Here is a 57671-nt window from a genome sequence, read left to right on the forward strand (position 1 = left end):
AAGCACCCTTTCATACTGCCCTAAAATCAACAATAAAAAACTTCCTGAAATCCCCGGCAAAATCATGGCGCTGATGGCTATCACTCCTGCTACAAAGGTAAACCAAGCCGCCTCTGGGGAGGTGGTAGGAGGTAAACCGGTCACCCAAAAGGCAAAAATCGCACCTACTGCCAAAGATATTGCCACCAAAGCATTCCACCTCTTGATATCCCTGAGAATGATGACTGCTGAAATGATGATCAAACCGCAAAAAAATGACCAAAGAGGAATAGGATGGTTGTCCATGAGGTAGGTAATCAGCTTGGACATACTGAAAATACTAAACAGGATCCCTGCAAATAAGGTCAACAAAAAGCTCCCATTAATATGAGACCAGAAAGAAGCGAACCTTCCTTTGAATAATAAAGAAAGTGCTTCAGTATCTATCGACTTGATACTGTCGAGCAGCTTTTCATAGATTCCGGTGATGAGCGCTATAGACCCTCCGGAAACGCCAGGTACGATATCGGCGGCACCCATACCCATACCTTTCAGAAAAACTAAAATGCTCTTGTTTATTTTTTCCATGAATTAAAATGAAAAAGATGAAATTGTCTCATAAATGGATTATCTGATTTTTTCTCATAACAAAGTTATGTTTAAGTCTCAATAGCTTTGTTCCTTAGTGGCTTTGTGGTCAAAAAATGCCACAAAGTTTTATTGAATCAGAAGATGTATGCTACCGATAAACATAATGCAGAGTTGACCTGATACAATACTCAGCCTTATAAACTCTATTGCGCTCCAAATTAATCAGAGTTTATGGTCTCCAAGAAAATGGTCAAAGGTATCTCCTCTGAGGCCCAATCGGATCGTTTCCAGAGGAATCAGTTCGTTTGGGGCAATATTGCCCAGATTTACGTTGGCACCCAAAAGCTTGACAAACCATACCTGCTGTTCTTTTTGAGGAGCTTCCCAAATGATTTTGTCCTCTGGAATTTTGGTCAGAATTTCCTCCACAAGGCCCTGTCTCACTTCACCTGAATCCCTGAAGAGTCCTACGGTACCGCCTTCCCTGGCTTCTCCGATTACTTTCCATGAGCCGGCATCCAGTTCACTTTGCATCTGCTCAATCCACTTGTAGGGAGGGATGATTTTCGCAGCATCCTTGGAACCCACTTCCGATAGGACGGTCACATCCTCAGCAAGGGTTTTGATAAATTCACATTTTTTGTCATGGGGCAGGCTAATAGAACCATCAGACACTTCGGCAAACTTCAGGTCATACTTTTCAAGCACCCTTCTGTAATCATCAAACTGATCTCTGATCACAAAAGCCTCAAATAGTGTCCCACCCAAATACACGGGAATTCCGGCATCACGGTAAATTTCAATTTTTTCAGCGAGATTTTTGGTCAGGTAAGAAGTGGCCCAGCCCAACTTCACAATATCTACAAAATCACTGTTGGCACTTACAAAGTTTTCCACTTCACGGATACTCAAACCTTTGTCCATGACCATGGTAAAACCGGATGTGCGTGGCTTTTCAGTCCGCACAGGTAGATTCTTAAGAACGTAATTCATTCCAACAAATTTCAGATTTCTATAATAGGTCTCAGGAAGCAGGACCTTCCTTATACTGAGAGATAATTTTGAAAATAGCCTTCTGCTTTTCAATCTCAGGCATCAAATCATACAAAATTATGTGCTTCTCAAAGTTCAAAGTTAATGCATTTTCCAAATATGAAAAGGCTTCTTTGTATTTACCCATTTTCAAAAGATAAACCACTAGTCTGTAATACAGCTCGGACTCTTCAGGAAGTTCCTCTATACCCTCCTTCATGACATCAACTGTTTCCTCAAAGCGGTTTTGATCAAAATAAATGATGGCAAGGTTAATATAGGTTTCCATAATTCCAGGCTCAAGGTTGATGGCTTCTTCATAAGCCTCTGAGCTTGCCTGCAGGTTACCCAATTGATACTCCGCATCTGCCAGCCCTACCCAAAAAGTGGCATTTTCATTAGTGAGGTTAATGGCTTTCCTAAAGTAATGGATGGCTTCAAAAAACTTTTCCTTTTTCAGCATGCACATCCCTAAGCCAAACCATGCATCTTCATATTCGGGATCAATCTTGGCAGACTTCTTAAAATATTTAAAAGCCAGATCAATTTGATCCAGTTTTTCATGAGCTGCCGCCAGGTAACAGCAATTTTCGGCATTTGCACCTTCACAATTGATGGTGTTTTGATAGGCTTCCAATGCAAGGTCAAACTGCTGGGTATTCATATATGCATTGCCTAGGTTGAAGTAGGCTGAAGCAAAGGCATCATCAATAATCAAGGCGTAATCATAAGCCTGAATAGCTTCTTCATACCTGCCCAGCCTGTTGTAGACCACACCCATATTGTACCAGGCTCCAGCACTATAAGGATCCTGATCTATAAATTCCTGATAAAATTGCAAAATTTCATTAAAGGATCCTTCTTCTTCTGTAATCATGGCCAACTGAAACAGGGCATCTTCATGATTGATCCTGAGCTTTACACAATTTTTGTAATGTTCTATCGCCTTTTCAGGTTCGCTTTCTGAGCGAAAAAGGTTCCCCAGCATGTAATGGACCTCTGCCTTGTCATCCGCCAAAGGAAGAAAATCCTCGAGCATTGTAATGGCCTCTTTGCTATTCCCAGCCATCATAAGAGCACTGGCGTACGCAAAGACGATGTCTTCATTGTTCGGGGATAGATTATTGATATTTTCAAGTATATCCAATCCCTCGTCAAGTTCATCATTGAAAATAAGGCAATTCGCTTTCAAAAGCTTGATTTCCACACTAAAAGGGAATTTCTCCAAAGCCAGTTCGGCAGCTTTTAGAGCCTTTATGAATTTTTGCTGATCGAAATAAAACCGGACAATATTTTCTAGCTCTTCTTCCTCAAAATACAAGTCAAGATTGGCTTTTAGTGAATTTTCGAATCTTTCTACTAATTCCCTATCCTCTTCCCATTCGTTTTCAAAGTCTCCGGTCATCGGCGTATTTATTTGTTATTTAAGATACCAAATATTTCGGTGTCCCAAAATCTATACTGAAATTTTTTTTCCCTGCTGCTTATTTTCATGAATCGGATCAAGAATTTAAGTTAGGCATAAAACAGAAAACAGGCTTTGTAGCTTAATCGTTCGATTGGGCCCATCGGAAAGTTTCCTCCAAGGAGTAAAACCCGTGATCGATGTATTTCAGCAATTTGCTGTTGTCCATATGAAAGGACAGCTGGGAAAGCATAGCTGTCTGCCTATTCAAAGGACTTTTACTTAAACCAAGGGCTTTAGCAATCCCGATAAAGAAAAGTCCCACCTTCAGCATTGTCTCTGTAACGGGTTCATGAGGTGCTTTCTTGCCTAAAGCGGCTGCCATTTTTTCAAAAAATAATTTATACGAGATACTATCCGCACTGAGAATGAACCTCTCATTCCACATGCCTCTTTCATACAGTTTGAAAATCAAATCTACCGTATCTCTCAAATCTATATAATTGACTGATCCAGAAGGGTAGTATTTTCTTCCTTCCAAAACATAATTGTAAATCTCCGTACTGGATCTTCCCGTACCTACCTTACCTAAAATGATGCTGGGATTGACAACCAATGCTTCGAGACCTTCCTGTACAGCCCTCCAAACCTCCAGTTCTGCTTGATACTTTGAAATGGCATAAGGGGTATTCAGATCCGATTCTACCCATTTATGGTTTTCGTCGATGATGTCTGTTTCAGGGCTTTTCCCAAGAGCAGCTACAGAAGAAATATGAATGAGCCGTTTTACATTTTTAGCAAGCATGGCATTGACAAGGTTAGTGGTCCCTTCCACGTTGGTCGTCATCAGCTTTTTCTCATCCTTAGGCTGATAAGAAACCAATGCTGCGGCATGGATCACCATATCCATTCCTTCCAAAGCTTCCTCTAAAGACTGGGAATCGTTGATATCACCGGTATGCCATTGAATAGGAAAACCAGCTGTCAGCGCTACATTGCTGGACTCCCTCTTAAGCCCATGAATTTCTGCCAGCTCTGAAAACCTCAAAGCAAGACTGCTTCCAAGAAGGCCTGTAGCTCCTGTAATCAAAATTTTCATTTTCTATATGATTTACTTTCAGCAGTCATTAAATAAGCCGGTGGAATAGGATTTTCTCATATTGAGGTATCTTAATACCACTTTTAAATGGAAAATACCGGGTTAATAAATGTACCGGTAAACGTTCCTTAAAGTTTTTTGTTCAGAATCTCTAATTGCCTGATTTTATCAAAATACTTTGTGGCAGGCAATGACTCCAGCATATCCAAATACCTATGATTGTGACAATCTGTTCCGAAAAACTTCACCCGGTTTTCATCCACCAACATTTCAGCAAATAACTTGACCGGCTTGGAATAAAACCCGGTAAGTGACAAAAGGTTGATCTGAAAATAAATTTCCCTATCGAAGAGGTCTGAAAGTAGCTTTTTATCCTGAATCAAATACTGATAACGCTCGGGATGGGCAAATACCGGCTTGTAGCCGTTCATTTCCATGGCAAAGAAAATCTCGAGCAACATCTGCGGCTTATTGATAAAACCGGTTTCCACCAAAACCAGATTATCATGAATGGTAAGCAGTTTTTCCCCTTGCTGTACTTTTTCCAAAAATATCTCATCCAGATAATACTCGGCAGCGGCCCTGACTTCTATATCCACACCAGCTTTTTCCAAACCCAAATTTAAATCCTGCAATCCCAACTGTATGATCTCAGGAGTATTCTTGTAAAATTCAGACATGATATGTGGAGTAGTGACAAGTTTTTTCAGCCCATACCCCTTCAACCTCTTAATAAGTTCTATAGATTCTTCAAGGCTTTTCGAACCATCATCTATGCCAGGAATAAGATGGGAGTGCATGTCTACTTCCATCCAATCCAAACTCAACTCTTCCGTTACTTCAGTCTTTTTTCTCTTGAAAATATCCAGTATCCCCATTATAATCCACCTCCACTTAATTCTTTAAACTCCTTTAGGGTCGGCCATTGCTTGTCTTTTTCTGACAATATAGGCTTATTGACTCCCCAGTCTATATTCAGTTCAGGGTCATTCCATAGGATCCCCCCTTCACTTTCTCTATGGTAATAATTTGAACACTTATAGCAAAAAACCGCATCTTCCAGCACCGAAAAACCATGCGCAAAGCCCGCAGGTATCAAAAGCATGTTGTGCTTTTTTGCATCCAGTTCACAACTAAAAAGCTGGCCAAATGTAGGTGAACCTTTTCTCAGGTCAACTGCCACGTCCAACACCCTTCCCATAATCACCCTCACCATCTTGGCCTGACCATAGGGTTCCTTCTGAAAATGAAGCCCACGGACAGTTCCAGCCTTGGAATAAGACTGGTTTTCCTGAATCCAATCTATATGGATCCCCGCTCCGCTTAAATTATCTTCTCTGTATGATTCAAAAAAATAGCCTCTCTCATCTTCCCAAACTTTGGGCGTGATCTCAAAGACTCCTTTAATGGGTGACTCAGTTATTTTCATGTGCTCAATTATATGAGGCTCAAATATAACAGGATTTAATACTAGCTTGATAACTTTGTAGCATAATCCTTGATGAACTAATTTAAGATCAGCTGCATTCTACTAATACATGAGCAAATATTCAAGAAAACTTCAAAAACTTTACGATACAGCACCCAAGCAGGATACTGCTGTCTTGGTAGCTTTGGTAAAACAAGGCCAATCAGATCAGCAGGTGGCAGAATACCTGGATGAACTTGCTTTTTTGACCGAAACTTTGGGTGCAAGTACAATATACAGATTTACCCAAAAGCTTGAAAAGCCCGACATTAAGACCTTTGTAGGTTCGGGAAAACTGGAAGAAATCAAAGCTTATATCGAACACTTTGAGGTGGATATGATCATTTTTGATGATGACCTTTCTCCTTCACAAATGAGGAACCTTGAAAATGAGCTCAAAATCAAAGTCTATGACAGGTCTCTTTTGATTTTGGACATATTTCTCAATCGGGCCCAGACCGCACAGGCCAAAACCCAGGTTGAGCTGGCCCGGTTCCAGTATTTGCTTCCCAGACTTACCAGAATGTGGACACACTTGGAGAGGCAAAGAGGTGGTACAAGCACAAGGGGCGGTGCCGGAGAGAAAGAAATAGAAACGGATAAAAGGGACATTCGAACCAAAATCACTTTGCTCAAAAACAAACTCAAAGACATTGAAAAGCAAGGGGTGACTCAAAGAAAAGGAAGAAAAGGAATCGTCAGGGTAGCATTGGTAGGATATACCAACGTGGGGAAAAGTACGCTGATGAACCTGATGACCAAATCTGATATTTTGGCAGAAAACAAACTTTTTGCGACAGTGGATTCTACCGTGCGTAAAGTAGTCCTTGAAAATATTCCATTTCTGCTTTCAGATACTGTTGGTTTTATAAGAAAGCTTCCAACACACTTGATTGAGTCGTTTAAATCTACTCTGGACGAAATCAGGGAAGCAGATTTGCTGGTACATGTCATCGACATTTCGCATCCGGGTTTTGAGGATCACTTTACGGTGGTCAACAACACCTTAAATGAAATCGGAGCTCAAAACAAGCCCATGTTACTTGTTTTTAACAAAATCGACCTCGTTCCTGAAATGCCTTCGGAAGAAGAAAGAGAAAACATGTCAGATATAGAACTTGAGGAAAGCACTTATTTGGATTTTGACAAGCTTTCACAAGCTTATGAAAAGAAAACAGGAATTGCTCCGGTATTTATGGCTGCTGAAAACGGCACCAATGTGGAAGAGTTCAGGAAAGCACTGGTGAGAGAAGTGAAAAAACAGCATCTCAAAATTTATCCTCATTATCTCGAATCTGAAGTATTTGACTTATCTCAATTTGAAGGCCTGGAATAGGCCTTTTATTTTTTCATCCTTATCCTCCACTCTTTTGGATAGTAATTGTTCAACCGGTTTCCAAGATTTTTGATCCAGCCCAATGGTAAATCCTGATAAGTAACCAAGTGCCAGCCTTCTGCCAGATCCGGCACATGCAAATCCTCTTTTCTCAAAAAGTACAAGGCAGCTTCCCTATCAAGCTCCAATAAAGCAAATCCGGACTTTGGCAGAACTGACAATGCCCACTCATGGCTGGGAATCACCTGCCCATTGTTGACCTGACCCAGCTCTACTCCGAAATACCTGATGTTTAAAAACCTCGTGATGTATTCAAAATGTAATTTAAAGTCTGCGTTTACATAAAAGTAACTGTTATTGATACTGTAAAGAGCAGTGTTTTGGGGCAGGGAAAATTTTTCTATTACGCTTTCCAAATCCTGCTTGGGGCAGGATTTGATATAGGGATGTTTGAAATCCTTGGTCCGTTTTGGTTCATGTATGAAAGCATCCTCTGCTCTCTTCATCACAGAGACGAAAAAACCCTCTCCGTCGACCAGGTGAGGATAAAACCTATAGCCAAAAAACTCACCTTCTTCTGTAGAGATTACTGATTCGACGATTTGCCATTCTTTCTTTAGAGGAATTTTGACAGGCTGATAAGAAAACTCCGAAGCGATAAAGCGGACCATTTCTTCATTCTCCTGATTGTTGAAAGTACAGGTACTGTAAATCAGGTATCCACCGGCTTTCACCAATGCCCCGGCTTTATCCATTATTCTCTCCTGCCTGGCCGCGCATATGTTCACATGATCCTGAGACCATTCATTCCTTGCCTGAGGATCTTTGCGAAACATCCCCTCTCCCGAACAGGGCGCATCGACCAACACCACATCAAAGAAACCTTCAAGAGGTTCAAAATGATCAGGGTCATTTTGTGTGACAATAGTATTGCCGATTCCCCACTTAATTATATTTTCCTTGAGAGTCGTAGCCCTGGATTTAATGACTTCATTGGCTATAAGCAATCCACTGTCTCCGAGGTAGCTGCTCATCAAAGTGGATTTCCCTCCAGGCGCCGCTGAAAGATCCAAAAAAACACCTTCTTTATCGGCTTCAAGGGTATTCAGTATATGATCCAAAAACATAGAGGATGCCTCCTGAACATAATATGCTCCTGCATGAAATGCGGGGTCCAGAGTAAAGGACGGCCTTTCGTCCAAAAACCAACCTAATGATGACCAATCTACCCGGCTGCCTGAAAATTGCATTTCCAGTTTTTTAAAGGGATTAAGCCGAATAGCAGACTTGGAATCCTGGTCTATTGCCTTCTGAAACTTGAGGAATTCCTGATCGCCTAGTTCTGACTGCATCCTCTGAACAAAGCCTTCAGGTAAATTAATATTGGGCATTGAGTTAGGTTTTGAACAAAATTAAGAAAATATTCTAACCCCTTACTTTTGCTTAAACGAAAACCCTATTCCAGCTTGTAGCCTTAGCGACTTTAAAAACAAATTATTGGATTTCTTTAACGACATATGAACATTACCCAGGCTTTAATACCCTAAACAATGCCTCAAAAATAGTTTTGATAGTTTCAGACTGTTGGTCTTTTGCTGCACCAATACTGAAATCCCACCCATCGGTTTTATTGTACGACACCCTGAAGGTACTCATGATCATGACCGCACTCAGTGCCCCACCAACGGCCAGGATGGTGCCTGCTACCATCTCATTGTCTTTCCAATTATCTAATTTATCCTTAAGGTATGGCTCCAGCCCGGGGTCTTCTGCCATATAAGCCAAGGATACCTTTGCAATCTCCACCGCCTTTTGCTGTTCAATCGGTTCTAGGAATTTGTTTTGATCTACATCTTCAAGGTTCTGTATGGCCTCCATGTGTTTTACATTTTCAGGAAGGTGGTCCATGATTACTCCAAGGTCTTCCTTCACTTTTAGGACCATCTCTCCTTCAATGTGTCTGAAAAGCCTTAAGGCCTTAAAGTCATCCAGTTGCTGTACTCTTTCTAAAGTTGTCATAGCCTTATATTTTTTCATCTAAAATCCCCTATCAAAGACAGTCCTCCCCAGTAATACTCAACTGGCATATTATCCTGAGGTGCCTCATTCATCAATTGTAGTACAGCCTGCCTATGGGCAGTTTTCATGTCGAATTCCTGATGAATCCAATTGGTATAAAATGCCTTAAACAGCTTATTTGCCCAGGTGATGTCCACATTCCAGGCTGCGCTCAACATGCTTTGGGCACCACAGTAAAAAAATGCCCATTCCAATCCAAGTGCGTCACCACCATAACCCTCCATTGCCCTTCCTGATACACAAGCCTGCATACTGATATGGCTCCCATTAAGGTTCACATGAGATTCCTGAAGGATTTTGGGACTCAGAAGATTTTGACCTAAGTAATAGTCAAATTCTGAATCCAATTCTGGTTTTTTACCATCTGACATGAGTAGTAAGCCACTGTTAAAATATGGATTAAGTTTCTTTAAATCAAGACCCTTAACTCCACTTGGAAAAACTCCGTGGGTGGAAAAGTGAAACAGCTTATTCGGCCCTAAGGCCTCCAATACATTCTCTATAGACACTTCTTCTTCCGCCCCTATTCCCTCTTCTTCAGGTAATAGAAAAAGAGGGACTTCTTCAAACTCTTTAACTTTGTCTGCATCATCCTGCACAGCTGAACAGGTAATACCTATTATTTCATCCAGATTTTCCGGGCTTTTGTCCAGCAACTTCACCAATTGAGAACCAGAATGAATTTTAGATACGGAAAATTCTGCTATCAAAGGCTTTCCTGAGTTTAACTGCCCGATCTGTAGGGTAAATAGGTTTAGCAATCCATCCGGAGAATAAACAATATGATCACCTTCGTCCAATAAATTTTCATCAATGGCAAAGTTGATAGGGTCAAGGTATTTTCCTAATTCCTTTGGAATCTCTACAGATTTCCCTCTTCCAAACAATCCTGAAACAGGCATTTTCCAGGATTGCGGATTTGGAAAATCATTCTTGACCCAATCTTTCAGCACCTCTTCTCCCGCTCCTTGTGCCGTAGCAAAAAGCTTCCCCTGCTTGGTAAGCAAGACGGAATAGCTTCTGTCAAAATCTACAATAACGCTTAAATAATGGGCCTGATTAGCACTTAATAGCGGTACAAGCCGGTCAATTAAAGTGTCCGGATCATCCAGCCTTTGGTGTTCACCGGTGGCCTCAAGAACTTTATCGGTAAGGTTACGCCCTTTTGAAGCTTCAATTCTATGGAATAGTCTTCGGGTATTTCTTGACATGTAATTGGTAAGTGCCATGGCGCCAAAAAGGGCAGGATATTGGCCAAATACCCCTGCACGCTCATGGATATTGCTGATAGAGGCTCTTTGTTTTTCGAGATGACCAAATACCACATCTAGCGAGTCAGCTGCTTTTTGGAATTCCTCCAGTCTATTGTAACAGATATATTGGCAATAAGCGATGAACGCCAGGTCGGATTCCAGCTTTCTTTCCTCAAACCATTTATAAAAACCTTTCAATTCCAAAAGGCAATTTCTCAATCTATCCTCTTCATGTCCGAGCTTGTCGTCATGGAAAAAAGCAGTCGATTGAGTCAGTAAGTTTCTTTTGTATTGGGGAGTTTGCGTATTGTCTACTCCCCCCATTACAGATTGAGTTTCCAGAGTTTTGGCAGAGATTTTATGGGTCAATTCCAAAAGCTCCTGTTCAGAAATATCCCCTTCTCCTTCATACATTTCAACCAGTTTTTCAATTGAATCCATATCCATCTGGTCTTCGTATCCTTTCATTACCGTTCTGATGGCAGCCAACATCCTCTTGAGATCGGTCAACTGCTGCATGCGTTTTTGACTTGCAATTTCCTCACTAGACTGAAAAGTTTTGGAATTGATCAGGCCGATTTTACTTTTCAAACGGTCATAAAGTATCAGTGATGCTGGAAGGATTTGATTTTCGTCCAATGATTGCAGAATCAAAACAGCCTCATCAGATCGGTTATTTTCAAAATAATTTTCAGCAGCCTGCAAATGGGTGGAGTAAAAAATCGGTTTTCCCCAACCGGGAAGATTCATGGTCCGCAGTGTTTCATATTGGGATATCCCTTCAGCAAAATTGCCGGTATCCAACAAAGCCTTTTGAATCAGATAGCTGCTATTTGCCAGATAAAACTCAAGGTCTGCCTCGGGCAAGGTGACCTGAGAAGACCAAAGTGTAATCCCCCAAAGCAAAGAAGTAGCGGCGTACTGATATCCTGCCGGGATACTTCCACCGTGAGTTAGGGCGGTGGCCATGCAGTCCAATGCGGCCAGGTCATGGATATGCTCTTTGGCTTCTAAGAATTTAGCTGCACTATCCAAAGATTGGTTTGGATACTCTTTGAAAATCCTAAGAAGATGGTCTCTGTCCTGGGCCTGAAGGGCCTGTAAAAGGAGCTTGTGCAGGTCATTCCCGAAATCCTGAGGTTCCATGTGATACTGATTTGAGTGAAAAATTCATTTTATAAATAAAAAGCGTATACTACTGTTTTTTAGGATGTTACAATTTAAGGATAAAAAAGAGTGGATTTAGCAAAAGGCAACAGTTTTTTCAATTAATACTCAAAATCCTTTAAAAATTTTTCTTGACCATTTTTTGCATTTTACAGAATATTTATTGCAGATAAATTAATTTTTTAACTGATTTTACAAAATGTAGAAGTGGATATCATTCTCAGAAAAAACAGAATTTTTTGTTGTTTAATTTAACTTTTGCTAATATTAATTCTTTTTTATTAGTGATTATGAAATTATGTTCCGATTTGAATGATTTCAAACCAAGTAAAAAGCAGTTTAAATAATTAAAAATGAGTTTAGTTAAAATAAGCTTATATCACCCATGAAGCTCAATTTTATCTTTTTGATTTTATGCCTATTGCAATACACCCTTGCATTTAGTCAATGTGAGGATTGTGATGTCATTATCAATGGAAATGGAAGTCCATCTGGATCTATTTTAGATGGGAGCAAGGTATGCATCAACGGGAATAGAACGAATCAAATCAATTTTAACAACAGAAACAATATTATTATTTGCATAGCCGATGGAGCATCATGGAATGGTCAGGCAGGCAGTTTGTCCGGCTTAAGTCAAATAAACAATTACGGTACTTTATCCATGGGTACAGATTTTAATGGAAATTGGACAGTAAATAATTATGGTACATTTAATTTTTCGGCCAATATTAATTCATCGAAATCCATCAATAATTTTTCAACAATGAATGTTCCGGGCAACATCGATGTAAATGGTACATTAACTAGTCAAGGCCAATTAAATATTGGAGGTTCAGCGACCTTCAATAGCAGTTCTAATGTTACGATTGTAGGTGAAATGAATGTCGGTGGAGCAATGATGAACAACACCACCATAAACTTGGCTGGTTCAATTAATGTAAACGGGTCAATGACAAATAACGGTAATGGTAGAATTGAAGCACTTAATGCCAACCAATGCAACTCCGTCAGTGTAAATGGCACTTTTAGATCAGATGGTATCATAACAGGAAATGATCTTGATTACAACAGTACAGGCACTGCATTAGTAGTAAATAAAATGCCAGGTGGAAATGCAAATCCAAGACTGCGTGGAGGGGCGAGGGTTGGTACTTGTTCTGGAGAAAACTGCTTGGAAGAAATTGAAATAATAGAGTCAGGTAACCTACTCAGATATTATATTTTTCGCTGTGACGGCATTTTGAATGTTGCCGAACCTGTAATTGAAGAAGATTATGAAGAGTTACTCCTTTCAGCGACGGCATTGTTAGTAGCCGGTGGAGGTGGAGGCGGAAGAGGTCTCAGTGCCGGTGGAGGAGGCGCTGGTGGTGTTTTGGAAATTGAAGATATCCCAATTGAGCCAAATACAGAATATGTCGTAACAGTTGGAAAAGGAGGTATAGGATCCGGTAACGAAAACACCCAAGGGAACAATGGTACCAACTCTAGCATATTAAGCTATACATCATTTGGTGGAGGTGGAGGTGGTAGCTCTTCGGAGAATGCAAAAAATGGAAGGCAGGGGGGGTCTGGAGGAGGAGGTGCTTTTGACGATAATGGAATTGGAGGAAGTCGAAATGGTCCAATAGCCCAAATGGCACGAAATGGTGGCAATGCCGGAAGAAGAGGGAGCTCAAACGTACGCGCTGGTGGTGGCGGTGGGGGTGCTGGAAATAATGGAGGAGTTGGGCAGGTTTCAACAGGGTTTGTACCTGGAGATGGCGGAAGTGGTGTTTCAATTAGTTTTATTGAACCAATTGCTCCTGACAATTTAATTAACGCATTTGGTGGAGGTGGCGGTGCAACTTCAAGAAACTCAGGAGGACAATCTCGCTTTTCTGAAGGAGGCGCATTTTCAAATTTGACTTTGGGAGGTGATGGAAATGATGGAGGAACAGGTAAAAATGGGAGGCCAAACACAGGGTCTGGTGGAGGAGCTGGCAGTCAAAGAGGAGGATCAGGAAGCAACGGAATTGTTGTAGTCATGGTGACATATAGAATCCTCCCTGTAGAATACCTCTACTTTGAAGGCGCACTCAGTCAAGATCAAAAAACCGTTGGTCTTTCCTGGGCCACGGCCAAGGAATGGGAAAGCTCCCACTTTGAGATTATGCGAAGCTTTGATAATGTGGATAGCTGGGAAAAAGTAGGGGAAGTTGAAGCCGCTGGCTATTCTGAATCTCCTATGGAATACAGTTTTGAGGACAATGATAATTTCACCCCTTTCAATATGGCCTATTATCAGCTTAGGCAGCTTGATTTTGATGAATCATCACATTTGAGCAAGGTCATCGGCATACAGCTTCCAGTGAATTCAGACCAAACCGTCACTTGGAGAGTTTATCCTAATCCAGTTTCAAACCAGAATGCCCAGCTCACTATCCTTGAACAAGGAGGACATAGTGGCGAAACTGTTTATGCAACACTTTTTTATCCTCTCGGTAGAAGTATACAGTTTACCGGCAATACCATAAGTGAATTATCGGAGCAACTTAATAATGCCTTGAAAAATGGAGGTAGAGGGGTATATATTTTAAACTTGTTATGGGGAAATGAAAATCAGCAATTGAAAGTTTTAAAGAATTAAGCATAGTTAATTGCATAAAAAATCCATTCCACAATTAAGGCTTAAAGTTTCATAAAAAACCCACATATAAAATCATTATAATTATTTTTTCATTGTTTTTTATATAAAATGTATGAATCAGAAAAAAACAAAACTATATTTGTAATGCTTTTTACTGATTTTTAAATTCATTTTTTTGTATTCTAAATTTTTTTATGAGTATATTTAGATTGATAACCAAGTATTTACAAATACTATGGATCCAAAAAATTTTTTTTATGAAGAAATCTTATTTTCTACTGTTTTTTTTACGGTTGCTGCTTTACTGTGTTTCATAAGTTATGAAGCCAAACCCCAATCGAATGATAAACCTGATTTGAGAAATGATTCATGTGTCAACTGTAAGGGGCAGGCCAATAATTTTGTGGTTCTAAACGCTTACTTCAGTGATGTAAATGGAGAACCAAATGAAAATCTCTGTGAAGGCGGTCCCTATTTTATTTCCATCTTATATACTTCATCTCAAAACAACAGCGTAAATAATTTTCGGATAATTGCTGACATTCTAAAAAAAGATCAATCTACCGATGCAATTCTCGAAAGCAATTACATGAACGAATTTAAAGGCACAGTCCCGCCTTGCAACTCTGCCACTTGTGTGATAACAGTCCCAATTCCAAATCTTAATTTCGAGTGCCAGAATGAGTATTACGAGCTTTCAAATCCTATGTCATTTTGGACTCAAGCCGGAAACAAAAATCTGGAAGATAGCTATAAATGCAATGATTACCCGACTGCTCAATGCTCCCACTCTAGCAGTATACCTATAGAAGTCGGTACTTTAGATTATAATTTTGACGTCAACTTTGAATGTTTTCAAGAAAATCTAAATCACACAAACGTCTCCTTTTTTATCACTTCGTTATTTGGAGGAAATCCTACTCAAGAATATAATGTACTATGGAACTTTGAATTTGAAGATGGAACTATTATCAATTCCTCTGATATTAACCCATCATTTCAAAACGTGGAATCCGGGGAAATTGTAACAGCTTCTTTAACGGTTAGTCAGGGAAGTTTGAATGGCAGCGTAATAGAAAACACCTATACGATCCCCATTGCCCTGAATGAAAACGAAGTGATTGAAAGTTCCACCATAACAGAGGGGGACAAAGGAGAAGCCAATGGCTCAATTGAAGTAGAATTTAGGCCAGGGAATTTTTTTTATTTTTGGACTTCTTTGGATGATCCGGACTTTTATTCTGAAGAAAAGAGAATAGAGGACCTTCCTGAAGGCACTTATCGTCTTACAACATTTGATGAAGACACAGGGCTTTGCAGAACAGACATTTTTGAGATCACTTTTAGTATTCTTCCTGTTGAACTTAAATACTTTGAAGCTGAACATTTTTCATCAGAGCAAGCTATAAAATTAACTTGGGCCACTGCCAAAGAATGGGAAAGCTCACATTTCGAAGTGTTTAAAAGTTTTGACAATATTGAGAATTGGCAAAAAATAGCAGAAATAGATGCCGCTGGATATTCAGAAAAACTCCAGTACTATGAGTTTATTGACACAGAAAGTTCCACTAGGTCATCGATGGTATATTATCAACTCAGGCAGGTGGACTTTGATGGCACTTACGAAAAGAGTAAAGTTGTCGGAGTACAAGTCCCCAGTGATGGAATAAATAAAAAGACTTGGAAAATTTATCCAAATCCGGTTGAAAACCAGTCCATCCATCTTATTCTTGCACAGGCAGAAGACTATAAAAATGAAGCAGTTTCAGCAAGTTTAATCAACCCAATAGGCAGTACCTATTACCTGAATGGTCCTACTATCGAAGCACTTACCGAAGAAATAAACCTTGTCCTTTCCCAAAACTCAAAAGGTGTGTATGTACTTCAAATAGCTTGGGATAAAGAGACTCAGCAACTTAAAATTCTGAAAAGATGATTTTTTTTGTTTTCAACAAAAAAATTTATGTTGATGTAAAAGGATTGTAGATAAATGCTTTAGGATAATATTCATTTTAAACCATAATAAACTCATTATTTTTTCAGGTTTAAATCTTATAATTTAACTCAATTATAATTTACAAAACATCACTGAGTGGGTTTGAAATACATTTTTTTGTGTTTTAAATTTTATTTTATCGTACATTTCGCCTGTTAATCAGCCCATTGGATCCTATATGAAAATTTTTACCAAAAGAGGAAGTTCATTTTTTCTCAAATCCATTGTTCCAATGGGTTTTTTGGTGTTGTTTTTTGTGTGGAATGCATTGGGGCAAAACCAAGAAATAAGGACTGCACCTGGCAATTACACCTTCTCTGTACCTACTGGAGTTACAAGCATTACCGTAGAAGCATGGGGAGGTGGTGGAAGAGGGGGGACGAGGACTTCCAATGGAAATTCAGGCGGTGGAGGAGGAGGTGCCTATTCAAGAAGTGTACTTTCGGTAACACCTGGTCAAACATTTTCATATACAGTCGGTGCAGGTTCGACAAATGCGAATGCCGGCGGAGAAAGTTTTTTTGGAAACACTTCAACGGTCATGGCCAAAGGAGGCAATTCTGTTCCAAATAATAATGTAAATGGTGCTACAGGAGGTCAGGCTTCAGAGGGATTTGGTGCTATTCGTTTCTCAGGAGGAAATGGTGCAACTGGGTCAGGCACATTCGGTGGCGGAGGAGGATCTTCAGCTGGGAATGCTCAAATTGGAACAAGTTCAACGAATCAAAATGGCGCGATAGCACCTGCAGGAGGAGGTAATGGTGCTAATGGAAGATCAGGAAGTCAAGGTAACGGAGAATCCGGAATTTCACCAGGCGGAGGTGGAGGTGGAGCATACCGGACTAATGCGGCGGGAGGAGACAGAATTGGAGGAAATGGTGCCAATGGCCAAATCAGAATCTCTTGGTGCAGTATTGCACTTACTTCCGCACCAGGAACTACTAATCAAAGCGGAATATGCCTAGGAAATCCGATCACCCCAATTACCTACAGCATTACAGGAGCATCCACGGCATCATTCTCAGGTTTACCGAATGGGGTGTCAGGAACTATTAATGCCGGTATAATTACAATTTCCGGAACACCTACAGAGGCAGGATTAAACAATTACACGGTTACAATAACCGATGGAAATTGCATCGGAACCGAATTAACAGGCTCCATCCAAGTCACCCCAAACAATGCAGCTGGTACCATTACAGCAAACACATTTTGTAGAAATTCACCTATTCCGGCAAATATATTTCAGCCGACCAATGTCGCCACTGGAATAGGTACGCCCTCAGGTTTACCCGCAGGAGTTTCAGCAAGTTTCAATATTAACCTTAACCAAATAGAATTTACAGGAACACCCACACAAACAGGAGTTTTCAACTATTCTATTCCCTTAACAGGTGGCTGTGGTACAGTAAATGCAACAGGAACAATTACTATTAATGAAGTAGTAGCTATTGTCGATGAAAATCTAGCAGGTCAAAGCTCCTGTCCAGGCACTCCCTTTAACCCAATCTCTGTAGGAGAGGGTTTTGGATTGACTTATCAATGGTACAGCAATACCACCAATACCAATTCCGGTGGCACTCCAATCTCCGGAGCTACTTCTCACACTTATACGCCATCTTCTGCTACAGTGGGGACAACTTATTATTATGTAGCGGTGAGCGGCGCCTGCGGCTCAACAGTAAACAGTCCGGTTTCAGGAGCATTTGTAGTAAATCCCGGAAATTCTGTGACACCTGCCTCAAGTTCACCCACTGTATGTATCAATTCGGCAATTGGCCCGATTACCCATACCACCACATCAGCAACAGGAATAAACAGTACCGGAAACAACACAGGGGTTAACGGACTCCCTCCAGGTGTGAGTGCCACATGGTCCGGAAATCAAATCACCATTTCCGGAACGCCAACAGCTTACGGGGTATTCAATTACAATATTCCATTAACAGGGGGTTGCGGAACAGTTGCTGCCACTGGCACTATCACGGTAAATGCAGCCCCAGAGATCATTACCCCTAATTTACCAGCCCAAAGTTCTTGCCTCAATGAAGCTTTTTCACCAATTTCTGTGGGTCAGGGCACAGGTCTAAGTTACCAATGGTACAGCAACACTTCTGAATCAAATACCGGTGGAACATTAATCTCAGGAGCGACTTCAAACTCATTTACTCCTCCTTCCAATGCTGTAGGACAGCGCTATTACTATGTTGTGGTTACTAGTTCCTGCGGTACTTCAGTAGTCTCATCAGCATCGGGACTTCAGGAAGTGTTTGCCTTGCCAACACCTTCATTTACTTCTCAACCCCCCAATAACATATGTGTTGACGAAGATAGGATTTATACCACGCAAGCAGGCCAAAGCAATTACCAATGGGTATTGCCAGGAACACAGGGAACGGATTATACTATTGTTTCCGGGGGAACTGCCGCCGACAATACAATTACAGTAAGATGGCTCACTCCTGGCAATAAATCCCTTTCGGTCAATTATACAAATCCAAATGGATGTAGGGCAGTCAATCCCACCAATTCCAACACAATCACTGTCAGAAGAAATGGATTCACCCCTCCTGCTTCTATTCCGAGCGTATGTGTCAATACCGAAATGAACCCAGTTTTTATAGGAACTTCATTGGCAACCGGAATTGGCACACCAACGGGACTTCCAGATGGTGTTACAGCAAGCTGGGCTTCCAATTCCATTACTTTAACAGGGACCCCATTGAATCCAGGCACCTACAATTATCAAATCCCTTTAACGGGTGGCTGCGGGACAGTTTCCGCCACAGGTACTTTGGTGGTGACTCCGGTTTATGAACTCACCTCCACTACCTCTGTTTCTCCAAGCGCACCAGGAGGATCCGCTACAGTAACTATTCGTGGAAATACCAGTAGCCTTCCAAATGGAACTTACACCATTACCTATTCTTTGGGTCAAGCTAACTCAGGGACATTTACTACAACTGTAAATGTTCAAAATGGTAGGGGAACTTTTATAACTGTTCCAATTCCAAATCTTGAAACTGAATCCCTGACTTCTATAGAAATCCAAACTATAAGAAGACAAAACGATAGCTGTACCATTGCCTTAACGGAAAAAAACTTATCATTCTTTGGCTTATGTCCTGCCATAGATTATGCTACTGATGGAGACTTCTTCGTACCAGCAGGAATAACGGAAATTACTGTAAGAGTTTGGGGTGGCGGAGGAAAAGGCGGCAACTCCACCAACTCGATCGGTGGCGGTGGCGGGGGTGGTGGAGGATATTCCACCGCTACCATTCCTGTGTCACCTGGTCAAAGGTTAAGGGTCGTAGTTGGGACTGGTGGAAACACAACTAATCCAAATGGAGGTACTTCCCTAATAACAAGAAGTGAATCAAATGACACATCTAATGCGCTAATTTTTGCAACCGGAGGGCAAGCAGGAGATACTGGAGATGGGGGTCAAGGAGGAAATGGAAATTCTGAGACTGGAAACCCTGGAGCTTCAACTAATGTGCAGAATGGAGGTAATGGAGGTCAAGGCGGTGGAAATGGGGGGGCTGGAGGGCTTGGTTCTACCCAAAACAATAATAATAACGGTACAGTAGGAAGTCCTAGAGGAGGCGGTGGTGGCGGTGCTAGAGGAAATGGCAATATTGGGAAAAACGGGGGATCTGGAAGAGTGATTATCTCTTACCCTTGCCCACCTATTGACCCAACAGGGTGTTTTAAAGTTATTGACGATGGTTCTAGAAGTGGCACTACTGTTATTGAATTTACTTGTGAAGATTCTAACTGGATCGCTCCAGAAGGATTGGCAGATTTTACAGTCGTAGCTATCGGTGCAGGTGGTGGTGGAGGTATGGGAAATGCTGCCGGTGGCGGTGGTGCAGGAGGTTTGAACACAGGCTATTTTTCAACTTCAGAACAATTTGGCATGCCTGATGGCACTACCTTTAATATTAAAGTGGGACAAGGAGGCATCGGTGCCACCTCAACTAATGTGAGGGGAGGGATTGGAAATCCTTCTTCAGTGACTGGTCTCGTTGATGGTGTCCCTATCAATGTTATTGCTCCCGGAGGTGGAGGTGGAGGCTCCTACAATTCAGGAGAGGTAGCAAATGGTATACCAGGAGCATCCGGAGGCGGCGGAGCGTACCATCAGCCAACAGGTTATAGTGGTTTTGGAGGAGCTGGTCAGTCAGGTATCGGATGGGCTGGAAACAGTGGTGCAGTCGGACAAGGCAACTCTCCTGCTGTTGCTGGTGGTGGTGGTGGAGGTGCAGGAGGAATAGGCGGAGCAGCAATAATAACCGCTGGATCAGGGAGATTTGAAGCTGGAAATGGAGGGTCAGGCCGCATCTACAACAACCCCGACCACCCAAGTTTCCAAGTATCTTATGGTGCTGGCGGAGGAGGAACAGGGTCTGGAGGTAATGCTCTAAATAGCACAGCAGGAGCTGGAGGAAGCGCTCCAAATGTAGGCACCATCGGAGGAGCAGGCAACTTATCAGGAGTAGGTTCCCAAGGAAGGGATGGGACAGGATCTGGTGGTGGTGCTGGAATTACAGGTGGAGGAAGGGGAGGTTCTGGAGTGGTTTACATAATATATGAAAACCTCCGCATCCTCCCCGTAGAATTTATTTACTTCCAAGCTGACTACAATTCCAATAGGCGTGAAGCAACCCTGAACTGGGCAACAGCTAAAGAATGGGAAAACTCACACTTTGAAGTAGAAAGGTCCATCATTGGAATCAAAGGCTTCGAAAAAGTAGGAGAGGTGGAAGGCATGGGCTGGACGGATCAGGTCACAGAATACCAATTTATCGATCAACAATTGCCTCTGGGGTCACACAATGTTCTATACAGACTCAAGCAGGTTGATTTCAGTGGTGAATTCCAGTATTCAGATGTGGTATCCTTAAGGCTTCCGGGAGTGACATTCACGCATGGAGTTTGGCGGGCATACCCCAACCCAACAAACGGTACTGCACTCCGCATTGCACTGATGGACAGATCACAGTATGATGCCGAGAAACTGACCTTCAGAATCGTGCATCCTATGTATGTGACTGCACCTACCACGGTAGAGTCAGAAGATAAAATGAATGAACTTCTAAGCAATCTGGCCTTAAGAGTTCCTAAAGGAGTCTTTGTGGTAGAAATCCAATGGGGGCAAAAAGTAGAGCATATCAAAATCCTGAAGCAGCATTAAACTTTACCGACACCGAAGGAAAACTGAACTTAACGAAGTTTAATTTCACAAATCATAAAAAAGGCCCGTTCGATGCGGGCCTTTTTTATCTCTTCTCTTCATACCAGGTCTTATGGACAATTTTCCAATCTCCGTCAATTTTGACTAAGGTCAGAAAATCATAATAATAAACCCCAGGCCAAAACAATTCTGTCCTTACCACGGCGGTATATCCTTTGATTTCTATTTCCAGCAACCTGTTGTCAAAATCTTTTGGATCTCTCTTTTGAGTTCCGGAAGCTGTTCCGGACGCCCAATCTTCGTAAGGAGTTACTGTAAATTGATCCCCCCTGTACCCTATCAGCCTGGCTGAGGGATCAAAAGCCTGATCCAATTTATTCCGATCCCGTTCTACCATCCCATCAAAATACAGCCGCACTGTCTCTTCAATAGCTTTTTTTTCTTTCTCCTCCCCTTGCCCAAAAACAGAGGAAACACACAAGAAAAGTACGAATATCAAACATCCGGTATTTTTCATCATTTCAATTTTTTTAACATTCGCCAAAGCTCCAGTTTCTACTTTTTTTCAACCTAAGGAACATCTCAATATCCATAAATATCTACCAGTATCCACGAATATCCCTAACCCCTATTTCTACAGTATTTCTACAATATTTCCACTTTATTTCAAACTAAGGAATATCTCAATACCTATTAATATCCATAAATATCTACCAGTATCCATTAATATCATTAAAACCCAATTCCCATATTATAAAGCCCAAAAGCATAAATATCTGCAATTTCCTGAATCTGCATGGAAGTAGGCTTACCAGCTCCGTGGCCCGCATTGGTTTCTATCCTGATCAAAACAGGGGCATCTCCCTGCTGTGCGTCCTGCAAAGTCTGGGCAAATTTGAAGGAATGCGCGGGAACTACCCGGTCATCGTGATCGGCCGTAGTCACCAAAGTGGCCGGATAGCTTGCCGGCTTGAGGTTATGTAAAGGGGAATAGCCCTTGAGGTATTTGTACATTTCTTCGCTGTCATCGGCTGTACCATAATCATACGCCCAACCTGCCCCTGCTGTGAACTGATGGTACCTTAGCATGTCCAAAACGCCTACAGCTGGAAAAGCAACCTTTGCCAGATCAGGTCTTTGGGTCATCACCGCTCCTACTAAAAGTCCGCCGTTACTCCCTCCTCTCAAGGCAAGGTAATCAGATGAAGTATACCCTTCATTGATCAGGTATTCTCCTGCTGCTATAAAATCATCAAACACATTCTGCTTTCTTAGCTTGGTTCCATCCAAATGCCAGTTTTCTCCATATTCTCCTCCACCCCTTAGGTTTGGAACAGCATAAACTCCTCCATTTTCCAACCAAACGGTATTGGCAATGCTGAAAGCAGGAGTCAAACTCACATTGAAGCCTCCATAACCGTATAGAATGGTTGGATTCTTCCCATCTTTCTTCAATCCTTTTTTGTGGGTGATGATCATAGGAATTTTAGTCCCATCCTTTGAAGTATAGAAAACCTGCTGACTTTCATATTTTTCCGGGTCAAACTGAATGTCCGGCTTATTGTACAGTTCGCTTTCACCACTTTCGATATCGTACTTATATATTGTACCGGGAGTGATGTAAGAAGTAAAGCTATAATACAATTCTGTCTCCTCCCTTTTGGCTCCAAATCCACCTGCGGTACCCACTCCCGGTAAATCAATTATCCTTTCCACATTTCCATCGTAATCCAGCTGTCTTACCTCCGTGATGGCATCTTTGAGATAGGAAGCGAAAAATTTACCACCTCCTTTTGAAATACTCACCACACTTTCTTCTTCAGGAATAACATCTTTCCAGTTTTCAGGATTTGGATCATCAAGAGACGCTATCACCAGTCGGTTATTCGGAGCATTTTTATTGGTAAGGATGAAAATTTTCCCATCCTGATGATCCACCGGGTAATTATTGCTTTCCATATTATCCACCACTTTTACAATGGGTGCATTTGCCTTTTCCAGTTCTTGAATGTACAATTCATTTCCTGAGGTAGAATTGGCAGCAGTAATGGCCAATATTTTGCCATCTTCACTTACAGAGGCACCTACATACCTTCTTGGATTGTCATCATCTCCAAAAACCAGTTTATCCTCAGATTGTGGGGTGCCTAATTTATGAAAATACAATTTATGATTGTTGGTAAGGGCTGAAAGTTTGGATCCATCAGGCTTGTCATAAGTACTGTAGAAAAAGCCTTCTTCTCCTTTCCAAGCTATTCCTGTAAACTTGGCATCTTCAATTTTATCCTCAAGCAATTCTTTACTTTCTGTATCCATTACATAGATGTCTCTCCAATCAGACCCTGCCACAGATACGGCATAAGCAAAGAGCTTCCCATCTTCCGTAAAAGCAGCACCTGCAAGTGAAGTCGTTCCATCTTCAGAAAGCTTGTTGGGATCAAGAAACACTTCTTCATCTCCCCCATCTACCGGCCTTCTGTACATCACAGATTGGTTTTGTAAGCCGTCATTTCTGTAGTAGTATTGATAATCGCCCTGGATTCTTGGAGCTGATAACTTTTCATAGTTCCACACCTCTTCCAACCTCTTTCTGATGTCTTCTCTGAAAGGTATTTGTTCCAAATATCCAAAGGTTACCTCGTTTTGGGCTGTCACCCAAGCTTTGGTTTCCTCTGCATAATCATCTTCCATCCAGCGGTATGGATCCGCTACTTCTTCTCCCCAGTAGGTATCTACCTGGTCACTTTTTCTGGCTTCAGGATAATTCACGTCTATCTTTTCAAATTTTTGTTCTTGCGCACATGCGCCCATCAGGAGCAATCCCGCTGCTGCTGTCAATAATTTATTTGGGTTCATATTATATGGGGTTTTTGGCATAAAAAAAGCCCAATGAAGGGCCGTTTTTTTTTAATTTTATAATAAATCAAATCCTAGGTAAGGTACCAACACCTCAGGCATTCTGATACCATCTTCGGTTTGGTTGTTTTCCAATATGGCGGCTACAATTCTTGGCAGGGCCAATGCAGATCCATTTAAGGTGTGTGCCAGTTGTATTTTTTTGTCATCAGTTCTATATCTCAATTTGAGTCTGTTGGCCTGATAAGTCTCAAAATTACTCACAGAGCTCACTTCCAGCCACCTTTCCTGAGCTGCGGAATACACTTCCATGTCGTAGGTGAGCGCTGAGGTAAAGCCCATGTCGCCTCCACAGAGCCTTAGTACCCGGTAAGGCAGCTCCAGTTTTTTCAATAGACCCTGAACATAAGCGCTCATCTCTTCCAAAGCTTCATAAGAACGATCGGGATGGGAAATGTGCACAATTTCTACTTTATCGAATTGGTGAAGCCTATTAAGTCCCCTTACATGCGCGCCCCAAGAGCCTGCTTCCCTTCTGAAGCATGGGGTAAAACCTACATTTTTCACGGGAAAATCCTTCTCTTCCAGAATGACATCCCTATACATATTGGTAATCGGCACTTCTGCAGTAGGGATCAGGTAAAGTTTATCTGCTGTGGCCTCATACATTTGGCCTTCTTTGTCCGGTAACTGTCCTGTGCCGTATCCTGAATCTTCATTTACCAAGATAGGAGGCTGAACTTCATAGTAACCTGCCTTTTGCGCTTCATCCAAGAAGAAATTGATCAATGCCCGCTGAAGCCTGGCTCCACGGCCCTTGTAAACAGGGAAACCGGCACCTGCGATTTTTACACCAAGATCAAAATCTATGATGTCATATTGCTTGATCAGCTCCCAATGCGGCTGACTTCCTTCTGGCAATACAGGGATTTCTCCGAATTCCAGCACAATCTCATTGTCCTCGGCAGACTTACCGGAAGGCACTGAACTATGCGGCACATTGGGTATGGTATACAGCAATTGCCTGAGGTCTTCCTCATAATTGGTGTAAGCCTCTTCCAGGCCCTTCACCTGTTCTTTGATCTCTGAGGTTCTTGATTTGATTGTCTCTGCCTCTTCCTTTTTTCCTTCCCGCATCAGCATACCGATTTGCTTGGAAATGGAATTGGATTCTGCCTGAAGCGTATCCCTCTGCACCTGAGTTTCTTTTCTGCTTTTATCCAATTCCAGCACTTGGTGCAATGTTGCCTCTGCATGCGGAAAATTACGCTTATTGAGACCTTCTAACACAAGGTCAAACTGTTCGCGAATGGTATTGACAAGTAACATATTTTCAGTTGAAAGTAAATGAATGGCAAAGATAAGGATGTTCGGGAAATAGCCCTTCTGTAAGCTGTAATTTGAGTTAATCCAAATAATAGACCCGCTTAACCCTAGCCGAAATATTGGTCAAAAGCTCATAGGGTATTGTCCCTATGGCCACAGCCAGTTCCTCTAAGGATATACCTGGACCATAGACTACTACTTCATCACCTTCATTGGCATCTATTCCGGTGATATCCACCATGGTCATGTCCATACAGACATTTCCGATGACACTGGCTTTTTGCCCATGGACCAATACATATCCCTTGCCATTGCTGAACCGGCGGTCAAAACCATCTGCATAACCTATTGCAATGGTGGCAATTTTGCCGTCTCTCTTCATGACTCCTTTTCTCCCATAACCTACTGTATCCCCTTTTTTAAGGGTCTTGATCTGGGAAATGGTTGTCTTCAGGGTGCTCACGCTTTTGAGCTGATCTGCAAAAATCCCGGAGACTTCTACCCCGTACAGGCCTATCCCAAGCCTTACCATGTCAAATTGGTATTCCGGAAAACGGGAAATCCCGGCCGAATTAAGGGCATGAAGCAAGGGCCTGTATCCCAAACAATCAATAATTCTGTCAGCCATTTTTGAAAATTGATTCAATTGTGTTTTGGAAAAACCAATATGTGCTTCTTCATCAGCTCCAACAAGATGGGTGTACATGCTGGCTACAATCAGTTCAGGATAAATACCGATCAATGCTTTCAACTCATCGAGCTGATTTTCTTCAAAACCCAGCCTGTTCATCCCTGTATCCAAATCCAGATGAATGCGCAGTTTCTTTTGATTTTTTTGACAAAAGCTTCCTAAATGCCTAAAAAAGGAAGGACTATAAACCACTGGTTCCAAACTGTACTTTACCAAGTGCGAAAAACTTTCCGGTGATGGGTTCAGCACCATAATAGGCAAAGAGATGCCTTCTTCCCTTAAGGAAATCCCCTCATCAGTATAGGCCACAGCCAGGTAGTCTGCTTTCAGCTGCTGCAAATGATTGGCAATCTCCACGGCCCCTCCACCATAGGCGAATGCTTTGACCATAACCATCAGCTTGGTTTTGGGATTCAACTTTGTTTTGTAAATATTATAATTGTGGGTGAGTGAATTCAGGTTGATCTCCAATGAAGTACCATGTACCCGCTGCTGAAGCCTATTGACTATCTCTTCAAATCCGAAACTCCTTGCACCGGTGATCAGGATCAGGTCATTATTGAAAAAATCTGAATCAAGCTTTTTAAGAAGTTCATCTGTCGAGAAATAGAAGATTGACTGACCTGAGAAATGTTGCTCCACTTGAATTATTTCCTTCCCTACTCCAATCAGACAATCAATCTGAAAATGACTGCAAAGTTGACCGATTTCTTCATATACCTTCTGCTTTTCTCCTACTTGCAGCAAATCCGATAGAATAAGTATTTTCCTGCTTTTAGGCCTTTGGGCACTCATAAAATCCAAAGCCAGCTTTAGACCGGCCAGGTCATTGTTGTAAGTATCATCTATCAGAAGACATTGGTTGATTCCAGGCTTCAAAGTCAGTCTCATGTCCACTGCTTTAAGGTGGTCGAGTCCTTTCTGAATATCCTTGGCTTCCATGCCCAAAGTACCGGCTGCGGTGATGACATGGCGGATATTCTCCAAGCTGGCTTCATCGGTAAAGGGCACAGCAAATGTCGCCACACTTAAATCCGATTTCATCATGAGGAGTTTTGAGCTGTCGGTATGCTTTTTCACCGTAAAAACCACATCTCCACCGGCATTTTCGGACCATGAGATCAATTTATCCGCCGGATACATTTCCTGGATTTTGGCATCGACTTCGACCTGATCCTTTCTGTAGATAATGAAATTGCAGTTTTGGAAAAGGGATAATTTTTCCTCCAGCTTCTGGCCTTGGGAATCAAAGCCCTCTTCATGGGCAGTTCCTATATTGGTCAATATGCCCAACTGTGGCTGAAGGATCCGCGTGAGATTTTGCATTTCTCCGGATCTGGAAATACCTGCTTCCATCACAGCCACCTGATGCTGGGAAGTTATCCCAAAAACAGAGAGGGGAACTCCCACCTGGGAATTGTAACTTTTGGGGCTTTTGGCGACAGAAAACCGGGTGCTGAGCACCTGGGCCAGCCATTCTTTGACGATGGTTTTGCCATTGCTTCCGGTAATGGCTACAAAAGGACCCAAAAACCGCTTCCTTTGATCGGCTGCCAAATCCTGAAGCGCTTTGTGCACATCACTTACTTCGATCAGGACAATTTGTTCCAGGGTAGCCAGCCTTTCAGTAGCCCCCTTTTTTATCAAAAACACCCTGACTCCCTGAAGGTAGGCAGACTCAATGAAATCATGACCGTCAAATTTCGCTCCTTTCAATGCTACAAAAAGCGCTTCCTGAGGGTTGAGGATATTCCTTGAATCGATGACTATACCACTTATTTTAAGTTCTCTATTGCCTGTCGTCAACTTGCCGGATGTGACAGCTGCAACCTCCTCTGCGCTTAGCTGCTGTATCATTTTACCAATTTACACAATAAACATTATGCTTCCTTCTTTTTGAAAAAAACCTGTTTGATCCATCTAGGCAAGAATATCGCGCCTAAAAGCAAGTAGGGGTAGTACGAAAGCAACCTCCATAGAATGCTGGTCACGAAAGTATATCCTGCCAAAAACTCTGCGAAAAACTGGGCAAAGAAAAATTCGGCCGTACCACTGCTGCCCGGAGTAGGAGAGATCATCATGACAATCCACATGATCACCTGACGGGCAAAAATAATGATGTGCTCACTGAACGACAGGGATTCATAAGCCCCTATCAAAGCATTGAGCATAAGGTATCGGGAACTCCAGATAAATATCGTTGCCCCTATTATCGGAAGCCAGTAATTCCAGCTTTTGCCGACAAGCTCTTTGGATGCTTCTATGATCTGATTGCCGTATTCATTGGCCGAATGTTTCCATTTTTGTAGCCATTTAATGGAATAAATTTTCAATAGGACCCATTTGAATACCCTAGGCCTGTAGAAAAGCGCCAAAGCCATGATCAAGGAATAAATGGCATAAAGGGCGTAACTTGTCCAAAACAATACTTCAAGGCTTCTCCCCAGCTTCATTTCCATGACCCTGCTGGCGGGAAAAATATTACCCTGCGCAAAGAAGAGGATGATAGGTGCTCCGATTACGAAGAAAAGGTTGTCCAGAATGGCAGTTACCATGACGAATGCTATGGCCTTGCCCAATTTGATGCCTTCTTTGTGAAGGATAAAAACAGCCACTGCCGTCCCGCCCACAATGGAAGGTGTCACCGCCGAGGCAAATTCCCAAAGTATGATCACATACAAGGCCCTCATCCAGGTCAATCTCTTACCCGTAATTTCCCTTATTCTATAAATGTATCCTGCATCCCTACATAGGATCACAAATATCGCCAAGGCAATCCCCCAGGCAGATGCATCAAAAACCCCTCTCAGAGTTTTGGCATTGACATTGGGATCGAGGTAAAACATCAAAAATACGATACCTACACCAATGAGTATAGGCACCCAAACTTTGTTGGGGTTGAGCGTCTCAAAAATCTTCTTGTTATCTAACTTCATACACTACTCTGTAGCCACCTGTTCTGTCTTTTCCACCCAAAAGTTATTAAACCCTTCTCCTATGGTAATGGTAACCTGCGACAATTGAAGAAGTTCCAAGATTGCCAAAAATGTATAGATCACAAAAATTTTGTCAGGCTTGTATTCCACAAACTCAGAAAATGGAATTTTTTCCCTAAATGCCATTTTCTCCAATACAAAATCCTTTTGCTGTTCGATGGTATAGGGATACTGTATCACAGTATGCTTGGTCTCGTCAGTCCTTGAGGCATATTTGTTCATCACTTTCTGAAACACCTTCAAGAGCTTATACAAGTCCAAGTCCTGCATTTCAGCATCCACATCATCTATCTTTTGGAGTGATTTAAGTTCTGCCGCTACATTTCCCCTTTTGGCTTTGGAAAGCCTTTCTTCTTCCAGCGCAGCAAGATCAGCTATGACGGATTTATACTTCTTGTACTCCAGTAAGTGCCTGATCAGCTCTTCTCTTGGGTCTATTTCTTCTCCTTGCTCATCCAGTTCCGGCCTCGGGATCAGCATTTTGGATTTGATCTTCATCAGTGTGGCCGCAAACAGGATAAATTCACTTGCGACTTCTATCTCCATTTTTTCCAACTGATGGATGTAATCCAAAAAATCCTGGGTGATTTTGGAAATGGGAATATCATAGATATCCAGCTCATCACGCTCGATGAAAAAGAGCATTAGGTCAAAAGGACCTTCGAAAAGTGGCAATTTGATTTCGAAACTCACTGGTTACTATTTTATTTCTTTTAATTTTGCACGGTATTTGGAACCAAAGATATCCAAATAATGCTAAATTAAACATTTGATAACCAAAAAGAGACGCTTAGGGAGTCTCTGATCCAATGCATTGCTTTTTCAAACAATTGACACCCCTTTGTGTTAATTAACTTTAAAAATGAAACGTTTCGCTGATGATAATCCAACCAGGTAAACTTCTATCCCAGATCGACACCCCTGACGATCTCAAAAGATTTTCCAAAGACCAGCTTGTTCAGATTTGTGACGAGCTCCGCCAGTTTATCATAGACAACGTTTCTGTCTATGGTGGCCACTTCGGGGCCAGCTTAGGTGTAGTAGAACTCACTGTGGCACTTCACTATGTGCTCAACACACCTGAAGACCAGTTGGTTTGGGATGTAGGTCATCAAGCTTACGGCCACAAAATCCTGACCGGAAGAAAAGGAAAGTTCCACACCAATAGGTTATATGGGGGATTATCAGGTTTTCCAAAGAGAAAAGAAAGTGAATACGATACCTTTGGTGTAGGGCATTCCAGCACTTCCATTTCTGCAGCATTGGGGATGGCTGTGGCTTCCAAATATAAAGGAGACAAGCTCAAACAACATGTGGCAGTAATCGGCGACGGATCAATGACCGGCGGTATGGCTTTTGAAGCCATGAACCATGCAGGTGTATCAGACACCAACATGATCATTATCCTCAATGACAATTGCATGTCCATAGACCCTAATGTTGGAGCCCTTAAGGATTATCTTACAGACATAACTACTTCCCACACCTATAATAAGGTAAAGGATGAAGTTTGGAACCTGCTTGGCAAATTCAGCAAATTTGGCACTTCCGCCCAAGAGGTGATTTCCAAAGTAGAAGGAGCCATTAAATCCGCAGTATTAAAGCAAAGCAATCTGTTCGAATCTCTCAATCTCAGCTATTTTGGACCTGTAGATGGGCACGATGTCAATCATTTGGTAGAGGTCTTATCAGACCTGAGGGATATTCCCGGTCCAAAAATACTTCACTGTGTCACCGTAAAAGGTAAAGGTTATGCTCCAGCTGAAAATGGAAACAAAACTACCTGGCACGCACCTGGACTTTTTGATAAAGTCACAGGGGAAATTTATAAGAAAACACCATCAGCCCCTCAAGCGCCTAAATATCAGGATGTCTTTGGTCATACCCTAGTAGAATTGGCCAAAGAAAACGAGAAAATAATGGGCATTACACCTGCTATGCCTTCAGGTTCATCTCTTAACATCATGATGAAAGAGATGCCCGACAGAGCATTTGATGTGGGCATCGCGGAACAACATGCAGTGACTTTTTCGGCCGGCTTGGCTACACAGGGGATGATTCCTTTCTGTAATATCTACAGCTCATTTATGCAAAGAGCTTACGATCAAGTTATTCACGACGTGGCTTTGCAAAATCTTCAAGTGGTGCTATGTCTTGACAGGGCTGGTTTTGCCGGAGCGGATGGACCTACGCACCACGGCGCCTATGATTTGGCTTATTTCAGGTGCATTCCAAATATGGTTGTTTCTTCTCCAATGAATGAGGAAGAACTAAGAAACCTGATGTACACCGCGACCAAATTTGAAGGACCGTTTTCTATCCGATATCCAAGAGGTCAAGGCGTGATGCCTGAATGGAGAACACCTATGAGAGAAATCCCTATCGGTCAGGGAAGGATTGTCAAGGAAGGAAAAGATGTAGCCATTCTGACCATTGGCCATATCGGCAACTATGCTGTGGAAGCTACTGAGAAGCTTACCTTGGAAGGAATGGATCCAGCGCACTATGACATGAGATTTGTCAAACCATTGGACGGGGACTTGTTGCATGAGATTTTCGGGAAATTCAGGAAGGTAATCACCGTAGAAGATGGCTGTCTGATGGGAGGTTTTGGATCAGCCGTCATCGAATGGATGATGGACCATGGTTATCAGGCACAGGTAAAACGCCTGGGCATTCCAGATAGAGTAGTAGAGCATGGAGAGCAGTTGGAACTTCATAGAGAATGTGGCTTTGATCCGGAAGGAATCATGCAAGCAGTAAAAGAAATGGCGACTGTTGAGTTTAAAGATTAGAGACTAGAAGCGAGAGCCGAGAATTCAGAAATGAGTAGTTGGCTAGTGATTGCGATTTATTGCTAGTAAATTCAATCATGTAATTGCTTAGAGGTGTTCCAAAGCTCCTTTGGAGCGATCGATACAATAACACAGGGTTTAACCCTTGGGGAAATGATGTTTTAGAGAACAAAAGTTCGGTTGGAACGACCGGTTTTCTCAGGTACAATATTTTTCTTAGTTTCAATGCATGATAGCTTTTTCTAAAAACGGTAAGGGGCTTCCAGTCATACTTATTCACGGGTTTTGTGAAAGAAAAGAAATGTGGAAAACTTTTTCTGATCACTTATCCACATCTTTCACGGTGTATTGCCCTGATTTACCGGGATTTGGGGAGAGCACACTTCAGGAAGAAAAGACAAATCTGGAAAGCATAGCAGTAAATCTTTCAGAATGGATGGATGAGGAAGGAATCAGAGAACCCGTTATCATCGGACATTCTTTGGGAGGTTATGTCACTTTAGCATTAGCCGAATTGTTAGGCAATGAAATCAAAGGAATAGGATTGTTTCACTCCACAGCTATGCCTGATGATATGGTTAAGAAAAAGACCAGAAACAAAACCATCACTTTTCTGAAAAAGCACGGTGTGGATAAGTTTATGGATTCATTTGTTCCGCCACTGTTTGCCCAGGCCAATAAAGACATGCATGCCGACACCATTGACAGGCTCATTGAAGCAGGAAAAACCAGCTCGCTGAAAGGTGTAATCGCCTATACAGAAGCCATGCGTGACAGAAAAGACAGAATGGAGGTCTGGAAAAATTTTGGAGGGAAAAAATTGATGATCGCAGGTGAAATGGACATGGCTGTTCCATTGGTAAACAGCAGACTGCATCAATCAACTGCTGACCTGTACCACGAACTCCAAGGGGTGGGCCATATGGGGATGTTTGAAGCAAAAAATACTTCAATTTCGATTCTAGAAAGCTTTCTGGCTGACATTTAAGAAGATCTTAGTCACTTTTCAACAATTTTTCTTCATTGCTGAAGACATATCCGAAAGCTTTCAGCTCAGGAATATTTCTGCAGAAAATAGTGATGATAGCAAATACCGGAATTGAAATCACCATCCCGATCACACCCCAAAGGGCATTTCCGACCAGCACAGAAAATATCACGAAAAAAGGATTGATGTTAAGCTTGTTGCTGAATACAATTGGTTGGAACACATAAGAGTCCAAAATCTGCACAATCAGAAAGGTGATGGTAACGCCTATAACGGTACTTGTATCTCCTCCGGCCCCAACACCTAAGACCAATGCAATCACATAGGCACCCATATTGCCAATAAAAGGTATAAGGGACAAAACTGCTCCAATCAAACTGGCGAGAACAAAGTTTTCCACACCGGAAATCCATAATCCAATCGTATAAAGAATTACCAGAAAAACCATCAAAATCAGTCTCCCTCCCAAATAATGCTGCACCATACCCACTGACTTGACAATGGTTGCTTTATATTTATCCCTACTTCCTTTTGGAAACAGCAGCATGGCAAATTTGAAAAACTTCTTGCGGTAAAAAAGAAAAAGGTAAAGGTAAACGAACATCAATAAAAAATCCGCCAAAAAACTAAAAGTAGCCCCAAGGACTTCTACAGTACCATTTTCTCCTACTTCTTTTTCTTCATCCTCACCTTCATTGTCTTCCCCTATTCCCAGATCTTCTTTGTAAGACTCTAGCTTGCCTTTTTCCAAAGGAGTATGCTCTAAAACAAAGTTTTCCACAGCGACCATAGTAGGGTAAAACTGTTTTTCCAAATCATCACTATCTTCTAAAAAATCCCTTACCTGCAAAGACACCAATATGGCCACACCAACGATGACCATCATATTGACAAGAAGCACCATCAGGCTGGACCAGACCCGGCCAATTTTCCAGGATTCAATTTTTCTGGCCAGAGGAACTGAAAGCATGGCCAAAATCAAAGCTACGATCACCGGTGCCAATACGCCCTTTGCAGCTATGATCCCAGCTACAGCAAAGTACAAGCCTATCACGACTAGAAAGTAGGCACAGACCCGGACGGGATTTTTAAAAATCTTTTTAAATGTCATAGCAGAAATTCAATAATCTTCAGGTAACACAATTTCCGTGCTACCTGAACCAAATCACTCTAAAGGAGTCTTTGTGGAGAAAAATACCCAGCTTATCTATTGTTTTAACAAAGTTTTTCCCCACTATGATATTCCCTCCCACACTTACAAAATTCCACTTTTCCACAATAGGACTGTTTATGCAGTATGAATGTCGTTAAAATAAGACTGCAAATTCAATTTAAACTTTTCCAAAGTTGGATTAAAAGAAAAAAACAAACATTGTCCATAAATCAGAACTTTGGAAAATTTCTCCTACACTTAAACGAAATTGGTTGCCGTGTTAATCCTACTTTGTCATAGTAACAGATTAGGTCAAACCTGTCAGGTTTATCAGCCAAAACAGCTTTAATTTTTATCGTTTCAAAAAGAACCCTGGCAGGTTTTTTCTTGTCATTTTCTAACATGACAAAGCAAGCTAATAAAGTCAAGGTTTTTTCAACAGCCTTTTTTCCACCATTTCCCTGTAATTATTGGCCAAAGGAACCGCATCCCCCTCAATCCAAACCTGATGCTTTTCCAGCTTTTCTATTGCATTGAGATTGACCAACCAAGATTTGTGAATCCTCATGAAGGTATCTGAAGGGAGTATAGCAATCAATTCTTGCATGGTCATCCTGGTGCTAAGATTCCCGGTCTTAGTGTGGATAAACAAGAGATTACCATCGGACTTGACGTACTTAAGCTCACTGAGATTTACCCTGATCCAATCATAACTGTCTTTAAAGAAAACACTGGTTTCTTCCCCTTTTTTCCTCACAATTTCCTGATAAGCCCGGTTGAGTGAAGTCAGGAACCTTTCGAAAGAGAAGGGCTTCAATAGGTAGTCCAAGGCCTGCAATTCATAGCCCTGAAGGGCAAACTCGGAATAGGCCGTCGTAAAAATAAAGCTTTTGCCAAATGGCTGAATGATCTTGGCCAGCTCAGTACCCTTCATTCCCGGCATGTTGATATCCAAAAAGACCAGGTCTGGCTGATGGGAATAAATATACTCCAAGCCTTCCTTTGGATCGGTAAAACTGTCGACCAATCGGATAAAAGGGACTTTATCCACATAACTCTTGATGATTCCTATAGCTGGAAGTTCGTCGTCTATCGCAATAGCATTTATCAACATGTCATTTTTTTAAATTTATTTTCATCAAAACTGTGAATACCTTTCCAGAATCCTTTATTGTCAGACTGTGCTTTCCCGGGTATAGGCTCTTCAGCCTCTTTTTGACCAGGTCAATTCCCTTTCCAGTGCCTTTATTATCCCTAAGCTGTTCTTTAAGGTAAGTATTTTCAATATGGATGGATAACTCCCCTTCTTCCACAGAGATCCTGACAAGGATTTTACCATTCTGATTACCCGAACCAAATTCAGAAAATTTGAAGGCATTTTCCAGAAAAGGCTGTACCAACATAGGACTGATTTCCGCAGGAAAACCATCCCAATTGATCTCTATATCCATTGACTCTTCACCTGAACTTCCAAACCTATTTTTCTGAATCCTCATATACTTATCCACAAAATCAAGTTCTTCCTCTATGCTGATAAAATCCTTCTTGGATTTTTCCAAAGCGAACCTCATTAAGTCCGAAAGCTGAAGAATCTGAGCGGCAGTATGCGGACTTTCTTCCTGAATTGCGGAACTGTATGTCGAATTCAGGGCATTGAAAAGGAAGTGGGGATTGAGCTGTGACTGCAATAGGTTCAGCTCAGCTTTTTCTTTCTGCTGTATCAGTTCAGCCTGTTTCCTTCTGGTATACATCAAATCAAAAAACCAGGTAATCGCAAGAAAATAAAGTGCGACAACTCCTGTGAGGATCAGGTTATCTTTCAAAATCTCTTCCTCATACATGACCGTCCACTGCAGAAATTCAAAAAACACCAATAACAGCAATAGCTCAAGACCCCAAAATAAATACCAAGGTATATTCCCTTCTTTCCACTTCAGGAAGAGAAATTTAAAATTGGCCCAAGCAAGTATGTTGATCAAGATGAAAACGGCTAACCAGCTAAGAAGAAACACCTGTAGGTTTCCGAAATAATTCTCATCCCCGGCGGACATCTCCACTTGGATGAGCTGAAAAATCCGGAGCAGCCAGTAAGCCAGTACTCCAAGAAACAAGAGTATTCCTACCGGCCTCATTATTTTCACAGCCAATCCTTTATCCTCCATTACTAATTGCTCTTTGTGAGATCAATATACTCGGCATTCATTTTTTCTATGGCCAATTCCCCTGTTTGTTGCGGTCTTCTTACCAAGTGAAGCGTACTCATCAATACCTGATATTCCCTGATGGCTTCGAGGTAATAGGTTTTTCCGGCTTCCAAGGTAAGACTATAAGATTTATTTTCAGTCAGGTTTCTCAATGTTGCTCCTTTCGTCTCCAGTTTGACTCTTCCCGGTTTGGTTTTGATGACATAGTATGTGTTTCTCCTGATTTCAGGAAGGACCTCCTGTTCATCCAGCAAAAGCCTGAATGAAGAAAAGTTAAGGCTTGGCTTGACGTATACCACCAAAATAGCCTCCTTTTCTTCCTGAGAAATTTGCGGGCTGCCCATATTAAAGAATAGGGGCATAATAAAAAGGATCCACTTTGTCGACAAAAGCAAGTTCATTTCAGCGCTCTCTTGAGATAACTACAGCTGCCTTCAGATAAATAAGTGAAACCCTGTCTCCAAACGAGTTGACCAATGTAGCATCAGAAGACCTCCACCTTGGCGAGCCGATTCCGGTCTTGTATCCCAGCTGTATGCTCTCCATGGCCGATACAGCTCTCAAAGCCCTTGGCAAGTATTCCAGTCCTAAGTCTAAAGTACCTGAAATGTGTTCTAATCTTGGCCAGGCCTGCCCATTGCCTGCACGGAAATTATTGAAATCAAAGCTGCTGCCATCATATTGGGTGATGCTCAATTCTCTCCCCACGACTCCCAAGCCAGCTCTCAATATGATAAAATGATGGTCATTGGCCACTATAGCTCTGCCTATTGAAAAGTCCCCAAAAAAATCTCTGGATTCTATGATCGTCGAACCACTTGAGGACCTGTCAAAATTTACAGAGGCAAAAGCGGGGAAGTAGAAATTGAAATTATAAAACATCAAATTCCTTCTCCATCCTATTCCTAGGCCTGAGTAGTCCGTGAACCTGTTCATTTTGAGACCAAAGGAATTATCCAGCCTTCTCTGCATGGCCTGATGGCCCAGCTGTAATCCAAATGTTCCCATGGGCGTGATATAGTAATAGGTACTTCTTTCTGAAAGAACGGGAAAATCCATTCCTTCTTCTTCATCCAAATCAATGGTCTGTGCATGGGCTGCTTCTTGAAAGAAAGATAAAGCCAACAAAAAAACCAAGCATTTCAAAAATCCGGTCATAACTATAAAGTTTGATTACAGAACAAAAAAAGAATGCTCTCTCGGGAATAACAAGAAAAGGTGATAAAGCCCCCAAAACTTGAGCTAAAAACCTAAAAAAATGATTTTTGCGGGTTTATGATATGCGTAATTTACTGTTAAATGAATATCGAAATCCAGCAAAGTCAGGTTTTTTATATCGCACTCGCAAAGTGCTGTATATCCAAACTTGTAATTCTACTTGTGAAGCACTTCAAACAGCCGTGCATTGTCATCATGGCCCAGGTAAGTATTGAACTCCAAAAAGTACTTTCCCGGATCAATGCCTACAAAAGCCTTGTACCTATCTTCTGTACCGGTATACATTTCCCTTTCCAAAGCAAATGGAGCATATTGCTGTGTATAAGTATACCAAGCTTCCAAGTCATCCACCACAAAAGCTATACTTGTCCCCTTCTTTTCTGTATAGTTGTGCATTCCCCTTTTTTCGTCCACCAAGCCTATATATCCGGTTTCTGATGCCTGATACACTTTGGCCCAACCTTGATCCACGATTAGGGTCAGGCCTATTTTTTCCTCATAAAAACGCTCTGCCTCCTGTAAGTCCTCGTAGTACATCCAAGTTACTGCTCCGTAAAAGCCTAATCCTGCGGCTATTTCCGCATTTTCGGTCTTCAAGGGGTCAAATTTTTGGAGCTGGGGCATCAGTTTTTCATTTTCAGGATGCTGCTTGAAGGTTTCAAACTCCAAGAGGTACCCCTCCGGATCTACTGCCACAAAACCATCATGGGCATTGTTTTCCTTTGGCTTGTAAGTATACTTGATCTCTACTTCTTTTTCCTGTAAGTAGGCGTACCATTCAGGCAACTGATCCGTCAGAAGCGCAATGGCTACAGTTTTGGGCTCTTCTGCCTTGTGTCTTCCTAAAGCAGCATCTACCAAAGTGATCAAAGCGTCCGGCGCAGCCCTGTATGTTTTTGCAAACTCATAATCAGACAGCAGCTCCATTCCCAAAACATCCCCATAAAATAAGGTGGCCTGCTCAAGGTCTGAATAATAAAGAAAAATATTGGTCGCCTGAATACCAAAATCAGGCAGGGTCCTGAAGGTGGTGTTTTTGGCCAGAAGCTCATTGATATGGGCAGGTGGATAACCCAACAATCTCCCGAACCTTCTCGCAGCCGCCTCTGGGTCAATTTCACCCATATCCAGAGTACGCTTGAGGTCGAAATAGGCCTGAAGCGCATTTTCTTTATGGAAAATCAACACCTCTTTACCGGATGAAATGCTTTTGTCAAACAAATCAGTGTGGATAAGTTCAGGCTCCCTGTAAACAGAAACACTATATTTTTCAGCGATTTTTTCCGCTTCACCGAGTAGCTTATCCATAATTTCAGTATCCATCGCTTCACTCAAAGCGAGGGGCTTCACATCTGCCGCTACCATTTCCGCAAATGCCTCCATCTGCCCAATTTGCTTGGCTTTTTCATTTTTTTTACATGAAATACAGCTAATTATCAGGATAACAAAGAGGTGTTTAAAAACTCGGGAGGGGAAGTGTATCTTGCTCATCTGGGATATCAATTTTCAGAAATATCCTTAAAAATTCTGACTTTTAGGGCTATACTTTTCAGCAAGTTGATCCAACAATAGTTTTATGTATGCATCAGCTACTCGAAATTTATAATTTCGAGTACAGATATCACGAATTTACAATTCGTCCTTTGCAAAGGTAAGCAGAATGAAAAACTCTTTTCACCTGCATTCGGCATTGCAAATGTCGAACAGCTGATAAACTTAGTCTTCGGAACCTGAATCAGTCTGGCTTTCAAGTATAAGCCCTCATCTTCACCAATGGATGTGGATAACTCGAACCCAAATTCACACCCTTAGATTTTAATTCCTTTGTGGATAACTCAAATGGTATATGTATATCAAAACCGGCTATCCCTTGTAGTTCAGGGATCCAGGTCCTCACGTAATCCCCCTTTTTGTCGTATTGCTGCGCTTGCCTTAGGATATTGAAATACCGGTTTTCCCTAGGATCATTCCCCACACCTGCCACATACATCCAATTGCCCCAATTGCTGCAGACATCATAGTCTATCAGCTGACTTTCAAAATAGGCCGCTCCCCATCTCCAATCGATCCCCAGATCATTGACCAAAAAAGAAGCTACATTCTGCCTCCCCCGGTTGGACATGAATCCGGTTGCGTTCAGCTCCCGCATATTGGCATCCACAAAGGGAATTCCTGTCTTACCATTGGCCCATTTCCAAAAAAGATCTTCATTCCTAAGCCACTTATCCACATTGCTCTTAATACCTCCCAACTGAAAAATCCTGTTTCCGTGTTTTTTGGCTATAAACCTAAAATAATCCCTCCATATCAATTCAAAAATCAGCCAATAAGTAGATTGGTTCTTTTTCCTTTCCTTTTCGTACTTTTTGACTTCTTCGTAGATATACCTGGGACTGATGCAGCCCATTGCCAACCAAGGAGAAAACTTGGAACTGTAATCCGCACCCAAGAGTCCATTTCTGGTTTCCTTGTAATTTTTGAGACAATCGTTTTTCCAAAAATAGGTTTGGAGTCGCTTTAGACCATCCCTCTCTCCACCTGCAAACACCAACACTGTACGAGGGTCGGAATTCTGCTTCTCCAAACCGTATGCTTTTAATTCCGGAAGGCTTTCGCCCGCAATTCCATTCGGAATGGCCTGCAGATTTCCCGGAACAGGAAATGTCTTCCTGATAGCTGCGTATTTTTCACACTCTTTTCTGAACTGCGTAAAAACCTCCGGCACTTGGCTGATCGGAAAAGGCAAATCTTCCAAATGGAACAGCGTACTCTGCCAAAAGCTCTCGGTTTTGATTCCTTTCTTCCAAAGTCCCTGCTCTAGGGCTGCTTCCACTTTTTTCTCTTCTGAAGTTACTTCTTCGGAAAAGTACACCGCATCTGACTCCACCTCAATGGCAAAATCCCGCAAGACTTCTTCCGGATTGCCCTTAAGAATGATCAGATCAGAACCCAAATCCTTTAGGCTTTCTTTTAAGTTATCCACAGCTTCTAGAAGGAATTTGACTCTATGAGAACCCATCTTGGGGAAACCCAATTCGGTGTCCTCAAACCATCTAGGGTCAAAACAATACACAGGGATAACCTCTTCAGCCTTTTGGGATGCTGTAAATAAGGGTGCATTGTCGTGCACCCTTAAGTCATTTCTAAACCAAACTACAACTCTTCGGAATTTCATTTGGATTTTTAACAGCCTGTTAAATAAAAGTGTTTGCGCAAATGGAAGGATTACTGCTAATTGAGTACCAAATGAAAAACCTGAACAATGAAAAAAATCTTTACAATTCTATTTGTCCTTATCTCTTATTGTGGCATAGCCCAAGAAAAACCGGGAAATCAACTCTTTTGGGAAAATCTTAAAAAGCATTGTGGAAAAGCATACGAAGGAGAGTTGATGACTCCTTCAGAAAACGATCCTTTTTCAGGCAAAAAACTCATCATGCACGTAGTGGATTGCGGGGATGGTTTTATCCACATTCCCTTTTTTGTAGGAGATGACAAATCCCGGACTTGGGTTTTGACACAGGAAAACGGACTGATAAAACTCAAGCATGATCACCGGCATGAGGACGGTTCAGAGGATGAGGTGACCCAATACGGCGGAATCAGCTCCAATACAGGAATGGAAAAAATCCAGTTCTTCCCTGCTGACCAGGAAACTACAGACCTGATTCCTTATGCGGCCAACAATGTATGGTGGATCACCTTGGATGATGACTCATTTACCTACAACCTCAGAAGAATCGGTAGCGAAAGGTTTTTCTCTGTCAAATTTGACCTGAGCAAAGAAGTCGAAAGCCCTGGGCCGGCATGGGGGTGGGAAAATTAATGGATACTGATGGATATTGGTGGATATTAAGATATTAATTGAAACAAAGTTGAAACTGGAGCTTTGGCGGAAGTCCCGAGAGCGAAGCGATTCGGGATAGGGGTTGTGGATATTGATGGATATTAATAGATATTGAGATATTCCTTAGGTTGAAATAAAGTGGAAATATGGTAGAAATATAGTTGATATATCATTGAAACTGGAGCTTTGGCGAAAGTCCCGAGAGCGAAGCGATTCGGGATAGGGTGAGAAAAGGAGGAAGCCTGTCCGACTGGTCATCCAGGCGGGGATGAGAGATTAAGGATGAGGGAGGAAAGTGCGATCTTTCTTTTGAAGCACCTTCTTCCCACTCTTGGACTTAGTCCTCCACATGAAAATTCCCAAGCCCTGTAAGGGCGTAGATGTTATAGCCCAGGGTTTTAACCCTGGGTTTAGAAATTTGATGTTGATTTTTGTTTTTGGCCGAGGGATGGTCAAAAGTGAATAAGGCTTATCGCCAAAAACAGGGAAGGGAAAGGGTTATTGATTTAGGATTTATCACAATTATTTGTGTCAGCAAAGTATCTGTGTTCATCTGTGTAAATCGGTGGTTGTAAAAGATACTGATGGATATTGGTAGATATTGGATATTTGGATACCTGATTTCAAGAGTCAATTAATTTAGTAGCTATGAATGCAGATAATTATATAGATTTATATTGAAAAAACCCTCCTATGAAAAAAATATCCACATTGATTCTGGCCCTGATCATTTTCCAGGTGAATGCCCAACAAAGGAATTTGGCAGAAAAACTGGGCTATGGCCCAAATGACAAATTACTTATCATTCATGCAGATGATATAGGTCTGGCCCATTCTGAAAATATCGCCACAGTGGCAGCTATGAAAAATGGTGTCGTCAACTCTACCAGCATCATGATGCCAAGCCCTTGGGCGACAGAGGTGGCTGAACTCGTCAAGGACATGCCCGATATTGACTTAGGAGTACATATCACGCTTACCGACGAGTGGTTCAACTACCGTTGGGGTCCAATAAGCAGCAAATCAGAAGTTCCGGGATTGGTCGGGAAAGACGGCCACTTTCATTTTGATTGTGCTTCTGTAGCCAAAAATGCAAGCCCAGAAGAAGTGGAAAAAGAAATCAGGGCACAGATTGAGGCGGCTTTGGCATTGGGCCTGAAACCCACCCATCTGGATGCCCACATGGGCTGCGTATTTTATGGAAGACCGGAATATGTGGCCTCTTATCTGCGGCTGGCACAGGAATTTGACATTCCTGCCATGATGGTCAATGAGCTTTTTGAGGGTGTAGTGCTGCCCAATAAAGGGCTTTTTGAAGGTATAGACCTAGAAAAAGTAAAAATCATTGACAAAGTAATCATAGGCAGCCCTGAAGTCTATGATGGAATTGGACTGGCTTCCTTTTATACCGAATCACTTCAAAATCTTGAACCAGGAGTAAATGTTCTCCTCATTCATGTAGCTTATGATGATGAAGAAATGAGAGCAGTCACTACCCGTTTTGACCACTGGCACTCCAAATGGAGACAGCAGGATTTTGACTTTTTCACCAGCGAAAAAGCCAAAAAGCTACTGGAAGAACAAAATATAAAGCTGGTCACTTGGAGAGAAATTGGAAAATTATGATCCAGCACCCTATATTCGTGCCAAAAGTAATAATCCTATGATGCGTACTAAGCCAACATTCTATGGTCTTCTCCTAATATTGACAGGACTTATTGTATTGACCTCCTGTGAGGACAATTGTTCTCCGACCAAATATGATATCCAGGCTATCACTATCGCGCCAAAAATCCTAAATGTAGAAGACTTGGATGCGCTTAACTGGAACAATGATCTTGAATTACCTGTAAACAACCTTGCTGTACAGATCAATATGAATAAGGTTATTGCTATCAATCCCAATGACAGTGATGACTGTTTTCCTAAATACTTTATCAATAATAGAGTCAGGAATATCAGGCTCATGAGCAATCAGGGTTTCATTTCTTCACATCCAGCAGGGGAAGACCTCTTCACCATTTCAGCATTCACTTTTGATGGACGGAATTTTATAGAAAAAGAAGACTTCCTCTCCAGTTTTGTAAATGAGTCCAATTTTAGCCGCTATTATTTTGTATTCAATAGAAATCCAGAACTTCAGGGAGTCCACAGGCTCGTAATGTACATGGACTTTGAAGATGGCAGTAGCATTGAGTCAAATGCCATTGAGGTGCTGATAACACCCATCGATACATCAAACCCTCAGCCGGATTAAAAAAACGGAGCTCTTTTAAGGGCTCCGTTTTTTATTTTTAAAAAATCGGGAACAAGGCAATTCCGACATTTTTATCAAATTTGGAAAAAGGCCCTAAATTTGCCCAGATTCCCTAAACCATTATAACAATGAAGCTGAATCCCCAATACTTCCTGTTTATTTTTGTCGTTTTCATTTCTTGCCAAACAAAACCCTCAAAAGATCCACTTTCAGGTCTGGTGAATGACCTGGACCAGATAGCCGGAAATGCAGAATACATCAATTCACCTTTTGTCACGGCCGGAGACAGGGTTTACATGGTAGGGCATCAAAACGGCACTTTCCCCGATCTGGGATTTCACGTAGAAGGAGAAATGGGAGGCATTTGGAATCATCCCATCAAGCTGATGGATGGCTTTACAGCAGCCATTATTTCCGGTAATCAGGCTTATTGTCTGGATAAGGCCGATGAATTCATCAACTTTCCCGTGGCCAACAAACATGTATTTACAAGTTCCGTCCCTGATCTGGAAATCCAAAGGTTCCAGTTTGTGCCGGACGGCAAAGAGGGCATGGTAATAGAATTTGAAGTGAAAAACGTAGGTGACTCCAAAAAGTCCATCAATTTTGAATTTACCGGGTACACCGACCTCATGCCTGCCTGGTTGGGCGAGCGTGTGGGAATGGAAGACCATGAGGATATCCTGACCTTCGACGAAAAAAGACAAGCTTGGATGGGAAAAGACGAAGGGAACGACTGGTACGTTCTTTTTGGCTCAGGCCAAACTGAAAGCCACTCCAAAGAGGCTTCTACCACCTGCCATTATTCCCCCCAGGGAAAAGGTAAGTCGGGAAAGCTGACGTATAACCTGAGTCTTTCACCCGGAAAATCGGAGGTTCTTACCTTTTTCATTTCAGGATCCTATCAATCAGAAGATGACGTCAAAAAAACCTATGATCTGCTCAAAGAACACGCTGAAACATACCTAAGAGACAAGATAAAGCACTATCAGCAAATAGCTGAAAAGGCAAAAATCACCATTCCTGACAAGGGCATGCAGAGGGCCTATGAGTGGGTCAAATACAATACAGAATGGTTGGTAAGGGATGTACCCGAAGTCGGTAGAGGCCTTGGTGCCGGCATACCTGATTACCCGTGGTGGTTTGGTGTGGACAACGAGTACACCCTCAAAGGCGCCATTGCCACAGGAAGAAAAGATTTGGTCTACAGCACCATCGAACTTATCCACAAGCTATCGGGAAGTAATGGAAACGGTAGGGTTATCCATGAAGCCAGTACTACAGGTGTGATTTTCAATCCCGGCAACATCAACGAAACACCTCAGTTTGCTTCTTTGATCTGGACGGTTTATCAGTGGACAGGTGACAAGGAGTTTTTGGAAAAATATTACCCTTTTGTTCTCCAGGGAATGATCTGGCTGATGGAGGAAAATGACGAAGATGGCAACCTTTTTCCGGATGGTTATGGTATGATGGAAATACATGGATTGGAATCAGAAATGATAGATGTCGCCGTGTACACCCAAAAAGCTTTTGATGATGTCTCCAAAATGGCCGTAGTAATGGATGATGTGGAAAATGAAAAGAAATACAGAAACCTGGCCACAGAACTGAAGCAAAAAATCAACGAAGAATTCTGGGTTGAAGAATTCAATTCCTACGCGGACTTTATCGGAACTGCTTCCGAGGCATTGACCATGATCGATGCTGCCATCATCAGGGCCGACACATTGGAAAAACCTTGGGCAGTAGAGGAATTGAAAGCAACGAGAAGAAAACTGCTTTCCTATCCCAGAAATAAGAAGGGAGGGTTTGTGATGTTCCACAATTGGGTAGTCAACACACCTATGGAAATGGGTATAGCGGATGAAGAAAAAGCCCTCAAGGCACTGGACAAAGGAAAAAGGTTTGTCAATCCATTTGGCGTCTTTGTCACAGGAATAGACAGGGATGATGCTTCAGAATATGAGGACGGCTCTTTTGCAGGAAGCAAAGTCTTTTCTTACACAGGCGCGGTGATGACCCTTCCCACAGGAGTGCAGGCTGTGGCAGAAAATAATTATGGAAGGCCCGACGAAGCACTGGACTATCTGAAGCGCCTTACCCGTTCTTTTAGCTATGCCTTACCAGGATCTATATATGAGGTCTCCCCGGATTATGGCATGATGACCCAAGCATGGAACCTTTACGCTTATGCCGTTCCGATAGTAACCCAGTTCTTTGGGATTCAACCTGATGCCGGCAACAAAAAAATACACTTGCGCCCTATGCTTCCCACGTCTTGGGAGGAGGCAAAAATTGAAAATGTCACCGTAGGTGACAATGAACTGGATCTTTCTTATCAAAAAAAGAATGGGAAGCTCCACACAGAAATAAATCTCAAATCAGGTGATTGGGAAGTCCATTTTGATACTTCTGAAGATACAGTGATACTTAATGGAAAAGAGTCTGAAACCAATGACGGCATTATCGTGTTGACCGGAAAGAAAAACAAGCTTGAATTACCGCTTAAATAATCTCTTTTACCAAGATGCGCAGCAAAGCATTGAATTTTTAAATTTGCAAATGACATGACAGCACACCATTCGAAAAAAACCGAAGAAGCTTTAAATAAAAGGCCAAAAATGAACATTTGGGACAGGGTGATAGAAATTTTGGGCTTTGCATCTCTTATTTTACTTTGGGCAATGACCTATTATTTTCAGCACGTAGGAGCTGATGCAGTTGCTCCGGATTACAATTTTTTTGAAAACCCAAGCGAATACTGGGCAAGCAACATGACTTATTCCATTCCTATCATTGCAACCATACTTTTTTTCGGTGTCACATTTTACAACCAAAAGCCAAGGATCAATGAATATACTATTCAAAACAATCCGGAGAAAGTAGAAGCACTCGTTCAGATAAATGCCAAACTGTGGAGATGGCTTAAGTTTAACCTGATCTTGATGTTTATACTTATCGAATACTTTTCATTCCATAGCGGCTCCGGTTTTGGAACAGGAGTACCCAAGTTTTTTATAGTAGTTTTCCCGGTACTGCTATTTGCACCGATTGTCTATTTCTTCATGGAATTTGCCAAAACCCAACTGGATTAGTCCTGCATTGTCAAGTTAAGTTTAAGGTTAAACCTGCGAGGTTTTTCTAGTCATTTTACAACCTGACATAGTAGGGTTAAATGTTCAACCAGTAATTGAGCTTCATCACTAGCGCCCTTTGCTTGGGAATAAAAGTGCCTGGGAAATAATTGTCGGTATAGACTACAAAAAGATCTGATACCGGCGCATACCTCCACTGCAGCCTGGTGTTGATGTTGATATTGTCGATCTGATTGTTGTATTGGAAGAAAGTAGTCCAGAACAAACTTCTGGTAAAGGTAAGGTCAATCCTAGGCCCTATCAAAAAGAGATCTGCATCATTCTGAGGTTCAGGCAAGCGGATATTGTTGTAGCTGAAGTTCATGGAAATATTGGCCAGATAACCCATCCTCCAGTTCATTGTTCCCTGCAGCGTACGGATACTTCCATTGAAATATTCTCCAATATCACCTCTGGCAGTTAAGAAAAAGGGATTTCTTGCATTGCCGAAGTACTGCACAGAGTAAAAAGTGTTACGGTAATCTGTTCCTGATTCCAGAGGTGTTCCGCCGGTTCTGGTCGGATCAAATCCGAAAAAAAGGTAAGTGTACCGGTTGTTGGCCAAAAAAGTAAGGGTAGAAAGAGACTGAAACTGTATCCTATAGCTGAAAGTATGCAACTCATCAGTCACACCCAATTCCTCATTCCATAGTGTCTCTGTCTCCAAAATAGGCCCATGCCTGTTAATGATTCTGGATTTGGGAAAAAACTGATGCCCAAATCTTCCGGCAATTCTTTTGTAATCCCTTCTTGGGGTAAAGCCCACCTCCGGATTGAAGTTTTCCTGCACTTCAGAATAAGAAGCACTTAGAAGCCAATTGACATCATTGTAGTTCAACTGTGCATGGAGGGCACCTGAATTGTTTTTGTTTTCATATTCGAATGTCCTGTGATAAAAAAGCTTCCCCGTCCATCTGTTGTCAGCAGATGCCAGATTATAATCCAGTCCGGCAAGCCTGTTATAGCGTGTCCTGTCGACCACAGGAAATCCAGCCTCTGGATTCATGGTTTCCTGATTTACCATGATGACACCTACATTTGATCTGGTAAAAACTTTTTTCTGAAGTGCAGCCACCGAAAAGTTTCTCCCCAAAATGCCCATCTCAGGATCTGATGCGGTCTGCATATTCATAAGTCCGACCCTCCAGTCTTCATTGAGCTTACCGGAGAGCCTACTTCCAAAGAGGATTTGATTTTGCACATTTTGGCCTGTCCTTTCATCTCTGGCCACGCCTATTCTCCTAGAAAAGAAAGGCCTTATACCAGCTGTACCGAAATCTGCGAACAGGTCTGCGTTTTCAAGAAAGAATTGCCTCTGTTCGGGAAAAAAGATTTCAAAGCGGTCCAGGTTGGTCACCTGCTGATCTACTTCCACTTGGGAAAAGTCCGGATTGATGGTCAAGTCCAGATTAAGGGCCGGTCCCATCCCTATTTTCGCATCTCCTCCAAAGGCAGGTCTAGGTGGATTGCCGGTTTCGGCCAAAAAATCCCTATCAGTAGCCATCGCAGCATAAGGGATGATAGAAATATTGGAGGTTTCTTTCCTTAAAGGCTCTTCAAAAAGCAGTTTTCTGGAAAAAGCCAATGAAATCATGGAAAAATTTCTAGGGATCGGACTCCAGGTACTTCTCTCATTGTATTTGGAATCAATCCGGTAAAAATTCACATTCCAGTTGACTGCGCCATCCTGGTACCTCAGCGTAGAAAAGGGAATAGCTGCTTCTACCACCCAATAGTCTTCATAGATCTTGGCCGTAGAATACCACTTGTTGTCCCAGGCAAGGTTGAGGTCAGATGGGATCATGCCACCGTTTGCTATCAAGGACTCTCTCTGTACGCCATAGGGATTGACACCAAACTGAAATGCATTGGTTTTGTCATTGAAGGTATCAAATATAAAAGAAACGCCATCATTTTGCTCTCCCCTGTAGTCTCTTCTCAGTGAGGTAGACACATACTTTTCCCTTGGTCCGAGATTATACATGACAGCCGCGACATAGAGAAACTTATCATCAAAGGCCACCTTGATTTTGGTCTGTGCTTTGGCTGAAGAAGTGTCTGAAGGGAAATATTGAGTAAAATCTTCGGCCCACCCTTCTTCTTCCAGCCAGACTTCTTCATCCAGTTCACCATCCAAAGTAATGGGGTAATCGATCTTTCTGGCCACCACACCATCAAGTGCTTGCTTTCCTACCTGACCAAATGCAGTAAAGGTTAACCCGAAGAAGACCAGAAAAACTAAAACTCTCATTATTTACCTATTGCGGGTAAATTTGGTGAAAGAAGAAGATTTAAAAAGAGGGATTTATATCAGAGGTAAAATTTTGTTACGGTATATAAAATACGCTTTGATTTCGGGAAAAATACTTAGTAAAGAAATATCATTCTCCAAAAGCGGTCAGCACCAAAGATCGGGAACCACCATAATCCCTAAACTCACAGAGATAAACTCCCTGCCAGGTACCCAAGGCCAACTTGCCTGAAATAATGGGAATCTGCACGCTTGATCCAAAGATGCTGCTTTTGATATGGGCAGGCATGTCATCAGGACCTTCATAGGTATGGATAAACTTGGAATAGTCCTCAGGAACCAAGTCATTGATAAAGGATTCGAAATCTTTTCTTACAGTAGGATCTGCATTCTCATTGATGGTCAGTCCGGCAGAAGTATGCTGGATAAACACCTGCAACATGCCCTTGTTGATGGACCTGATCTCGGGAATGGCCTCCACTAGCTGATCGGTAATCAGGTGAAATCCTCTTGGATACGCCCTTAGTTTTACTTTTTCCTGAATGATTTTCATACCTATCCTGATTAAGCAAAAAGACCCTGATACATTTCTTCCAACTTACTGACTGCGATCACTTCAATTTTGAATTTTCTCATATCCAGTCCTCTTATGGCATATTTAGATACTACGATTTTTTTGAATCCAAGCTTCTCCGCTTCTGCAATCCTGTTTTCTATCCTATGAACAGCCCTGATCTCTCCACCCAGTCCAACCTCTCCTGCAAAACATATGTCTTCCGGAACGGCGGTATCTTCGTACGATGACAGCAAAGAGGCACATACCGTCAGGTCCAATGCGGGGTCATCTACTTTCAGGCCGCCTGCTACATTGAGGAAGACATCCTGCTGTCCCAGCCGCATCCCGCCTCTTTTTTCCAGGACAGCCAAAAGCATATTGAGCCTCTTGGCATCAAAACCCGTGCTACTGCGCTGAGGAGTACCATAGGTAGCTGGACTGACCAAAGATTGTATCTCAATCAAAAGTGGCCTGTTTCCTTCCATCATGGCTCCTATAGCTACTCCATTGAGCTGTTCTTCACGCTGGGTCATGAGGATTTCGGAGGGATTGGCCACTTGCCTGAGTCCATCAGCCCTCATTTCATAGATCCCCAGCTCATTGGTACTACCAAACCTGTTTTTGGAAGTCCGAAGAATCCTGTAGCTAAGATGCCTGTCACCTTCAAATTGAAGTACTGTATCCACCATATGTTCCAGTACCTTTGGGCCGGCAATGGAACCGTCTTTGGTGATATGCCCGATCAAGAAAACCGGTGTGCCTGTTTCCTTAGCAAACCGCATCAACTCCGCGGTACACTCCCGTACTTGGGAGACAGATCCGGCAGCAGATTCTATGTGCCTGCTATGAAGTGTCTGTATTGAATCTATGACCAAGACCTCTGGCTTCAAAATTTCAATCTGTTCAAAAATCTGCTGGGTATTGGTCTCAGATAAGACGTAGCAATTCTCTGAGTGGAACTGCATGCGCTCCGCACGCATTTTGATCTGAGATTCGCTTTCCTCTCCCGATACATAAAGCACACGCCTATTGGACAGGGAAAGGGCTATCTGAAGCATCAGGGTAGACTTGCCGATTCCCGGCTCTCCTCCAATCAATACCAGAGATCCAGGAACAATTCCGCCTCCTAGCACCCTGTCAAGTTCCATGTCGTGGGTGATAGTCCTAGGGGCAACTGAGTAATCTATTTCTGAGAGTTTTTTAGGTTTATTGGTCCTTTTTTCCTTTTGGCCTCCTGACTTCCAGCTTCCCAGTCCTGATTCCTCCTTTTGAACCAATTCTTCTACATACGTATTCCATTCCCCACAAGCGGGGCATTTGCCTATCCACTTTAGACTCTGTGCACCACAGTTCTGGCAGAAAAAGCTGGTTTTTATTTTAGGCATTTTTATAGACTTTAGAAGTGAGAAGTGCGATGGGAAGAACCAAGAAACAAGGTTTTTAAGACACGAAAACCAGAATAGAGAAATTACATTTTTAACAGGTACTTGGTACTTGGTACAACATATCCCCAGGGGCAAATCTTTTTATATACTACATACTCAAGTCTCATGTCTAGTGTCTAAGGTCTAAAATCTTTTTTAATGCGCCTCCAACCAGTCGTTTCCGGTGCCGGTTTCTACTACCACAGGCACTTCCAGCTTGACAGCAGAAGACATGAGTCTGGGGATTTCCTTCTTCAGTAAATCCAATTCTTCCTTGACCGCATCAAATACCAATTCATCATGTACCTGAAGGATCATCTTGGATTTCAGCTTTTCTTCCTTCATCCATTTGTGCACATTGATCATCGCAATTTTGATCATATCTGCCGCAGATCCCTGGATAGGAGCATTGATGGCGTTTCTTTCAGCAAAACCACGCATGGTCTGATTCCTACTGTTGATATCCCTTAGGTAGCGTCTTCTCCCTAGAAGGGTTTCCACAAATTCATTTTTCCTTGCTTTTTCTATAGCCCCGTCCATGTAGGCTTTGACTGCCGGAAACTCCTTGAAATAGGCATCAATGATTTCTTTGGCTTCTGTCCTCGAAATGCTCAGGCGCTGTGAGAGACCAAATGCTGAGATGCCGTAGATAATTCCAAAATTGGCTGTTTTTGCTTTTCTCCTCATGTCTGAAGTGACTTCCTCCAAAGGCACCTGAAAAATCTTGGCAGCTGTGGTGGCGTGAATGTCCCTGCCGTTTTTGAAAGCTTCTATCATGGATTCGTCCTTGGAAAAAGCGGCCATGATCCTCAGCTCTATCTGGGAGTAATCCGCTGCCAACAACACATGGTTTTCGTCTCTGGGGACAAAAGCCTTCCTGATTTCCCTTCCCCTCTCCGTACGGATAGGAATATTCTGCAAGTTGGGATTGATAGAAGACAACCTTCCTGTAGCTGCCACAAATTGGTTGTAGGTAGTATGCACCCTGCCTGTCTTCGGGTTGATCATGGTGGGCAAGGCATCTACATAAGTGGACTTGAGTTTGACAATCTGCCTGTATTCCAGGATGACCCTAGCGATCTCATGCTCTGAAGCCATCTTGCTGAGCACTTCCTCCCCTGTGGCAAACTGACCTGTTTTGGTTTTTTTGGCTTTGGGATCCAGGTTAAGCTTGACAAAAAGTATTTCTCCCAGTTGCTTGGGCGAAGAAAGATTAAATTCCTCTCCTGCGAGCTCATAGACCCTTTTTTCTATTTCCTTGCTCTCTTCTTCCAGGGATTTTGACATTTCGGCTAGACTTTCTGTATCTATCCTCACACCTTCAAATTCCATCTCTGTCAATACCTCAATCAGAGGATTCTCCACTTCATGAAGCAATTTTTCCACGCCATTTTCCCTGACCAAAGGATCCAGTTTTTGCTTTAGCTTCAGCGTAATATCTGCATCCTCTGCCGCATAAGCCACGACTTCGTCTACTTCCACATCTCGCATATTGCCCTGGTTTTTGCCCTTTTTCCCAATTAGGGATTCAATGGAAACAGGCTTGTAATTCAAATACTGCTGTGCCAGCCAATCCATGGAATGCTTTCCCTCTGGCTCGATCAGGTAATGGGCCAACATGGTATCATACAATTTGCCCTTCACATCCACCCCATAATTTTTCAACACCAAAAGATCATATTTTACATTTTGGCCGATTTTGGTGATGTTTTCATTTTCAAAAATTTCCCTGAAAAGCTCCAGTTTCCTTTTTGCTTCCTCCTGATTTTCCGGAAAAGGAATGTAAAAAGCTTCTCCGGGCACGTAGGCGAAAGAAAGCCCTACGAGTTCGGCATCGTTAGGATTAAGGGCGGTAGTTTCCGTATCAAAACAAAATTCCTCTTGGATTTCCAGGTATTTGAGCAATTCCTTTATTTCCTCTTCACTTTCTACCTTGTGGTAATCGTGTGCAGTGGTAATGATGCTATCATGCAATACCGGTACAGGAAGAGGATTTTCTTCAGGCACATCTTCTTCCTGAGTATCGGCGTCCCCGGTAAAAAGCCCCAACTGATCGGACACCTTTACCTGAGGCTTTTTCATTTTTTCTCCAAATACCCGTTGGGTGAGTGTCCTGAATTCGAGTTCTGCAAAAAGAGCCTTTAGCTTCTCCTCATCCGGACCATCATACCGAAGTGCCTTTTCGTCGAAATCTACAGGCACATCAATCTTGATGGTAGCAAGCTCCTTTGATAGCAGTCCCTGCTGACCAAAATTCACTACGTTTTCCTTTTGTTTGCCTTTTAGGTCATCAGTATGCTGCAGGAGTTCTTCTATGCTGCCATAAGCTTTCAGGAGTTTGACAGCAGTCTTTTCCCCAATACCTGGTATTCCCGGAATATTGTCTACCGCATCACCCATCAGGCCTAGTATGTCTCTCACCTGATCCACATTCTCAATGTCCCACTTAGCACAGACCTCTTTTGGCCCCATTATGTCCACTGCATTCCCCATAAAGGCCGGCTTGTACAGGTAGATATGTTCATCTACCAATTGCCCATAATCCTTATCCGGGGTCATCATGTAGACCACAAAACTGGTGCGTTCTGCCTTCTTGGCTATAGTCCCTATGATATCGTCGGCTTCGAAGCCATCCAGTTCCAAAACGGGTATATTAAAGGCCTCCACTAGCTGCTTGACCCATGGAATCCCGATTTCTATGTCCTCAGGCTGCTCCTGTCGGTTGGCCTTGTATGCTTCAAACTGAGTATGCCGAAACGTTGGCGCCTTGGTATCAAATGCCACTGCTATATGGGTAGGCTTCTCTTTTTCAATCACTTCCAGGAGTGTATTGGTAAACCCCAGCATGATACCGGTATTGAGTCCTTTGGAATTGATCCTTGGGTTTTTGGAAAAAGCAAAATGCGCCCTGTAGATAAGGGCCATGGCATCAAGCAGAAAGAGTTTTTTATCTCCTTTGGAGGACATAGGTGTATGTTTTTGGTTTTGTTCTGATTTATTGTCTTGTCGAAAAAAATGTTTTCGAAGGTGGGCTAAATTACAAATAATAATGTAAAAGGGGACGGATAAATCCCGTCTTATTCATGATTTTTTGAAAGGTGCAGGTGTTGATAAAGTTAATTTTTGGTCTAATTATTGGTAATTTGATTTCAGACATTTTAATATTTCATTCACCTAAATAAATACCTTATGAAAAAGTTAGTGTATTTTTTGTCGGTAATGTTTTTGATGGCGGCGTTTGTGCCAGCCAGCACGGCAAAAACCCCTAAAAAAGAAAAACCAGAGCTCACTGAAGAGCAGAAAACCAGACTGGTGGAGATCGAAAACAGGGTAGAAGAAATCAAAGCTTCTGACTTCTCTGACATGAGCAAAGAAGAAAGAAAGGAAATGCGCGATGAGCTTCGCGAGCTGAAAAAAGAAACCAAAGAAATCGGCGGTGGTGTTTACCTTTCTGTGGGTGCCATAATCATTATTCTCTTGATTCTGATACTGATCACCTAAACTTATTGAATGAGGTTTGAAAATGACAAAAAAAACCTGCCAGGTCGCCTTTTGATATCATCAAAATAAAAGCTGTTTTGGTTTATAGACCTGGCAGGTTTTATCTGATCTTTTATTCGACAAAGCAGGACTAATTACAGCCATAATTCACTGAAAAAATCCTTCACGCAAGTGAGGGATTTTTTTATTTCTATCCGTTTGGATTACTTTGTATTTATGAAAAAAATATGCTTTGCTACTAATAATCCCAAGAAAATCGAGGAAGTAAAGGCTGCTCTTGGCAGCGATTTTACTGTAGTATCCCTAGCCGAAATTGGATGCCACGAAGAACTTCCGGAGACAGGAGATACATTGGAACACAATGCTTTTCAAAAGGCCCGCTATGTTTTTGAGCATTATGGTGTGGACTGTTTTGCAGATGACACAGGGCTTGAGGTAGATGCGCTTGAAGGAGCTCCAGGAGTATATTCGGGCAGATTTGCGGGTGAGCCCCGCAGTGATGAAAGAAACCTGGAACTGCTTTTGGAAAAATTGAAAGGCATAAAAAACAGGACTGCAAGGTTCAAAACCGTAATTGCACTTATACAGGGAGGCAATGAAAACAGCTTTACCGGTATAGCGGAAGGAGAGATTTTGACAGAAAAAACAGGCCATGGGGGCTTTGGGTATGACCCCGTATTCAGACCCAATGGCTACCGAAAAAGCTTCGCCGAACTCAGTCTTCAGGAAAAAAATCAGATCAGCCACCGGGGCAAGGCAGTAAGGGAATTGGTAAGGTTTCTAAAATAATCCTTATTTTTGTCCCCCATGAAGAAGCCCTTTATTGTAGGTATCACAGGTGGAAGTGCCTCAGGAAAAACTCTTTTTTTAGACAAACTGCTGCATACATTCGAACCTGGTCAGGTCTGTTTGATTTCCCAGGACAATTATTACAAGCCAAGACACCTACAGCCTATTGACGATAAAGGGGTGCACAATTTCGATACACCCAACTCCATTGATTTTGAGCAATATGCCGAAGACATCAGAAAAATCGGCAATGGAGAAACCGTCTACAGGCAGGAATATACCTTCAACAACCCCAACAAAAAACCGAAAATGCTGGAATTTGCCCCCGCACCGGTGGTGGTGGTAGAAGGAATTTTCGTATTGTATTATCCGGAACTGGCTGATTTACTTGACCTCAAGGTCTTTATAGATGCCAAAGAATACATCAAGCTCAAAAGGAGAATCGTAAGGGACAAGGTAGAAAGGGGCTATGACCTGGACGATGTACTTTACAGGTACGAAATGCACGTAATGCCTACTTACGAAAAGTACATTGAGCCATTCAAGCATGACGCGGACATCATTGTGCCCAACAACAGAAACTTTGAGCGGGCTTTGGATGTCATCAAAGTATACCTGAGGGCCAAGACCGCAATTGCGCCTAACCTATAGATTTCCAATTGATTAACTTGTTTTCACAAGAATTCTTTCCATCTACAAACATTTTACTATATATTTGCGACCCATGAACAAAAGTCAGCAACATATCAATGTATGGAAGCAAAGGGTCAGTCTGATCCTCGTGCTTGCATTCTGTATGTTGGTTACCGGTGCTGAGTTCATTCATACCCATTCACTGGACAACCCACAGGATCAAAAAGAATACAATGAAAACCAGGGCAGCCAAGATGAAAATCAAACATTCTTAAATGTTGCAGTAGATGCAGTAGTTCCTTTTGTCACCACTGTAGGACAACAGATTTTTTACCTCATCTATGAACATATCAAGGTTGAAAAAGTAAACCTGGCAGGAACCGTTTCTTACCTTCCTATTCATTTACCCTATTGGGAAATACTCCTCGAAAGGATCATTTCACCCAATGCACCCTGATCTTTTTTAGCTTCTTTACAGCCGCCACTGCTATATAGTGGCCACATTCAATCCATAAAAAACTTATAAATTCCTAAATAACATGCGTAACAAAGGTGTCGTAGTGTTTTTGACTGTAGTGATTACAGCTTTGTGTCTGTATTACCTGTCATTCACATTTGTATCAAACAGTTTCAACCAAAAAGCCGTGGATTATGCCACAGATGAGGTAGGCAATGTAGACTTTGCCATGAAACAAGCTTACTTGGACTCTATTTACAGAGAACCTGTCTACAACTTCCTGGGTGCTAAATTTACCTATAAAGAAATCAAAGAAACAGAATTGGGTCTTGGACTTGACCTTCAGGGAGGTATGCACGTGACATTGGAAGTGTCTCCGGTAGAAATCCTGAAAGGACTTTCCGGCAACTCCAAAGATCAGGCTTTCAATACTGCTCTTGACCGTGCTTCTGAAGCATCCAAGACCAGCAATGAAAAGTTTGTAAACCTGTTCTACTCCCAGTGGCAGCAGGCAGCTTCCAACAGAAAGCTCAGCGAAATTTTCGCTACAGCAGCCAACAGAGGCCGTATTTCTTTGGAATCTTCCGATTCTGAAATCCTCGGAATCATTGATGGAGAAATCGAAAATGCCATCGAGCGTTCCTTCAATATCCTTAGAACCAGGGTAGATAGGTTTGGTACTTCCCAGCCAAATATCCAAAGAATCCAAGGATCCGGTAGAATCCAGATCGAACTTCCTGGAGTGGACAATCCTGAAAGGGTAAGAAACCTCCTTCAAGGTGTGGCCAAGCTACAGTTTTGGGAAGTAGCTGAAATCAATGACTACCTGAGCGAACTGGAAGCGGTGAACAGCCTACTTGTCGCTGAACAAAAAGCCAGCTCCAGCCAAACTGCTCCGGCAGAGGAAGAAGACCAAGATGAGGCTACCGAAGAAGAAGACTTAGCTTCAGAGCTTGAAAGACAATTGTCCGAAGGCGCAGATCTAGATGATTTCTCTTCCGAGATCTCTCCGCTTTTCTCTTTGACAAGATCCAATCAGGGATTGGTTTACGAAGTAAGAGACACTGTGACCATCAACAGAATATTGGCCAGAGAAGACGTAAGGTCTCTTTTGCCTAGAAACGTAAAATTCCTATGGTCAGTAAAACCAATCGTGGAAGGCAACATGGAGTTGTTGGAGCTATTTGGTATCAGATACAATAGGGCAAGTGATCAGGCTCCTTTGGAAGGTGATGTAGTGACTGATGCCAGACAAACTTTGGATCAGACTTCCAGGCCTGCTGTCAGCATGCAAATGAATGCCGAAGGTGCAAGAAAGTGGAGAAAACTAACTTCTGAAAGCATCGGAAAAAGAATAG

General features: G+C 42.2%; 42 protein-coding genes (2 of these 42 only partly in view). 16 read left to right on the plus strand and 26 right to left on the minus strand.

The window, feature by feature from the left end; genetic code table 11:
- From EGN73_RS15445 to rfbC, 6 genes are all read right to left on the minus strand, one after another.
- Positions 1 to 567: the 5' portion of a DUF368 domain-containing protein gene (locus EGN73_RS15445; RefSeq protein ID WP_219291790.1), read on the minus strand. The gene continues 369 nt to the left of window position 1, outside the view; 567 of the gene's 936 nt are visible here — the first part of the coding sequence; it begins with the start codon at positions 565 to 567; its stop codon lies off the left edge, out of view.
- Positions 568 to 792: 225 nt separating this feature from the next.
- Entirely contained in the window at positions 793 to 1563 is a 771-nt protein-coding gene (locus tag EGN73_RS15450; RefSeq protein ID WP_219291793.1) for a phosphosulfolactate synthase, read from the minus strand.
- 31 nt (positions 1564 to 1594) lie between these two features.
- Positions 1595 to 3007, minus strand: coding sequence for a tetratricopeptide repeat protein (locus EGN73_RS15455; protein WP_219291796.1), 1413 nt, complete (start codon positions 3005 to 3007; stop codon positions 1595 to 1597).
- A 142-nt stretch (positions 3008 to 3149) separates the two neighbouring features.
- Positions 3150 to 4106, minus strand: a complete 957-nt coding sequence (locus tag EGN73_RS15460; RefSeq protein ID WP_219291800.1) for an NAD-dependent epimerase/dehydratase family protein — start codon at positions 4104 to 4106, stop codon at positions 3150 to 3152.
- Positions 4107 to 4234: 128 nt separating this feature from the next.
- Positions 4235 to 4984 (minus strand): tyrosine-protein phosphatase, encoded by a 750-nt coding sequence (locus tag EGN73_RS15465; protein WP_219291803.1) that lies wholly within the window; start codon positions 4982 to 4984, stop codon positions 4235 to 4237.
- Positions 4984 to 5535 (minus strand): dTDP-4-dehydrorhamnose 3,5-epimerase, encoded by a 552-nt coding sequence (rfbC, locus tag EGN73_RS15470; RefSeq protein ID WP_219291806.1) that lies wholly within the window; start codon positions 5533 to 5535, stop codon positions 4984 to 4986. The genes EGN73_RS15465 and rfbC overlap by 1 nt, the downstream gene beginning before the upstream one ends.
- Positions 5536 to 5644: 109 nt before the next feature.
- On the opposite strand from rfbC, the gene hflX reads away from it, so the two are divergent.
- Positions 5645 to 6910, plus strand: coding sequence for a GTPase HflX (gene hflX / locus EGN73_RS15475; protein ID WP_219291809.1), 1266 nt, complete (start codon positions 5645 to 5647; stop codon positions 6908 to 6910).
- A gap of 5 nt (positions 6911 to 6915) precedes the next feature.
- On the opposite strand, the gene EGN73_RS15480 is transcribed toward hflX, so the two are convergent.
- The 3 genes from EGN73_RS15480 to EGN73_RS15490 form a co-directional block, all read right to left on the minus strand.
- Positions 6916 to 8301: a methyltransferase RsmF C-terminal domain-like protein gene (locus EGN73_RS15480; RefSeq protein WP_219291812.1), complete on the minus strand. Its 1386-nt coding sequence runs from the start codon at positions 8299 to 8301 to the stop codon at positions 6916 to 6918.
- Between the two features lie 133 nt (positions 8302 to 8434).
- Positions 8435 to 8929 (minus strand): hypothetical protein, encoded by a 495-nt coding sequence (locus EGN73_RS15485; protein WP_219291815.1) that lies wholly within the window; start codon positions 8927 to 8929, stop codon positions 8435 to 8437.
- 14 nt (positions 8930 to 8943) lie between these two features.
- Positions 8944 to 11388 (minus strand): CHAT domain-containing protein, encoded by a 2445-nt coding sequence (locus EGN73_RS15490; protein WP_219291818.1) that lies wholly within the window; start codon positions 11386 to 11388, stop codon positions 8944 to 8946.
- A gap of 406 nt (positions 11389 to 11794) precedes the next feature.
- Between EGN73_RS15490 and EGN73_RS15495 the strand changes: the two genes are divergently transcribed.
- From EGN73_RS15495 to EGN73_RS15505, 3 genes are all read left to right on the plus strand, one after another.
- Positions 11795 to 14038, plus strand: coding sequence for a glycine-rich domain-containing protein (locus EGN73_RS15495; RefSeq protein ID WP_219291821.1), 2244 nt, complete (start codon positions 11795 to 11797; stop codon positions 14036 to 14038).
- A 235-nt stretch (positions 14039 to 14273) separates the two neighbouring features.
- Positions 14274 to 15974: a T9SS type A sorting domain-containing protein gene (locus EGN73_RS15500; protein ID WP_219291825.1), complete on the plus strand. Its 1701-nt coding sequence runs from the start codon at positions 14274 to 14276 to the stop codon at positions 15972 to 15974.
- A 238-nt stretch (positions 15975 to 16212) separates the two neighbouring features.
- Entirely contained in the window at positions 16213 to 21234 is a 5022-nt protein-coding gene (locus EGN73_RS15505) for a beta strand repeat-containing protein (RefSeq protein WP_219291832.1), read from the plus strand.
- Positions 21235 to 21319: 85 nt separating this feature from the next.
- Here EGN73_RS15505 and EGN73_RS15510 read toward each other — a convergent pair whose 3' ends face one another.
- The 6 genes from EGN73_RS15510 to EGN73_RS15535 all read right to left on the minus strand — a co-directional run bounded on the left by EGN73_RS15510 (position 21320) and on the right by EGN73_RS15535 (position 29796).
- Positions 21320 to 21754 (minus strand): nuclear transport factor 2 family protein, encoded by a 435-nt coding sequence (locus EGN73_RS15510; protein ID WP_343207118.1) that lies wholly within the window; start codon positions 21752 to 21754, stop codon positions 21320 to 21322.
- A gap of 212 nt (positions 21755 to 21966) precedes the next feature.
- Positions 21967 to 24090, minus strand: a complete 2124-nt coding sequence (locus tag EGN73_RS15515) for a prolyl oligopeptidase family serine peptidase (protein ID WP_219291835.1) — start codon at positions 24088 to 24090, stop codon at positions 21967 to 21969.
- Between the two features lie 57 nt (positions 24091 to 24147).
- Positions 24148 to 25419, minus strand: a complete 1272-nt coding sequence (gene serS, locus EGN73_RS15520) for a serine--tRNA ligase (RefSeq protein WP_219291837.1) — start codon at positions 25417 to 25419, stop codon at positions 24148 to 24150.
- 76 nt (positions 25420 to 25495) lie between these two features.
- Positions 25496 to 27964, minus strand: a complete 2469-nt coding sequence (locus EGN73_RS15525; protein WP_219291839.1) for a bifunctional UDP-N-acetylmuramoyl-tripeptide:D-alanyl-D-alanine ligase/alanine racemase — start codon at positions 27962 to 27964, stop codon at positions 25496 to 25498.
- A 23-nt stretch (positions 27965 to 27987) separates the two neighbouring features.
- Positions 27988 to 29043, minus strand: coding sequence for a lysylphosphatidylglycerol synthase transmembrane domain-containing protein (locus EGN73_RS15530; RefSeq protein WP_219291842.1), 1056 nt, complete (start codon positions 29041 to 29043; stop codon positions 27988 to 27990).
- Positions 29044 to 29046: 3 nt separating this feature from the next.
- On the minus strand, positions 29047 to 29796 hold the full coding sequence (locus tag EGN73_RS15535; protein WP_219291845.1) for a segregation and condensation protein A: 750 nt from the start codon (positions 29794 to 29796) through the stop codon (positions 29047 to 29049).
- A 185-nt stretch (positions 29797 to 29981) separates the two neighbouring features.
- On the opposite strand from EGN73_RS15535, the gene dxs reads away from it, so the two are divergent.
- Both dxs and EGN73_RS15545 read left to right on the plus strand, forming a co-directional pair.
- Entirely contained in the window at positions 29982 to 31898 is a 1917-nt protein-coding gene (gene dxs, locus EGN73_RS15540; protein WP_219291848.1) for a 1-deoxy-D-xylulose-5-phosphate synthase, read from the plus strand.
- A 229-nt stretch (positions 31899 to 32127) separates the two neighbouring features.
- On the plus strand, positions 32128 to 32886 hold the full coding sequence (locus tag EGN73_RS15545) for an alpha/beta fold hydrolase (RefSeq protein WP_219291850.1): 759 nt from the start codon (positions 32128 to 32130) through the stop codon (positions 32884 to 32886).
- Positions 32887 to 32893: 7 nt separating this feature from the next.
- Here EGN73_RS15545 and EGN73_RS15550 read toward each other — a convergent pair whose 3' ends face one another.
- The 7 genes from EGN73_RS15550 to EGN73_RS15580 form a co-directional block, all read right to left on the minus strand.
- A complete protein-coding gene (locus EGN73_RS15550) occupies positions 32894 to 33997 on the minus strand; it encodes an AI-2E family transporter (RefSeq protein ID WP_219291852.1) in 1104 nt (367 codons plus the stop codon).
- 466 nt (positions 33998 to 34463) lie between these two features.
- Positions 34464 to 35153: a LytR/AlgR family response regulator transcription factor gene (locus tag EGN73_RS15555; protein ID WP_246611607.1), complete on the minus strand. Its 690-nt coding sequence runs from the start codon at positions 35151 to 35153 to the stop codon at positions 34464 to 34466.
- A 1-nt stretch (position 35154) separates the two neighbouring features.
- Positions 35155 to 36201 (minus strand): sensor histidine kinase, encoded by a 1047-nt coding sequence (locus EGN73_RS15560; protein WP_219291853.1) that lies wholly within the window; start codon positions 36199 to 36201, stop codon positions 35155 to 35157.
- Positions 36202 to 36203: 2 nt separating this feature from the next.
- Positions 36204 to 36605, minus strand: coding sequence for a DUF2846 domain-containing protein (locus EGN73_RS15565; RefSeq protein ID WP_219291855.1), 402 nt, complete (start codon positions 36603 to 36605; stop codon positions 36204 to 36206).
- 40 nt (positions 36606 to 36645) lie between these two features.
- Complete coding sequence (locus tag EGN73_RS15570) at positions 36646 to 37401, minus strand: hypothetical protein (protein WP_219291859.1); 756 nt, start codon at positions 37399 to 37401, stop codon at positions 36646 to 36648.
- A 216-nt stretch (positions 37402 to 37617) separates the two neighbouring features.
- Positions 37618 to 38952 (minus strand): VOC family protein, encoded by a 1335-nt coding sequence (locus tag EGN73_RS15575; RefSeq protein WP_219291862.1) that lies wholly within the window; start codon positions 38950 to 38952, stop codon positions 37618 to 37620.
- 256 nt (positions 38953 to 39208) lie between these two features.
- On the minus strand, positions 39209 to 40636 hold the full coding sequence (locus tag EGN73_RS15580; RefSeq protein ID WP_219291865.1) for a DASH family cryptochrome: 1428 nt from the start codon (positions 40634 to 40636) through the stop codon (positions 39209 to 39211).
- 87 nt (positions 40637 to 40723) lie between these two features.
- On the opposite strand from EGN73_RS15580, the gene EGN73_RS15585 reads away from it, so the two are divergent.
- The 5 genes from EGN73_RS15585 (at position 40724) to EGN73_RS15605 (ending at position 46663) form a co-directional block, all read left to right on the plus strand.
- Positions 40724 to 41287 carry a hypothetical protein gene (locus tag EGN73_RS15585; RefSeq protein WP_219291868.1) on the plus strand — a complete coding sequence of 188 codons (564 nt, stop codon included), beginning with the start codon at positions 40724 to 40726 and terminating at the stop codon, positions 41285 to 41287.
- 714 nt (positions 41288 to 42001) lie between these two features.
- Positions 42002 to 42934, plus strand: a complete 933-nt coding sequence (locus EGN73_RS15590) for a polysaccharide deacetylase family protein (protein ID WP_219291871.1) — start codon at positions 42002 to 42004, stop codon at positions 42932 to 42934.
- A gap of 37 nt (positions 42935 to 42971) precedes the next feature.
- Complete coding sequence (locus EGN73_RS15595) at positions 42972 to 43565, plus strand: hypothetical protein (protein WP_219291874.1); 594 nt, start codon at positions 42972 to 42974, stop codon at positions 43563 to 43565.
- Positions 43566 to 43693: 128 nt separating this feature from the next.
- Positions 43694 to 46081: an alpha-L-rhamnosidase-related protein gene (locus EGN73_RS15600; RefSeq protein WP_219291876.1), complete on the plus strand. Its 2388-nt coding sequence runs from the start codon at positions 43694 to 43696 to the stop codon at positions 46079 to 46081.
- Positions 46082 to 46135: 54 nt separating this feature from the next.
- Positions 46136 to 46663 (plus strand): hypothetical protein, encoded by a 528-nt coding sequence (locus EGN73_RS15605; protein WP_246611608.1) that lies wholly within the window; start codon positions 46136 to 46138, stop codon positions 46661 to 46663.
- 76 nt (positions 46664 to 46739) lie between these two features.
- Here the strand turns inward: EGN73_RS15605 and EGN73_RS15610 are convergent, their stop codons facing one another.
- The 4 genes from EGN73_RS15610 to polA all read right to left on the minus strand — a co-directional run bounded on the left by EGN73_RS15610 (position 46740) and on the right by polA (position 53900).
- A complete protein-coding gene (locus EGN73_RS15610) occupies positions 46740 to 48953 on the minus strand; it encodes a carbohydrate binding family 9 domain-containing protein (RefSeq protein ID WP_219291879.1) in 2214 nt (737 codons plus the stop codon).
- Positions 48954 to 49083: 130 nt separating this feature from the next.
- The gene (locus tag EGN73_RS15615) at positions 49084 to 49506 is read right to left on the minus strand and encodes a secondary thiamine-phosphate synthase enzyme YjbQ (protein ID WP_219291883.1); all 423 of its coding nucleotides are present in this window, start codon (positions 49504 to 49506) and stop codon (positions 49084 to 49086) included.
- An 11-nt stretch (positions 49507 to 49517) separates the two neighbouring features.
- Entirely contained in the window at positions 49518 to 50894 is a 1377-nt protein-coding gene (radA, locus tag EGN73_RS15620; RefSeq protein ID WP_219291893.1) for a DNA repair protein RadA, read from the minus strand.
- A 195-nt stretch (positions 50895 to 51089) separates the two neighbouring features.
- Positions 51090 to 53900, minus strand: a complete 2811-nt coding sequence (gene polA, locus EGN73_RS15625) for a DNA polymerase I (protein WP_219291897.1) — start codon at positions 53898 to 53900, stop codon at positions 51090 to 51092.
- 222 nt (positions 53901 to 54122) lie between these two features.
- Here polA and EGN73_RS15630 point away from each other — a divergent pair, with 222 nt between their 5' ends.
- The 5 genes from EGN73_RS15630 to secDF all read left to right on the plus strand — a co-directional run.
- Positions 54123 to 54434, plus strand: coding sequence for a hypothetical protein (locus EGN73_RS15630; protein ID WP_219291900.1), 312 nt, complete (start codon positions 54123 to 54125; stop codon positions 54432 to 54434).
- Between the two features lie 216 nt (positions 54435 to 54650).
- A complete protein-coding gene (locus EGN73_RS15635; RefSeq protein WP_219291903.1) occupies positions 54651 to 55223 on the plus strand; it encodes a non-canonical purine NTP diphosphatase in 573 nt (190 codons plus the stop codon).
- An 18-nt stretch (positions 55224 to 55241) separates the two neighbouring features.
- Positions 55242 to 55874, plus strand: a complete 633-nt coding sequence (gene udk, locus EGN73_RS15640) for a uridine kinase (RefSeq protein WP_219291906.1) — start codon at positions 55242 to 55244, stop codon at positions 55872 to 55874.
- A gap of 73 nt (positions 55875 to 55947) precedes the next feature.
- Entirely contained in the window at positions 55948 to 56313 is a 366-nt protein-coding gene (locus EGN73_RS15645) for a hypothetical protein (protein WP_219291909.1), read from the plus strand.
- An 82-nt stretch (positions 56314 to 56395) separates the two neighbouring features.
- Positions 56396 to 57671: the beginning of a protein translocase subunit SecDF gene (gene secDF, locus EGN73_RS15650; RefSeq protein ID WP_219291912.1), read on the plus strand. It continues 1706 nt past the right edge of the window; only the first 1276 of its 2982 coding nucleotides appear in the window; its start codon is at positions 56396 to 56398; its stop codon lies beyond the right edge, outside the window.

Origin of the sequence: Arthrospiribacter ruber, assembly GCF_019343195.1 — a bacterium.
GTDB lineage: Bacteria > Bacteroidota > Bacteroidia > Cytophagales > Cyclobacteriaceae > Arthrospiribacter > Arthrospiribacter ruber.

Excerpts from the sequence above, each read along its gene's own strand:
- EGN73_RS15450 (WP_219291793.1), bottom strand. The coding sequence starts at position 1,563 with ATGAATTACGTTCTTAAGAATCTACCTGTGCGGACTGAAAAGCCACGC.
- EGN73_RS15455 (WP_219291796.1), bottom strand. The coding sequence starts at position 3,007 with ATGACCGGAGACTTTGAAAACGAATGGGAAGAGGATAGGGAATTAGTA.
- EGN73_RS15460 (WP_219291800.1), bottom strand. The coding sequence starts at position 4,106 with ATGAAAATTTTGATTACAGGAGCTACAGGCCTTCTTGGAAGCAGTCTT.
- EGN73_RS15465 (WP_219291803.1), bottom strand. The coding sequence starts at position 4,984 with ATGGGGATACTGGATATTTTCAAGAGAAAAAAGACTGAAGTAACGGAA.
- rfbC (WP_219291806.1), bottom strand. The coding sequence starts at position 5,535 with ATGAAAATAACTGAGTCACCCATTAAAGGAGTCTTTGAGATCACGCCC.
- hflX (WP_219291809.1), top strand. The coding sequence starts at position 5,645 with ATGAGCAAATATTCAAGAAAACTTCAAAAACTTTACGATACAGCACCC.
- EGN73_RS15480 (WP_219291812.1), bottom strand. The coding sequence starts at position 8,301 with ATGCCCAATATTAATTTACCTGAAGGCTTTGTTCAGAGGATGCAGTCA.
- EGN73_RS15485 (WP_219291815.1), bottom strand. The coding sequence starts at position 8,929 with ATGACAACTTTAGAAAGAGTACAGCAACTGGATGACTTTAAGGCCTTA.
- EGN73_RS15490 (WP_219291818.1), bottom strand. The coding sequence starts at position 11,388 with ATGGAACCTCAGGATTTCGGGAATGACCTGCACAAGCTCCTTTTACAG.
- EGN73_RS15495 (WP_219291821.1), top strand. The coding sequence starts at position 11,795 with ATGAAGCTCAATTTTATCTTTTTGATTTTATGCCTATTGCAATACACC.
- EGN73_RS15500 (WP_219291825.1), top strand. The coding sequence starts at position 14,274 with ATGGATCCAAAAAATTTTTTTTATGAAGAAATCTTATTTTCTACTGTT.
- EGN73_RS15505 (WP_219291832.1), top strand. The coding sequence starts at position 16,213 with ATGAAAATTTTTACCAAAAGAGGAAGTTCATTTTTTCTCAAATCCATT.
- EGN73_RS15510 (WP_343207118.1), bottom strand. The coding sequence starts at position 21,754 with ATGATGAAAAATACCGGATGTTTGATATTCGTACTTTTCTTGTGTGTT.
- EGN73_RS15515 (WP_219291835.1), bottom strand. The coding sequence starts at position 24,090 with ATGAACCCAAATAAATTATTGACAGCAGCAGCGGGATTGCTCCTGATG.
- serS (WP_219291837.1), bottom strand. The coding sequence starts at position 25,419 with ATGTTACTTGTCAATACCATTCGCGAACAGTTTGACCTTGTGTTAGAA.
- EGN73_RS15525 (WP_219291839.1), bottom strand. The coding sequence starts at position 27,964 with ATGATACAGCAGCTAAGCGCAGAGGAGGTTGCAGCTGTCACATCCGGC.
- EGN73_RS15530 (WP_219291842.1), bottom strand. The coding sequence starts at position 29,043 with ATGAAGTTAGATAACAAGAAGATTTTTGAGACGCTCAACCCCAACAAA.
- dxs (WP_219291848.1), top strand. The coding sequence starts at position 29,982 with ATGATAATCCAACCAGGTAAACTTCTATCCCAGATCGACACCCCTGAC.
- EGN73_RS15545 (WP_219291850.1), top strand. The coding sequence starts at position 32,128 with ATGATAGCTTTTTCTAAAAACGGTAAGGGGCTTCCAGTCATACTTATT.
- EGN73_RS15550 (WP_219291852.1), bottom strand. The coding sequence starts at position 33,997 with ATGACATTTAAAAAGATTTTTAAAAATCCCGTCCGGGTCTGTGCCTAC.
- EGN73_RS15555 (WP_246611607.1), bottom strand. The coding sequence starts at position 35,153 with ATGTTGATAAATGCTATTGCGATAGACGACGAACTTCCAGCTATAGGA.
- EGN73_RS15560 (WP_219291853.1), bottom strand. The coding sequence starts at position 36,201 with ATGGAGGATAAAGGATTGGCTGTGAAAATAATGAGGCCGGTAGGAATA.
- EGN73_RS15565 (WP_219291855.1), bottom strand. The coding sequence starts at position 36,605 with ATGCCCCTATTCTTTAATATGGGCAGCCCGCAAATTTCTCAGGAAGAA.
- EGN73_RS15570 (WP_219291859.1), bottom strand. The coding sequence starts at position 37,401 with ATGACCGGATTTTTGAAATGCTTGGTTTTTTTGTTGGCTTTATCTTTC.
- EGN73_RS15575 (WP_219291862.1), bottom strand. The coding sequence starts at position 38,952 with ATGAGCAAGATACACTTCCCCTCCCGAGTTTTTAAACACCTCTTTGTT.
- EGN73_RS15580 (WP_219291865.1), bottom strand. The coding sequence starts at position 40,636 with ATGAAATTCCGAAGAGTTGTAGTTTGGTTTAGAAATGACTTAAGGGTG.
- EGN73_RS15585 (WP_219291868.1), top strand. The coding sequence starts at position 40,724 with ATGAAAAAAATCTTTACAATTCTATTTGTCCTTATCTCTTATTGTGGC.
- EGN73_RS15590 (WP_219291871.1), top strand. The coding sequence starts at position 42,002 with ATGAAAAAAATATCCACATTGATTCTGGCCCTGATCATTTTCCAGGTG.
- EGN73_RS15595 (WP_219291874.1), top strand. The coding sequence starts at position 42,972 with ATGATGCGTACTAAGCCAACATTCTATGGTCTTCTCCTAATATTGACA.
- EGN73_RS15600 (WP_219291876.1), top strand. The coding sequence starts at position 43,694 with ATGAAGCTGAATCCCCAATACTTCCTGTTTATTTTTGTCGTTTTCATT.
- EGN73_RS15605 (WP_246611608.1), top strand. The coding sequence starts at position 46,136 with ATGACAGCACACCATTCGAAAAAAACCGAAGAAGCTTTAAATAAAAGG.
- EGN73_RS15610 (WP_219291879.1), bottom strand. The coding sequence starts at position 48,953 with ATGAGAGTTTTAGTTTTTCTGGTCTTCTTCGGGTTAACCTTTACTGCA.
- EGN73_RS15615 (WP_219291883.1), bottom strand. The coding sequence starts at position 49,506 with ATGAAAATCATTCAGGAAAAAGTAAAACTAAGGGCGTATCCAAGAGGA.
- radA (WP_219291893.1), bottom strand. The coding sequence starts at position 50,894 with ATGCCTAAAATAAAAACCAGCTTTTTCTGCCAGAACTGTGGTGCACAG.
- polA (WP_219291897.1), bottom strand. The coding sequence starts at position 53,900 with ATGTCCTCCAAAGGAGATAAAAAACTCTTTCTGCTTGATGCCATGGCC.
- EGN73_RS15630 (WP_219291900.1), top strand. The coding sequence starts at position 54,123 with ATGAAAAAGTTAGTGTATTTTTTGTCGGTAATGTTTTTGATGGCGGCG.
- EGN73_RS15635 (WP_219291903.1), top strand. The coding sequence starts at position 54,651 with ATGAAAAAAATATGCTTTGCTACTAATAATCCCAAGAAAATCGAGGAA.
- udk (WP_219291906.1), top strand. The coding sequence starts at position 55,242 with ATGAAGAAGCCCTTTATTGTAGGTATCACAGGTGGAAGTGCCTCAGGA.
- EGN73_RS15645 (WP_219291909.1), top strand. The coding sequence starts at position 55,948 with ATGAACAAAAGTCAGCAACATATCAATGTATGGAAGCAAAGGGTCAGT.